At 64.9% G+C, this 55389-nt stretch carries 56 protein-coding genes, 1 tRNA gene and 1 pseudogene (2 of these 58 running past the window's edge); 40 read left to right on the top strand and 18 right to left on the bottom strand.

Annotated features, from left to right (window positions below; translation table 11 throughout):
- From AC1DVS_RS05660 to AC1DVS_RS05645, 4 genes and pseudogenes are all read left to right on the top strand, one after another.
- On the top strand, nucleotides 1-381 hold the 3' portion of the coding sequence (locus AC1DVS_RS05660; protein WP_478020999.1) for a VOC family protein. 108 nt of this gene lie to the left of the window's left edge; only the last 381 of its 489 coding nucleotides appear in the window; its start codon lies off the left edge, out of view; its stop codon occupies nucleotides 379-381.
- Nucleotides 378-839 (top strand): SRPBCC family protein, encoded by a 462-nt coding sequence (locus tag AC1DVS_RS05655; protein WP_478020997.1) that lies wholly within the window; start codon nucleotides 378-380, stop codon nucleotides 837-839. Before AC1DVS_RS05660 ends, AC1DVS_RS05655 begins: the two co-directional genes overlap by 4 nt.
- Nucleotides 840-863: 24 nt before the next feature.
- Entirely contained in the window at nucleotides 864-1526 is a 663-nt protein-coding gene (locus AC1DVS_RS05650) for a dihydrofolate reductase family protein (protein WP_478020995.1), read from the top strand.
- Nucleotides 1527-1652: 126 nt separating this feature from the next.
- Nucleotides 1653-2246, top strand: a pseudogene (locus tag AC1DVS_RS05645) (DUF899 family protein); the annotation flags it as partial.
- 146 nt (nucleotides 2247-2392) lie between these two features.
- Here AC1DVS_RS05645 and AC1DVS_RS05640 read toward each other — a convergent pair.
- On the bottom strand, nucleotides 2393-3004 hold the full coding sequence (locus AC1DVS_RS05640; protein WP_478020994.1) for a J domain-containing protein: 612 nt from the start codon (nucleotides 3002-3004) through the stop codon (nucleotides 2393-2395).
- A 40-nt stretch (nucleotides 3005-3044) separates the two neighbouring features.
- Between AC1DVS_RS05640 and AC1DVS_RS05635 the strand changes: the two genes are divergently transcribed.
- From AC1DVS_RS05635 to AC1DVS_RS05605, 7 genes are all read left to right on the top strand, one after another.
- Nucleotides 3045-3332 (top strand): BolA family protein, encoded by a 288-nt coding sequence (locus AC1DVS_RS05635; RefSeq protein WP_478020993.1) that lies wholly within the window; start codon nucleotides 3045-3047, stop codon nucleotides 3330-3332.
- Nucleotides 3332-4039, top strand: a complete 708-nt coding sequence (locus AC1DVS_RS05630; RefSeq protein WP_478020991.1) for a glutathione S-transferase — start codon at nucleotides 3332-3334, stop codon at nucleotides 4037-4039. Before AC1DVS_RS05635 ends, AC1DVS_RS05630 begins: the two co-directional genes overlap by 1 nt.
- Nucleotides 4036-4485: an NUDIX hydrolase gene (locus tag AC1DVS_RS05625; protein ID WP_478020990.1), complete on the top strand. Its 450-nt coding sequence runs from the start codon at nucleotides 4036-4038 to the stop codon at nucleotides 4483-4485. Before AC1DVS_RS05630 ends, AC1DVS_RS05625 begins: the two co-directional genes overlap by 4 nt.
- A complete protein-coding gene (locus AC1DVS_RS05620; protein WP_478020989.1) occupies nucleotides 4478-5377 on the top strand; it encodes a pirin family protein in 900 nt (299 codons plus the stop codon). Before AC1DVS_RS05625 ends, AC1DVS_RS05620 begins: the two co-directional genes overlap by 8 nt.
- 117 nt (nucleotides 5378-5494) lie before the next feature.
- Nucleotides 5495-6382 carry an alpha/beta fold hydrolase gene (locus AC1DVS_RS05615; RefSeq protein ID WP_478020987.1) on the top strand — a complete coding sequence of 296 codons (888 nt, stop codon included), beginning with the start codon at nucleotides 5495-5497 and terminating at the stop codon, nucleotides 6380-6382.
- A 78-nt stretch (nucleotides 6383-6460) separates the two neighbouring features.
- On the top strand, nucleotides 6461-7084 hold the full coding sequence (locus tag AC1DVS_RS05610; protein ID WP_478020985.1) for an OB-fold-containig protein: 624 nt from the start codon (nucleotides 6461-6463) through the stop codon (nucleotides 7082-7084).
- A 21-nt stretch (nucleotides 7085-7105) separates the two neighbouring features.
- Nucleotides 7106-8833: a flotillin family protein gene (locus AC1DVS_RS05605; RefSeq protein WP_478020983.1), complete on the top strand. Its 1728-nt coding sequence runs from the start codon at nucleotides 7106-7108 to the stop codon at nucleotides 8831-8833.
- A gap of 35 nt (nucleotides 8834-8868) precedes the next feature.
- On the opposite strand, the gene AC1DVS_RS05600 is transcribed toward AC1DVS_RS05605, so the two are convergent.
- Entirely contained in the window at nucleotides 8869-9396 is a 528-nt protein-coding gene (locus AC1DVS_RS05600) for a helix-turn-helix domain-containing protein (RefSeq protein ID WP_478020981.1), read from the bottom strand.
- 439 nt (nucleotides 9397-9835) lie between these two features.
- Between AC1DVS_RS05600 and AC1DVS_RS05595 the strand changes: the two genes are divergently transcribed.
- Together AC1DVS_RS05595 and AC1DVS_RS05590 are read left to right on the top strand one after the other, a co-directional pair.
- Nucleotides 9836-10108, top strand: coding sequence for a hypothetical protein (locus tag AC1DVS_RS05595; RefSeq protein ID WP_478020979.1), 273 nt, complete (start codon nucleotides 9836-9838; stop codon nucleotides 10106-10108).
- Between the two features lie 239 nt (nucleotides 10109-10347).
- The gene (locus AC1DVS_RS05590; RefSeq protein WP_478020977.1) at nucleotides 10348-10530 is read left to right on the top strand and encodes a hypothetical protein; all 183 of its coding nucleotides are present in this window, start codon (nucleotides 10348-10350) and stop codon (nucleotides 10528-10530) included.
- A gap of 115 nt (nucleotides 10531-10645) precedes the next feature.
- Here the strand turns inward: AC1DVS_RS05590 and AC1DVS_RS05585 are convergent, their stop codons facing one another.
- A complete protein-coding gene (locus AC1DVS_RS05585) occupies nucleotides 10646-11983 on the bottom strand; it encodes a hypothetical protein (RefSeq protein ID WP_478020976.1) in 1338 nt (445 codons plus the stop codon).
- A 357-nt stretch (nucleotides 11984-12340) separates the two neighbouring features.
- Here AC1DVS_RS05585 and AC1DVS_RS05580 point away from each other — a divergent pair, with 357 nt between their 5' ends.
- The 3 genes from AC1DVS_RS05580 (at nucleotide 12341) to AC1DVS_RS05570 (ending at nucleotide 14920) form a co-directional block, all read left to right on the top strand.
- Nucleotides 12341-13282: a hypothetical protein gene (locus AC1DVS_RS05580; protein WP_478020974.1), complete on the top strand. Its 942-nt coding sequence runs from the start codon at nucleotides 12341-12343 to the stop codon at nucleotides 13280-13282.
- Between the two features lie 124 nt (nucleotides 13283-13406).
- Entirely contained in the window at nucleotides 13407-14024 is a 618-nt protein-coding gene (locus AC1DVS_RS05575; protein WP_478020972.1) for an SHOCT domain-containing protein, read from the top strand.
- A 125-nt stretch (nucleotides 14025-14149) separates the two neighbouring features.
- Nucleotides 14150-14920, top strand: coding sequence for a chymotrypsin family serine protease (locus AC1DVS_RS05570; protein ID WP_478020970.1), 771 nt, complete (start codon nucleotides 14150-14152; stop codon nucleotides 14918-14920).
- A 46-nt stretch (nucleotides 14921-14966) separates the two neighbouring features.
- On the opposite strand, the gene AC1DVS_RS05565 is transcribed toward AC1DVS_RS05570, so the two are convergent.
- The 5 genes from AC1DVS_RS05565 to AC1DVS_RS05545 form a co-directional block, all read right to left on the bottom strand.
- Complete coding sequence (locus AC1DVS_RS05565) at nucleotides 14967-15269, bottom strand: winged helix-turn-helix domain-containing protein (protein WP_478020968.1); 303 nt, start codon at nucleotides 15267-15269, stop codon at nucleotides 14967-14969.
- The gene (locus tag AC1DVS_RS05560) at nucleotides 15269-15889 is read right to left on the bottom strand and encodes a hypothetical protein (RefSeq protein WP_478020966.1); all 621 of its coding nucleotides are present in this window, start codon (nucleotides 15887-15889) and stop codon (nucleotides 15269-15271) included. Before AC1DVS_RS05560 ends, AC1DVS_RS05565 begins: the two co-directional genes overlap by 1 nt.
- Before the next feature lie 17 nt (nucleotides 15890-15906).
- Nucleotides 15907-17130: an acyltransferase family protein gene (locus AC1DVS_RS05555; RefSeq protein WP_478020964.1), complete on the bottom strand. Its 1224-nt coding sequence runs from the start codon at nucleotides 17128-17130 to the stop codon at nucleotides 15907-15909.
- Nucleotides 17131-17265: 135 nt separating this feature from the next.
- Nucleotides 17266-18120, bottom strand: coding sequence for a hypothetical protein (locus AC1DVS_RS05550; protein ID WP_478020963.1), 855 nt, complete (start codon nucleotides 18118-18120; stop codon nucleotides 17266-17268).
- Nucleotides 18042-18905 (bottom strand): Kelch repeat-containing protein, encoded by an 864-nt coding sequence (locus AC1DVS_RS05545; RefSeq protein ID WP_478020961.1) that lies wholly within the window; start codon nucleotides 18903-18905, stop codon nucleotides 18042-18044. The genes AC1DVS_RS05550 and AC1DVS_RS05545 overlap by 79 nt, the downstream gene beginning before the upstream one ends.
- A gap of 223 nt (nucleotides 18906-19128) precedes the next feature.
- On the opposite strand from AC1DVS_RS05545, the gene AC1DVS_RS05540 reads away from it, so the two are divergent.
- Nucleotides 19129-19857, top strand: a complete 729-nt coding sequence (locus AC1DVS_RS05540; protein ID WP_478020959.1) for a carbonic anhydrase — start codon at nucleotides 19129-19131, stop codon at nucleotides 19855-19857.
- Between the two features lie 31 nt (nucleotides 19858-19888).
- Here the strand turns inward: AC1DVS_RS05540 and AC1DVS_RS05535 are convergent, their stop codons facing one another.
- Complete coding sequence (locus AC1DVS_RS05535; RefSeq protein ID WP_478020957.1) at nucleotides 19889-21892, bottom strand: lipoxygenase family protein; 2004 nt, start codon at nucleotides 21890-21892, stop codon at nucleotides 19889-19891.
- A gap of 204 nt (nucleotides 21893-22096) precedes the next feature.
- Between AC1DVS_RS05535 and AC1DVS_RS05530 the strand changes: the two genes are divergently transcribed.
- A complete protein-coding gene (locus AC1DVS_RS05530) occupies nucleotides 22097-23224 on the top strand; it encodes a GGDEF domain-containing protein (RefSeq protein WP_478020955.1) in 1128 nt (375 codons plus the stop codon).
- Nucleotides 23225-23269: 45 nt separating this feature from the next.
- Here the strand turns inward: AC1DVS_RS05530 and AC1DVS_RS05525 are convergent, their stop codons facing one another.
- Nucleotides 23270-23767: a TetR/AcrR family transcriptional regulator gene (locus AC1DVS_RS05525; RefSeq protein WP_478020953.1), complete on the bottom strand. Its 498-nt coding sequence runs from the start codon at nucleotides 23765-23767 to the stop codon at nucleotides 23270-23272.
- Nucleotides 23768-24017: 250 nt separating this feature from the next.
- Between AC1DVS_RS05525 and AC1DVS_RS05520 the strand changes: the two genes are divergently transcribed.
- Nucleotides 24018-24653, top strand: a complete 636-nt coding sequence (locus AC1DVS_RS05520; protein ID WP_478020951.1) for a class I SAM-dependent methyltransferase — start codon at nucleotides 24018-24020, stop codon at nucleotides 24651-24653.
- 20 nt (nucleotides 24654-24673) lie between these two features.
- Here AC1DVS_RS05520 and AC1DVS_RS05515 read toward each other — a convergent pair whose 3' ends face one another.
- The 3 genes from AC1DVS_RS05515 to AC1DVS_RS05505 all read right to left on the bottom strand — a co-directional run bounded on the left by AC1DVS_RS05515 (nucleotide 24674) and on the right by AC1DVS_RS05505 (nucleotide 26571).
- Nucleotides 24674-25030 (bottom strand): DUF1428 domain-containing protein, encoded by a 357-nt coding sequence (locus AC1DVS_RS05515; protein ID WP_478020950.1) that lies wholly within the window; start codon nucleotides 25028-25030, stop codon nucleotides 24674-24676.
- Nucleotides 25031-25033: 3 nt separating this feature from the next.
- The gene (locus tag AC1DVS_RS05510) at nucleotides 25034-25456 is read right to left on the bottom strand and encodes a DUF1801 domain-containing protein (RefSeq protein ID WP_478020948.1); all 423 of its coding nucleotides are present in this window, start codon (nucleotides 25454-25456) and stop codon (nucleotides 25034-25036) included.
- Nucleotides 25457-25521: 65 nt separating this feature from the next.
- Nucleotides 25522-26571, bottom strand: coding sequence for a DUF2332 domain-containing protein (locus AC1DVS_RS05505; RefSeq protein ID WP_478020946.1), 1050 nt, complete (start codon nucleotides 26569-26571; stop codon nucleotides 25522-25524).
- Nucleotides 26572-26642: 71 nt separating this feature from the next.
- Between AC1DVS_RS05505 and hisG the strand changes: the two genes are divergently transcribed.
- The 11 genes from hisG (at nucleotide 26643) to AC1DVS_RS05450 (ending at nucleotide 36722) form a co-directional block, all read left to right on the top strand.
- Nucleotides 26643-27398, top strand: coding sequence for an ATP phosphoribosyltransferase (hisG, locus tag AC1DVS_RS05500; RefSeq protein WP_478020944.1), 756 nt, complete (start codon nucleotides 26643-26645; stop codon nucleotides 27396-27398).
- Nucleotides 27395-28705 carry a histidinol dehydrogenase gene (gene hisD / locus AC1DVS_RS05495; protein WP_478020942.1) on the top strand — a complete coding sequence of 437 codons (1311 nt, stop codon included), beginning with the start codon at nucleotides 27395-27397 and terminating at the stop codon, nucleotides 28703-28705. The genes hisG and hisD overlap by 4 nt, the downstream gene beginning before the upstream one ends.
- Nucleotides 28702-29157, top strand: a complete 456-nt coding sequence (nusB, locus tag AC1DVS_RS05490) for a transcription antitermination factor NusB (RefSeq protein ID WP_478020940.1) — start codon at nucleotides 28702-28704, stop codon at nucleotides 29155-29157. Before hisD ends, nusB begins: the two co-directional genes overlap by 4 nt.
- A 111-nt stretch (nucleotides 29158-29268) precedes the next feature.
- Nucleotides 29269-30180, top strand: a complete 912-nt coding sequence (gene thiL, locus AC1DVS_RS05485; RefSeq protein WP_478020938.1) for a thiamine-phosphate kinase — start codon at nucleotides 29269-29271, stop codon at nucleotides 30178-30180.
- 98 nt (nucleotides 30181-30278) lie between these two features.
- A complete protein-coding gene (locus AC1DVS_RS05480; RefSeq protein WP_478020936.1) occupies nucleotides 30279-32423 on the top strand; it encodes a sodium-translocating pyrophosphatase in 2145 nt (714 codons plus the stop codon).
- A gap of 148 nt (nucleotides 32424-32571) precedes the next feature.
- Complete coding sequence (locus tag AC1DVS_RS05475; RefSeq protein ID WP_478020934.1) at nucleotides 32572-34494, top strand: alpha/beta hydrolase family protein; 1923 nt, start codon at nucleotides 32572-32574, stop codon at nucleotides 34492-34494.
- Nucleotides 34495-34581: 87 nt separating this feature from the next.
- Nucleotides 34582-34800: a translation initiation factor IF-1 gene (gene infA, locus AC1DVS_RS05470; RefSeq protein ID WP_010162480.1), complete on the top strand. Its 219-nt coding sequence runs from the start codon at nucleotides 34582-34584 to the stop codon at nucleotides 34798-34800.
- 91 nt (nucleotides 34801-34891) lie between these two features.
- Nucleotides 34892-35461: a Maf family protein gene (locus tag AC1DVS_RS05465; RefSeq protein WP_478020932.1), complete on the top strand. Its 570-nt coding sequence runs from the start codon at nucleotides 34892-34894 to the stop codon at nucleotides 35459-35461.
- Nucleotides 35454-36410: a ribonuclease gene (locus tag AC1DVS_RS05460; protein WP_478020930.1), complete on the top strand. Its 957-nt coding sequence runs from the start codon at nucleotides 35454-35456 to the stop codon at nucleotides 36408-36410. The genes AC1DVS_RS05465 and AC1DVS_RS05460 overlap by 8 nt, the downstream gene beginning before the upstream one ends.
- A gap of 1 nt (nucleotide 36411) precedes the next feature.
- Entirely contained in the window at nucleotides 36412-36606 is a 195-nt protein-coding gene (locus AC1DVS_RS05455) for a DNA gyrase inhibitor YacG (protein ID WP_478020928.1), read from the top strand.
- 40 nt (nucleotides 36607-36646) lie between these two features.
- Nucleotides 36647-36722, top strand: a tRNA-Phe gene (locus tag AC1DVS_RS05450).
- A 148-nt stretch (nucleotides 36723-36870) separates the two neighbouring features.
- Here AC1DVS_RS05450 and AC1DVS_RS05445 read toward each other — a convergent pair.
- Nucleotides 36871-37740: a fumarylacetoacetate hydrolase family protein gene (locus tag AC1DVS_RS05445; protein WP_478020926.1), complete on the bottom strand. Its 870-nt coding sequence runs from the start codon at nucleotides 37738-37740 to the stop codon at nucleotides 36871-36873.
- Nucleotides 37741-37771: 31 nt separating this feature from the next.
- On the opposite strand from AC1DVS_RS05445, the gene AC1DVS_RS05440 reads away from it, so the two are divergent.
- Together AC1DVS_RS05440 and AC1DVS_RS05435 are read left to right on the top strand one after the other, a co-directional pair.
- A complete protein-coding gene (locus AC1DVS_RS05440; RefSeq protein WP_478020924.1) occupies nucleotides 37772-37918 on the top strand; it encodes a hypothetical protein in 147 nt (48 codons plus the stop codon).
- 29 nt (nucleotides 37919-37947) lie between these two features.
- Nucleotides 37948-39432 (top strand): UxaA family hydrolase, encoded by a 1485-nt coding sequence (locus tag AC1DVS_RS05435; RefSeq protein WP_478020922.1) that lies wholly within the window; start codon nucleotides 37948-37950, stop codon nucleotides 39430-39432.
- 29 nt (nucleotides 39433-39461) lie between these two features.
- On the opposite strand, the gene AC1DVS_RS05430 is transcribed toward AC1DVS_RS05435, so the two are convergent.
- Nucleotides 39462-40862, bottom strand: a complete 1401-nt coding sequence (locus AC1DVS_RS05430) for a cell division protein FtsZ (RefSeq protein WP_478020920.1) — start codon at nucleotides 40860-40862, stop codon at nucleotides 39462-39464.
- Between the two features lie 287 nt (nucleotides 40863-41149).
- On the opposite strand from AC1DVS_RS05430, the gene AC1DVS_RS05425 reads away from it, so the two are divergent.
- The 3 genes from AC1DVS_RS05425 to AC1DVS_RS05415 all read left to right on the top strand — a co-directional run bounded on the left by AC1DVS_RS05425 (nucleotide 41150) and on the right by AC1DVS_RS05415 (nucleotide 45518).
- Nucleotides 41150-41806: a division/cell wall cluster transcriptional repressor MraZ gene (locus tag AC1DVS_RS05425; RefSeq protein ID WP_478020918.1), complete on the top strand. Its 657-nt coding sequence runs from the start codon at nucleotides 41150-41152 to the stop codon at nucleotides 41804-41806.
- A 389-nt stretch (nucleotides 41807-42195) separates the two neighbouring features.
- Nucleotides 42196-44901, top strand: a complete 2706-nt coding sequence (locus tag AC1DVS_RS05420) for a PAS domain S-box protein (RefSeq protein WP_478020916.1) — start codon at nucleotides 42196-42198, stop codon at nucleotides 44899-44901.
- Nucleotides 44898-45518 carry a response regulator transcription factor gene (locus AC1DVS_RS05415; RefSeq protein ID WP_478020914.1) on the top strand — a complete coding sequence of 207 codons (621 nt, stop codon included), beginning with the start codon at nucleotides 44898-44900 and terminating at the stop codon, nucleotides 45516-45518. Before AC1DVS_RS05420 ends, AC1DVS_RS05415 begins: the two co-directional genes overlap by 4 nt.
- A 6-nt stretch (nucleotides 45519-45524) precedes the next feature.
- Here the strand turns inward: AC1DVS_RS05415 and AC1DVS_RS05410 are convergent, their stop codons facing one another.
- The 3 genes from AC1DVS_RS05410 to AC1DVS_RS05400 form a co-directional block, all read right to left on the bottom strand.
- Nucleotides 45525-45860: a hypothetical protein gene (locus tag AC1DVS_RS05410; RefSeq protein WP_478020912.1), complete on the bottom strand. Its 336-nt coding sequence runs from the start codon at nucleotides 45858-45860 to the stop codon at nucleotides 45525-45527.
- A 164-nt stretch (nucleotides 45861-46024) separates the two neighbouring features.
- Nucleotides 46025-47338: a sensor histidine kinase gene (locus AC1DVS_RS05405; protein WP_478020910.1), complete on the bottom strand. Its 1314-nt coding sequence runs from the start codon at nucleotides 47336-47338 to the stop codon at nucleotides 46025-46027.
- Nucleotides 47328-48725 carry a sigma-54-dependent transcriptional regulator gene (locus AC1DVS_RS05400; protein WP_478020909.1) on the bottom strand — a complete coding sequence of 466 codons (1398 nt, stop codon included), beginning with the start codon at nucleotides 48723-48725 and terminating at the stop codon, nucleotides 47328-47330. The genes AC1DVS_RS05405 and AC1DVS_RS05400 overlap by 11 nt, the downstream gene beginning before the upstream one ends.
- Nucleotides 48726-48886: 161 nt before the next feature.
- Here AC1DVS_RS05400 and AC1DVS_RS05395 point away from each other — a divergent pair, with 161 nt between their 5' ends.
- The 5 genes from AC1DVS_RS05395 to AC1DVS_RS05375 form a co-directional block, all read left to right on the top strand.
- Nucleotides 48887-49015: a hypothetical protein gene (locus AC1DVS_RS05395; protein WP_478020907.1), complete on the top strand. Its 129-nt coding sequence runs from the start codon at nucleotides 48887-48889 to the stop codon at nucleotides 49013-49015.
- Between the two features lie 64 nt (nucleotides 49016-49079).
- Complete coding sequence (locus AC1DVS_RS05390; protein WP_478020905.1) at nucleotides 49080-50462, top strand: efflux RND transporter periplasmic adaptor subunit; 1383 nt, start codon at nucleotides 49080-49082, stop codon at nucleotides 50460-50462.
- A 2-nt stretch (nucleotides 50463-50464) separates the two neighbouring features.
- Nucleotides 50465-51145 (top strand): ABC transporter ATP-binding protein, encoded by a 681-nt coding sequence (locus tag AC1DVS_RS05385; RefSeq protein ID WP_478020903.1) that lies wholly within the window; start codon nucleotides 50465-50467, stop codon nucleotides 51143-51145.
- 2 nt (nucleotides 51146-51147) lie between these two features.
- Nucleotides 51148-53604 carry an FtsX-like permease family protein gene (locus AC1DVS_RS05380; RefSeq protein WP_478020901.1) on the top strand — a complete coding sequence of 819 codons (2457 nt, stop codon included), beginning with the start codon at nucleotides 51148-51150 and terminating at the stop codon, nucleotides 53602-53604.
- A gap of 9 nt (nucleotides 53605-53613) precedes the next feature.
- Nucleotides 53614-55389, top strand: the 5' portion of a protein-coding gene (locus AC1DVS_RS05375; RefSeq protein ID WP_478020899.1) for an ABC transporter permease. 732 nt of this gene lie beyond the right edge of the window; the window shows 1776 of its 2508 coding nt (coding positions 1-1776); it begins with the start codon at nucleotides 53614-53616; its stop codon lies beyond the right edge, outside the window.

Raw genomic sequence — 55389 nt, 5'->3', positions numbered from 1 at the left:
CCGGGCGACTTCCCGGACGGGCATCAGGGCGATGTGCTGACGGTGGAGTTCACCGTGCTCGGCATGCGCTTCCTCGGCCTCAATGGCGGGCCGCGGTTCAAGTTCGACGAGGCGGTCTCCTTCCAGGTCTATACCGACGATCAGGAAGAGACCGACCGTTACTGGAACGCGATCGTCGGCAATGGCGGCGAAGAAAGCATGTGCGGCTGGTGCAAGGATAAATGGGGTCTGTCCTGGCAGATCACGCCGCGTGCGCTGATGAAGGCGATGACCAACCCCGACAAGGCGGCGGCCAAGCGCGGCATGGAAGCGATGATGTCGATGCGGAAGATCGACATCGCGGCGATCGAGCGGGCGATGGCCGGCGAGGCAGTGGCGTGAAGGCCGAGCATGAACTGTCGGTCACGCGACTGATCGACGCGCCGGTCGAGCTGGTGTGGAAGATCGCGACCGAGCGGCTGGCCGAATGGTGGTGCCCCAGACCCTGGACGGCGGAGAGCGTCGAGCAGGACTGGCGGCCCGGGGGCCGCTCGGCGATGATCATGCGCGGGCCGGAAGGCGAGACGAATCCGGTAGAGGGGGTATTCCTTGAGGTGACGCCGAACAGGCGCTTTGTCTTTACGGATGCCTTCAAGGTCGGGTGGATTCCGCAGACCGCGTTCATAGTCGGCTTTTTCGAGTTCGCCGATGAGGGTGGAAAGACCCGCTACACCGCAGGCGCGCGGCATTGGACCGCCGAGGCGCTCGCGCAGCATGAGGTGATGGGCTTCGCCGATGGCTGGGGGAAGGCGGCCGACCAGCTCACCGAACTGGTCGAGACGGCGAAGGCCCCTGCCTGAGGCAAGGCAATCGAGGACAATGTCATGAGAAAAATCATCGCGGGCGTCTTCCAGTCGCTCGACGGCGTCATGCAGGCGCCGGGTGCGCCCGAGGAGGACCCGACCGGCGGCTTCACCCTGGGTGGCTGGTCCGCCACTTTGTGGGACGAAGTGATGGAACAGCAGATGGGCGGCGTGATCAGTGGGGATTTCGATCTGCTGCTCGGCCGCAACACCTATGACATTTTCGCTGCCTATTGGCCGTTCCAGGACGGCCACCCGATTGGCGAGAAGTTCGACGCGGTGACCAAATATGTCGTTACCTCGTCGACCGAACCGCTGGGCTGGGCGAATTCAGTTGCGATCAATGGCGATGCCGCGGCCGGCATCGCCGGGATCAAGGCGAGCGAAGGCCCGGACCTGGTCATCCAGGGCAGCACCAAGCTTTACCCCGCGCTGCTCGAGGCGGGGCTGATCGACCGGCTGTTCCTGATGACCTTCCCGGTCGTGCTGGGCGGCGGGAAGCGGTTGTTCGCCGATGGGGTGAAATCCGGCGCGATGAAGCTGGTGGACTCGAAGGTATCGACCACCGGCGTGATCATCGCGACCTATGAGCCTGCCGGGCCGGTCCCGATTGGCTCGTTCATTACGCGCGAGCCATCGGCACTCGAGATCGCCAGGCGCGAGAAGATGGCCACCGCGGCCTGAGGGAGATCATGTGATGGAGCATCTCGCTTACCCGAATGAGAGCGCGGCCTATCGGGCCGCGCGTAATACCTTGCTTGATGCGGAGATGGCGCTTCGCCGGCAGATCGAGGAGGTCGCGGCGCACTTCCGCCGGGCGGCGTGGTCGAGCAGGATTATGTGTTCGAGCGGATCGGTGCGCATCAGCGGCCGGAGCAGGTGAAGCTCTCCGAGCTGTTCGAGGGCAAGCCGAGCCTGATCCTCTACAGCTTCATGTACGGCCCCGAGCGCGACAATCCCTGCCCGGGCTGCACCCATATGCTCGACGGGCTGGACGGCTCGGCGCGGCATGCGTCGCAGCGGGTGCCGTTCTGGATCGTCGCCAAATCGCCGATCGCGCGGCTTGTCGCCTGGGCGCATGAGCGTGGCTGGGATCATCTGCGATTCCTGTCGACCGCGGGCAACAGCTATGACGCGGATTATTTCGGCGACACCTCGCGCGTCTCCCGGGCGATGCGTGCCGAGCGGGGCTATGAGGACGGCAAGGACTGGGACGAGCCGGTGTTCAATGTGTTCCGCAAGGATGGCGACGCGGTCCGACATTTCTGGGGCAGCGAGCTTGTCTATGCACCCGAGGAGCCCGGTCAGCACCACCGCGCGGGCGATCTCGTCGATCCGCTCTGGGGCCTGTTGGACCTCACCCCCGAAGGCCGCGGAGAGTTTTTTCCGAAGCTCACCTACTAGAGTCGAGTTCGATCAGGTTGAATCAACCGTCACCCTGGACTTGTCCCGGGGGTCCACGCCGCCGCAAGCCAAGTGTCGATGGGTACGTGGCACCGTGGATGCCGGAACAAGTCCGGCATGACGGGTAAAGCTGGTCGAATTTGGCCCTAAGCGAAGGCCGGGGCGCTCTTCAGCTGGGTGTAGGCGGTGATGACATCCTGTAGCGCCTTTTCGTGGCTGCGGTCGCCGCCGTTGCGATCGGGGTGGTAGCGGCGGACGAGTTCGGCATAGCGTTGCCTGAGGCCGCGGCGATCGACATCGGTCGGCAGCCCGAGCACCCGGAGCGACTTGCGGTCGCTGTCCGACAAAGGCCGGCCATCCTTGCGCGCTTCTTCCATCTTGCGCTGGAAGCGGGCGCCGATCGCATCGAGCGGATCCGTGAAGTCGGCCCATTTCGGCGGGCGATCCGCGCCGCCCGCGGTCGCGAAGGCGCGGGTCTCGCGTTCCCAGCCGGCAAAGGGGCGCTGCGCGTCGTGGATCTCGTCGGGGCTCATGCCATTGAAGAAATTATAGCGCGCGTTGAAGGCGCGGACATGATCGAGGCAGAACCAGCGATAGGGGCGCGGGCCCTCGTGGCCGCCCGCCGGCCCATCTTCCGGGGGCGCACGGAATTCGCCCGGCGCCTCGCAGCCCGGTTCAGCACAATGCCTGTCACTTCCCTCGACGCGGCCGTGGAAGCGCGTGTTGGGCCGATCCTTCTTTTCCGTTTCCCGCGCCACGCGGCTCCCCGAATCCGACAAAGCGGCCTATATAGGCGCGATGACAAATCTCGCCACCGGCTCCGTCGCGTCCGAAATCGCGTCCCGTCTCACCGCCGCGCTCGACCCGACGCATCTCGAGGTGATCAATGATAGCGGCAAGCATGCCGGCCATATGGGTGATGACGGGACGGGCGAATCGCACTTCACCGTGATCGTCGAAAGCGCGGCGTTCGAGGGACAGTCGCGGGTCGCGCGGCAGCGGTTGATCAACACAGCGCTCGCCGAGCTGCTGCGCGATCGTATCCATGCGCTCGCCATCCGTGCCCGGGCACCGGGAGAGGCGTGATGACCTACCGGCTGTGGTATTGGCCGACCATTCAGGGCCGCGGCGAATTCGTGCGACTGCCGCTGGAAGCGGCCGGGATCGCCTATCGCGACTGCGCCCGTGAGGAAGGCGCGCAGGCGCTGATGGCGAACATGAAGGGCCATGCCGGGGAGGGACTCTTCGCGCCGCCTTATCTCGAGCTCGATGACATGGTGATCGCGCAGGTCGCCAATATCCTGCTGTATCTCGGCGAGCGGCACGAGCTTGCGCCGACTGACCTGGCCGGCCGGTTGTTGCTCAACCAGCTTCAGCTCACCATCGCCGACCTCGTCGCCGAGGTCCATAATGTCCATCACCCGATCAGCGTCTCGTCTTATTACAAGGACCAGAAGGACGCTGCGATCGAGGCCGCGAAGGGTTTTCGCGCGGATCGCATCCCGAAGTTCCTCGGCTATTTCGAGGCGACGCTGGCGGCAAGCAAGAGCAGTTGGCTGATCGGCGATCGCTGGAGCTATGGCGACACTTCGCTGTTCCAGATCGTCGAGGGGTTGCGCTACATGTTTCCGTTGCGAATGGCCGCAGTCGAGCAGGACTATCCCAACCTGATCCGCATCCACCATCAGGTCGCCGAACTGCCGGGGATCGCGGCCTATCTCGCGAGCGACCGCCGTATCGGCTTCAACGAGGACGGCATCTTCCGCCATTATCCCGAGCTCGACGCGGCATGAGCGTGCGCGCCAAGCGGCCGGCCGCGCGGATATTGCTGGTCGATGGCGAGGGACGCGTGCTGTTGTTCCGTTTCGACCCCGGCGATCGGCCGCCTTTCTGGTGCACGCCGGGCGGCGCGGTCGATCCGGGCGAAAGCTATGCCGAGGCGGCGCGGCGGGAGCTGCGGGAAGAGACGGGACTCGAGCTGGAGTGCGGGCCTGAAGTGGCGCAGCGCCATGTCGAGTTCGTGACGATCGAGGGCGTGCCGGTGACGGCTGACGAACGCTATTTCCGGGTGCGCACGGACTCGTCCGAGATCGACACCGCCGGCCACACGCCGCTCGAACAGCGGGTGATGCAGAGCTGGCGCTGGTTCTCGCGCGACGAGATCGCGGCGCATCCCGAGATGATCTTCCCCCAGGACCTGCTGGCCCTGCTGGCTGCGACGGAGACGCAAGATGCTTGACGATTTCATCCTCCAGACGATCACGCCGACGACGCATGATCTTGGCGGGTTCAAGGTCCATCGCACCCTGCCCTCGCGGCCGCGGACGATGGTCGGGCCGTTCCTGTTCTTCGATCAGATGGGGCCGGCGCATTTGGATGTCGGCACGGGGATCGATGTACGGCCGCATCCGCATATCAACCTCGCGACGGTGACCTATTTGTTCGAGGGGGCGATCGACCATCGCGATTCGCTTGGCACCTTCGCGACGATCGAGCCGGGGGCGGTCAATCTGATGACCGCTGGGCATGGCATCGTTCACAGCGAGCGATCGCCTTCGGCCGAGCGGGCGCAGGGGCCGGCGCTCTCGGGTATCCAGACCTGGATTGCGCTGCCTGAGGCCAATGAGGAGATGGATCCGGCGTTCGAGCATGTCGAGAAAGCGGCGTTGCCGGTGGTGGAGACGATAGGTGCTCGGGCTCGGGTGATCATGGGGAGTCTTTGGGGCGTCAGCGCGCCGACCACGACTTATGCCGAGACCATTTATGCCGATATCGTGCTTGATGCCGGGGGCTCGGTGCCGATCGATGCCGGGGCTGATGAGCGCGCGGTGTATGTGGCGCTGGGTGAGGCTAGTCTTGATGGCATGCGGCTGGAGCCGATGACGCTCTATGTGCTGAAGCCGGGGATCGCGACTTCGCTTGCCTCCTCGACCGGCGGTCGCGTGATGTTGTGCGGGGGCGAGGCTTTTGCCACGCCGCGGCATGTCTGGTGGAATTTCGTTTCTTCGAGTCGGGAACGGATCAACCAGGCGAAGGATGACTGGAATGCCGGGCGGTTTGCGAAGGTGCCGGGGGATGAGAAGGAATTTATTCCGATTCCTGCTGTGCCGAAGACTGTGAGTTATCCGTGACACATAAAGCCCCTCCCCTTCAGGGGAGGGGTTGGGGGTGGGGGATTCACTCGGACGGTCGCTTGTGTCCCCCACCCCAACCCCTCCCCTGAAGGGGAGGGGCTTAAGGAGAAGAAGATGGCTTTCGAATTGCAGACGGTCGCGCTCCCCACTGGCGTTTCGCTTGACGTCGCTGTCGCGGGGGACGCCGCCAACCCGGCGATCATCCTGCTGCATGGTTTCCCTGAGTCGCATCGCACCTGGCGGCACCAGATTCCGGAGCTGGCGAAAAACCATTTCGTCATGGCGCCGGACCAGCGCGGTTTTGCGCGGTCTTCCAAGCCTGCCGATGTCAGCGATTATACGCCGGACAAGATGGTCGGCGACCTGGTGGCGCTGGCGGACCATTTCTCCGTCGGCCGCTTCACCCTGGTCGGCCATGACTGGGGCGGGGCGATTGCGTGGATGGCGGCGCTGCAGCGGGCTGACCGGGTGGCGAAGCTGATCATCGTCAATGCGCCGCACCCGTTCATCTTCCAGAAGACGATGTTCGACGATCTCGGCCAGCGCGAGGCGAGCCAGTATATCCGGGCCTTTCGCAACCCCGATTTCGAAAAGCATATCGAGGCGATCGGCCTGTCCGCATTTTTCGACGGCAGCTTCATGCGGCACACCGATTTCGACAAGGTCGCGGGCGAGAAGGAGGCGTATCTCGACGAATGGGGCCAGCCCGGCGCGATGACCGCGATGCTCAACTGGTACCGCGCCAGTGCCATCATTGTGCCGGCGATGGACGAGACGCCGGAGCGGCCCGCGTTTCTCGATGCGCCCTTCCCGCCGATCACCCAGCCGACGCTGGTGATCTGGGGCATGGGCGACAAGGCGCTGTTGCCGAGCCAGCTCGAGGGACTCGAGACGCTGGTGCCCGATATGACCCTGGTGAAAGTGGATGCCGGGCATTTCGTGCCCTGGGAAGCGCCCGAGGCGGTGACGGAGGCGATACTGGACTGGCTTGGAGAGACCTGAACAGAATCGGACGCATCCGGCGGGCACCATTTCCGATTTCGCTATATGTGAGGCCCGGAGGCGCGTATGATTGGGCAAATGTTCTCCCTGTTTCTTACCCCGGACTATGCACCGTTCACCGTCGCCTTTGTGGTGATGTTCGGCATCGGCCTGATCGAGGCGGTCGGTCTTGGGCTTGGCAGCCTTGATCTGCATGTCGATGTGCACGGCGAAACCGATGGCGGGCCGGAATTCCTCAGCTGGCTTGGCCTTGGCGATGGCTTGCCCATCCTGATCTGGCTGACCTCGCTGCTCGGCTGCTTCACTTTGGCGGGCGTGGCGATCCAGCAGATTGCCACCGGCTTGACTGGTGCGCCGCTGCACTGGGGCATGGCCACCGGAGGCGCCGCCGTGATCGGCCTGATCGTCAATATATTCGCCGCGGGCGGGCTGGCGCGGATCATGCCCGGCTATGAGTCGACGGTCGTCAGCGTCGAGGATCTCCTGATGCGGCGCGGCACGATCCTCGAGGGCACGGCGCGGCGCGGCCATCCGGCGCGCGCCAAGGTCGTCGATCAGCATGGCCAGGCGCATTATGTGATGGTCGAGCCGCACAATGATTCCGATATCGTCGCGCCCGGCGAAACCGCGCTGCTGGTACGGCGCGCCGGCCCGACCTTCTTCGTCGTGCCCGACGTCAATCCTTCGCTTCGACCGATCTAGTTCTTTGGACAGGAGTCCGCTGTGAACACCCCGATTCTGAACATTCTGATCTATGCCGGCATCATCCTCGTCGCGCTGGTCGTCATCGGCCTGGTCCTGACCCGGCTCTATCGGCGGGCGACCAAGGACGTCGCGCTGATCCGCACCGGTTTCGGCGGCGAGAAGGTCGTGCTCAACGGCGGCATCATGGTCATCCCGGTGCTGCATGAGCTGATGCAGGTCCGCCTCACGACCGTGAAGCTGGAAGTGTCGCGCCTCAACAAGGACGCGCTGATCACGATGGACAAGCTGCGCGTCGACGTCGTCGGCCTGTTCCACATCAAGGTGAAGCCCGACGCCCAGTCGATCGCCGCCGCTGCCCAGACACTCGGTGAATCGGTCAACAGCGCGGATGCGGTGAAGTCGCTGCTCGACGGCAAGCTGGTGTCCGCGCTGCGATCGGTCGCGGCGACGATGACGATGGAGCATCTCCACGCCAACCGCGCCGACTTCATCCAGAAGGTCCAGGAAGCGCTGATGACCGATCTGGACATGAACGGCTTCCAGCTCGAATCCGTCTCGATCACCCATTTCGACCAGACTGCGTTCGAGCATTTCAACGAGAACAATGCGTTCGACGCCGAGGGGCTGACCGTGCTCACCCGCACGATCGAGGAGCGCAAGAAGATCCGCAACGACATCGTCGCGACCAACCGGGTCGCGATCGAGCAGCGCAACCTCGACGCCAACAACCAGTCGCTCGAGATCGCCCAGGCGGCCGAGCAGGCAAAGCTGACCCAGGAGCAGACGCTCGCCGCCCGCCGCGCGGAACAGGCGACCGCGATCGCCACCGCCGAGGCCGAGCAGACCCGCCTCGCCGAGATCGCGCGGATCACCGCCGAACAGGCGCAGACGGTGGCGCAGACCGAGGCGGACAAGGTCATCCAGACCGCGACCATCGCCCGCGACGGCGCGGTGCAAACCGCGACGATCGAGCGCGACCGCAATATCGAGCTCGCGCGCATCACCACGGCCGTGCAGACCGCGCAGAAATCGGAGGAGGAATCGACCGCGACCGCTGCCGCCAACGAGGCGCGCGCGCTCGCTGTCCGCGCCGAGGAAAGCGTCCAGACCGCCAAGGCGACCGAAATCGCCAACCGCAACAAGAATGTCGCGGTCATCGCCGCCACCCAGCGCGCGCAGGAAGAGGCGGTGCAGATCACCGTCGCCGCCGAGGCGGAAAAGGAAGCCGCCGCAGCCCGCGCCACTGCGCTGCGTACCGAGGCGACCGCCGAGGCCGATGCCGAAAAGGCCCGGGCCGAGGGCCGCGCCGCCGCGTTCAAGGTCGACGCCGCCGGTCAGACCGCGCTCAACGAGGCGACCAACGTGCTGAGCGACACCCAGACCGCGCTGCTGGTGCGCAAGGCGATCCTCGAGGCGCTTCCGGCGATCATCGCCGCGGCGAGCAAGCCGATGGAGCAGATCGACAAGATCTCGATCGTCGATGCGCGAGGCCTCCACGGCGAGAGCAGCGACGGCGCGACGGCCGGCACCGGCAACCTCGCCGACGCAGCCGTGGCAGCGGCGATGCGCTACCGCGTCGGCGGGCCGCTGATCGATGCGCTGATGGCCGAGCTCGGCATGACCGGGGGGAGCCTGAACGGGATGCTTGCCGCGACGGGGTCGCAAAATGGCGACGCGACCGGCGCGGCGGGCAGGTTGAACGGGAGTTCGGCGGGCGACGGGGCGGTGATCGACGCGGCTGAGTAAGCGGGGTCGGGCCGGCGGGGCTCGACCCGCCATGCTCATGCCGGAAGTCCGCGCCGGGCTAGCTCCTCACTGACCCGGGTCTCGACCCGGTTGGCGAAGTGTCTGGCCTTGGCCGCCTGGTCTTGGGCTCTGCCCTCCTCGACGCGCGCCATTGCCTTGCGGAATCGCTCGACGAAGCTCGTATTCTCAGGGGGCTCGGGAGGCGCAGGCGGCCGGCGTGTGGCGAGCCATTGCTTCGCGGCGCTGACATCGGCGGGCACATGGACGGTGATCGGCACGATCACCGGCTCCTTCGCGCCGGCGGGGTGGAAGATCTTCACATCGGAATACTCATAGCCGCAGGCGCGCTCATACAGCGCGCGCTCGACGCGATCGTCGGCGAATTCCTTGCCGGCGGTGAGCGCCTCGGCGAATGCGTCATATTCTGCGCGCCACCTGTAGAAGGTGCGCACGCAGACGCCGAGGATATCGGCGATCTCGCGATCAGTGGCACCGTTGCGGCACAGCTTGCGCGCCTGCTCGGCATATTCGGGGCGATAGGTGGTGGGGCGTCCTGCGGTCATGAGGGCTGGATAGCCCGGGTTGCGGTGGGGTTGAATCAATGTGCCGGCGGGGGTGGTCTCGGGACTGCGGCGGGGTTCGTTGTGACATAATTCGGGGGCGGATGCGGTGCGCGAGTTGGGTTTTCACGAGGGGGAATGGGTGGAAATGGCCGCTTGGGGCGGGTGAATTATGTCATGCCCATCCGGGGGGCGGGCTGTTGGATGGGGTTGTGGAGAGGGGGTTCCTGGCGCGGCGCTCGCGATGCGGCGTGCCGGGGAACTGTCATCATAGACGATGTTTGGGGCGGATTGAATCGAGGCCGGATGCGGAAGCAGATGTTCCCGCGGGTGAACAATAATATGACCGCGCTTGGCCGTACAGGGACTGGCGGCTTGAGGCGTAGCGGACATTCCGCAGCCGCCAGTTGCAGACATCGCTTCATAGCCTAAGATCTCAGCTATGAAGCCGATCATGACCGTCGAAGACGTGTTCGATATTCCCAGTTGGGGCGGTCTGGTGGTCGTCCCCGGCCCTCTTATTGCCGATGGTCCTGCGCGGCCGGAGAGCGCCGTCTCCCTGAAGAAGCCAGATGGCTCAACAACTTCGGCAGTCCTGCGAATGGGAGAAGTTTTCCAAACTCCGCCCCCGACAGAGCGGCGCTGGGCCTGCCTTCTCAGAGGCGTCGAGAAAACGGAAGTACCGATCGGCACCGAGATATGGTCGAATAACTAGCGACCGCTTCCCACCCAATTTTCGGTGAACGTGCGCCTATGCCGGATATCGCTCACAGTGCACTAAACCGCCGGATTGTTCACAAATCGAATGCCGTTACGTTCGCTGCATTTCTGCAATAAGTGCACTGTCATCGATACCCTCCTGGGGGTTTTGGCACCTTTCACCGAAATCTTACCAAGCTCCGGGCAGCCTAAAATCGTCTCGACAGGTTCGCCCGATCCTATAAACTCGTCCTGATGAGTGATGCGGGCGAAGTCGCGGGCTTTGTTTTGGAGGCGACCGTTGAGGTGCTCAGCGCGCTCGGCGAGGTCAACTTCGATTCGGGCTCGAAGCGCAAGAAGCGGCGCAGCGCCTTCGCCACCCTCGCCATCATCGTGGCGGTCGTGATCGGCACTGTGCTTTTCCTGGGATTGCGCTGACAGTGCATTTAATTGCCGGGAGCGGACAGCGATCGCCCCTCCTGCCTCCGTCGAGTTAAATGCACCGTCACCGCAATCCGGACTCACTCACCAAAACAGGCGGGCTTGGGAGCTGCTACCTGACACGGTTTGCCCACATGCACAGGTACCGGGCAGTGTTTCTGGGAGCCAACCACAGCGAGGCCATCAGCGCATTGTCAGCCTCGGCTGCGGTCCATGTATTGACCCAGACCTTGATCGGCCCCCACGGGCCAGAGACATACCTGAACTTCTTGTCGCACACGTCCCTCAGTCCGTTTTCCCAGGTGCCCAGTGATTGCCAGGCCACGCCGGTCAGCCAGGCCCTCGCGCTTGGGCTGGTGTCTTCGATCTCATCCCTTCGAATGGGTGGATAACCACCCGGCTGTCGAAAGAAGTTTCGGTTCTTCACGAAGTCCTCGGCATAGCTTTCATAGCCGCTGTGACGCCAGTCGACGTCGAGAGGATCGTTGATGAAATTGGCGGCATGCATTGGCTGACACAGGTCGGTCAGATAGTGCAGGCTGAGTCCGAGGTCGATGAAAGCCTGATCGTGCCGGCCTTCGCGGTAGTGGCGGACGCTGGTATCGAAGGTCTCTCCGCCCTTGGAGACCGCATTGTGCGGATACCATGAGGCGGGCCAGGGAAAACTGGTCCCGGTTCTGGGGTTGTAGAAGTGATAATAATACGACGCCCAGATCGGATGGGTCGGCTTCCAGTCATCCCATTCGTCTGCGCCTTTCAGGCCTTCAGCGATCTTTTTGGACCCACGAGTCCAGACGTCCGAGATGAGGCTGGCTTCCGGGGTCGGATTCTCCATGTGGCGGAGATAGTGCACGGCCATTTCCACAATCCGGAAGTGCGTATGCTCGTCCCACAGCAAGCCCGCATCGCCCTCGGCCTGTTCCGGGGAATGATCGTGCGAATGCGTATGGCTGTGGGTGTGGGTGTGGATGGGGCCGCAACAGCCGGCATGGAGTCCCTCGGGAACATCGCGCCCTTCGGCAGCGATCGGTGCGAACGTAAAGCGCACGGCCGTATCGAGGTCGGATGCGGTCGCGGAGAGCGTCGATTCAGGACCGTCGCTAAAGCCAAGAAAAGCATCGCCCGAAACGAAACGGAAACCGAAAAGCGTATCCATATCGGCGCTTCTGACGAGTTGAAAGATTTGCTGCGAGCCCATCGCGCCGCCCTGTAACGAAAACCGGCCGTCATCCTCGATGGTGAGCCATTCAAGCGAGTCAGGCGTTCGCAGCGCGAACAAGTCAGGGTCCATCATTGTCAATCGTAATGCTTGCGGGTATTCCGCATTGACGCTGAGCGACACGTTTCCGTCCTCGTTCTTCGTCATGCCGATAGAGCGATCATCCCAGGTTCTGATTTCGACCAGTATTTCCCTATGATCAACATCATGCGCTACTTCTTGAACATCCATGTTTTAATCCTCTCGTAGATTTACTTCCTGTGGATGACCTCCAAATGATGAAAACGATATTCATTACTTAGCCGCCCCGAAAATCGCTTTGATTTTCTTGGTGCGAAGAAGATTTCGTTTTCATGTTGGCTACCTACGCTCGATTCACGACAACGGGCGGCCCAAATTTAGAGAGGTTTCTTGTTGTATTTGATGTCACGAGATTTTCGGCGGGAATTCAGGATTCTAGGCATTGAGCGTGCCGTAGTCGGCCCGCCCTTTTTTGGGTGAATATTGGATTCTGACGTAATCATAGCGCATTACAAAGGCGGTGAGCCTAGAGTCCGGCGGCAAACCTCACGCAGCGGAGGCGAAACCATGACCGGAAAATTCGACATCACTGCGCATGATGCGCGCTTCGCATCGCGCACCAGCGCCGAGGATTGGGCGCGGATTGTGGCGTTCCGCAGCCTGCCGCACTTCCTGGATGGCGTACGCCGTCACGAAGGGATCATGCAGCCGCTTTTCGCCCATAACTTCATTCTCAGCAAGGTTGCGGTGGAGTTCTGGCGGTTTCAGTTGCTGGTGTTCACCCTGTACCTCCACAGTGTGCGCGATTTCAAAGACCCGCGCACGGGACTGACGCTCTCCAATTTGCAAAAAACCTGCACCAAGCTTGCGCTGGCCAGCCCGGGGCGGGTCTATGCCTATCTCAATATCATGCGGCTTGGCGGCTTTCTCACCAGCGTGCGCTCCAGGCTTGATACGCGGGTGGTGCACCTTGAGCCGACCCCTATTTTCATGGCAACGGTCGAGGAATGGAACGAGGGCATATTCGAATCGATCGATGCCGCTTATCCGCAAGGCGAACTTCAGACATTGAGCCGACGCCATCTCGGTCTGGCGGAAGGGATGCGGATTAGCGGCGCTGAAGCGTTGCTTGGAGGGTGGCAACCGCTCAGTCCGTTCCCGGAAGTGTTTCACTTCGCGGCGGTTGATGGTGGATGGATGCTGCTGGAGCATGTTGCGTCGCTAGCGCTGCGCCATCCGGATGGCGTCACGCTCGAACCCACCGCGCTCGATATGCGTCGGATGAGCAAGCAATTTGGCGGATCTCGCTCCAACCTGCTGCGTGTGCTGGAAACCGGGTATGAGCTTGGCCTGCTCGACGCGCCGCCTGCCAGCGGCAAGCACATCCTGTTCTCCTCGCGCACTGTCTGCGCCTACATCACCTTCATCGCCTCATTCCTCAGCTTTTTTCAGGATCATACGATGATCGCGCTGCGGCGGATCGAGGCGCGAGAGGCTGCCCGGCGGTGAAGGGGGGCGAGGGGGCTGAAGGCGCGTTGACGGACCGGTCGGTAGCGGTCCGGCGCGTGATTGTCCGCCTGCGGCACTTGCTTTAGGCAATTCGCTGCGTCGCCCCGGGCGCGGGGGAACAGCCATGCCAGCCAAACCGTCCTACCGTCCCTGGCGGACGGCACTCGGCACGCTACTTCCGCTCAGCCTCGGCCTCGGCTTTTTTGTCGCGGGGATCGGCACGACGATGTGGGCGCCCGTCACCAGCTGGGCCGCCGGGCCCTTCTGTTCGGGCAAGGTCATCGACGATTCGGATACTTACACCACGCAGTCCGGCGGGAGCGGTGTGCATCGCCATATCGTCTGCGTCACCGGCGAGGGGAAGGACGAGACGCGCGACGACATCACCTTTGACGGGATCGGGATCGCGTTCCCGCTTTATTCGGCGCTGATCTTCGCCGCTCTGCTGATCTTCGCCGCACCGCGCATGCGCCGCAAGGCCGAGGCGCGCGACAGCTGGTCGAGCTTCGACGATTTCGGTGGCGGTAACGACGGGGCGCCGCAGGACCTCCAGGATGTGGCGGGGCTCATCGCGGCGGCAATGCAGCAAGGCAATGTCACGGTCGGCAAGATGACCGTCGGTTCGCCGCCGCACACGACATTGGCTGACCGGCTAGCCGAGCTCCAACGGCTCCACGCGAGCGGCTTGATCAACGATGCCGATTTCGAGGCGAAGAAGGCGGAGATTCTGTCGGCGCTTTGACGTTGCGCGATCAACGGCGGGATATCAGCGACCGGGAGAGCGACCGCCGCCCCTCGCCCCGTGATTGCCCTAGGGGCTGTTGCGGCGCATGAACCGGGTCCCCCGATCGCGTCCGGAGAGCGCCAGTGCAGCCCGAACATCCTTGCGGTCATCCCGTCCATCCGCATCCCGCGGCACTGCCCCTCTCGACCCAGTCGATCGGCGAGCAGCGGTATCGTCCGCTCGTGGGGGGATGCTCGATCGCGCCGATCGGCCCCTATGGCAGCGGCACGCTTGGCTGTATAGTCGTTTGCGGGGGCGTGCAGTATCTGCTCGGCACCAGCCATAACCTCACCAATTTGAACACCCTGCCCGTCGGCACCCAGATCCTCCAGCCATCGGCTCAGGACGGCGGCAGTGCGACCGACATTATCGCGATACTGGTCGCTGGCACCCAGCTTGTGCACGGCGGCACCGCGCAGGCGGATGCCGCTCTGGCATTGCCCGAGCCGGGCGTGGCGCTGGATCCGCGCATCCTTGGCCAGGGTGGACGGCTTGCGTCGCTGGCGCCCCCGATCCAGAATCCCACGATCGGGACCGAGGTCCAGATGAGTGGCCGCACCACAGCTTACGCCCGTGGCCGGATTGCCGCGATGGGCTTCGCCATCACACTATCTTTTGGGGTTGGCGCGGAGACGACGTTCCTGGACCAGTTCTCCGTCCTCGCGGAAGGATCTTCCCCCTTCAGCAATCCAGGCGATCCGGGTGCGCTCGTTACCGACATGGATAACCGACCCGTCGGCTTGATCCTGGCCGGGACGAACGGGCCCCGCGGCGAAACCTTTGTGACACCGATGCGGAATGTGCTGGAAGCGCTGGGGGTATTGATGGGTGGTGAAGTCACCATCCTGTATTGAGGCGGCCGCGAGACAAACGTCTCTCATGACCTGACACGCGCTCACTTCAGCCCTGGGTGTCGACGAGTTGCTGCATCGCGGCCAGATAGCGCACGAAAGCCGTGCGGCCTGCCGGCGTGAGGCGCGCCTGGGTCAGTGGTTTGCGGCCCAGAAACGACTTCTCGATCGTGATGTAGCCGGCGTCCTCCAGCTTGCGCAGATGGATCGAGAGATTGCCCTGGGTCGCCTTCAGCAGCGCCTTCAGCTCGTTGAAATCGGCGACTTCGGCACTCGCCAGATAGGCCATCACGCCAAGCCGCATGCGGCCGTGAATGACGTCGTCGATCCGATCGATGTCGAAACCCGACATCAGCCGTGCGAGGCCGGGCGCCGCATCATGATCGCGCCAGGCAAGGCCATCAGCAGCAAAAGGCTGAGGCCGCAGATCCCCACATAATAGGGGCCGTCGATCGTGAGGGCGAGCGCGACCGCGCTTGCCATCCAGCCGAGCGCCACCGCGCACATGCCGACGCGTTTCTGGATCTGCGCCGCGATCAGCCAGGCTGCGCCCTGCAGCGCGAACACGACGATCGGATAGAGCAGCCAGATCGTCATATTATGGTGCCGCGCCGCGACGGTTCCGAACACGATGATCATCACGCAATTGGTCAATCCGACCGACGAGAAGGCGGCCCCGACCGCTCGGCTCGCCAATCCGGTCGGCGGGTTGCCGCGGTTGCGGACCATCACCACCGCCAGGATCGCGAGAAAGACGACCGTGAATCCGAGATGGGCGGCGAGCGAAACCGGATCGCTCACCCGGATCCAGCCCATATACTGGCCCCAGCCGAACAGGCATTGCGCGCCGTAGCATAGCCCGGCGGCCAGATAGACCGCCCCGAATTGCGGCTGATGATGGCTGACGCTGCCTTCGGCCAGCGCGCGCATGAAAGCGAGATCCTGCTGCAAATCCTGCGGCGCGGTGCTCATCCCGGTTTCCTCCCCCCTCACAAGATTCGCGCCACGACCGGCAGTCTGCGCAGCAATGCAGCGCTTGCCCAGCTCAATGCAACCGCCAGGGCGAACACCAGCACGCCCTTGGCGAAGCTGCCGACAGGCGCACCGACAAGCGCGAATTGCAGCCAGACGACGAAGGCATAATGCAACAGATAGATCGCATAGGCATTGGCGGCGAGGCTATCCAGCGTCGGGCGCCTGCGCTTCACGAAGCGGCGGAAGATCGCCAGCAGCATGAAGGACGACGCAGCGCAGGACAAAGCGAAGGCGATCGGGCCGAGGATTGCCCACAGCATCGGCGGCTGCCCTTTGGTGACCGCTCCCGCGATCACCATGACCGTTGCGGCGACAAAGGCCAGCATGGCGAGGATAGTCCATGCCCACCAGCGCCGGAGGAGAGCGCCGTCCGGCGAGAGCAATCCGCTTTGGAGCCCGGCAGCGCCGACTGCGATGCCGGCGCCGAAATAGAGGAGATAGTGCAGGATGCGGCTGCTCTGGACGGCAAACGGCCCGAACTGCAGCCAGGCGACGGGGCCGAACACTGCATTAAGGGCTCCATAGCCGAGGGCGGAGATCAGCAGGAGCCCGGCAAAGAAGCGGGCGGGCTTGCGATCCGCGCCTGTGGCCAGCCGTGCGAGGCCGCCTTGCCAGGCCGGCTTCATCGCCTGCAACCCGGCGGCGAGAAGGCCGAACAGCAGCAGGACGGCGATGAACCAGGCAGGCCCGCTGTTCCAGTGCGGCAGCGCGAACCAGGTGCGAAGGTAGTCGCCCGCTGAGGCGTGCGTCGCCTGGACCGCATAGCTCGGATAATAAGCGAACGGGGCGAGGAGGAAGGCGCCGATCAGGAACGGGATGCCGAGCCGCAGCAGCCGCTCCCGGGCATATCCGCCCGCGCCGCGCCGCGCCAGGCTCGCCGGCACGAACAGCCCGGACAGGAAGAACATCAGCGCCATGAAGAATGTGTCATTGAAGCCGGCAAAGGCAGTGAAGCCCTCCCAGCCGGGACGATCGACGATCGGAAAGGCCGCCCACAGAAAGGGCGGCTGATCGAACCGCCCCGACGCCATGGCTTCGGGCATATAGGCCAGCACTGAATGATGCGCGACCACGAGCAGGGTCACGAAGGCGCGCAGATAATTGATGGTCAGATTGCGATCGGGCGCGGCGGCGGCGCGCATCGGGACGGCGCGGCTGGCGGATGTTGCTGTGGTCATGAGTCTTCCTCCTCGAAAGGCGAGGTATCACAAACAGGTTTAAAAAACAAACCTAGTGGTTAATCCTATAGAGATGAGCGGCATCGCTGATCGACGCGTTCGCGGCTCTCGGGATCGCCACGGCACGCGCGAACCCTAGAAGATCGTGACCGCCACAGGTGCCGAGGCGATGCCGTTGGCGATGACGACCAGGGTGGTGGCGCCCGAATCCGCCGCGGCGGGGGTGTCGAAATGGGTGGTGACGGGCGTGGCGCCGGTCGCGACGCCCATCATGCTGTGATCATGGGTTCGCGCATAGACGACATGGCCCGAGGCGGTGTTGGTCAGGCGGACCAGGGGATAATTGGTCGCCGCGCTGAGCTCGTCGCCATAGGCGGCCGCCTCGCTCAGGCCGTTGAGCTGGGTGCCGGTCAGGGCATAGCTTTGCCCGCGGGTCAGGCTGGCCGGGACTGAGGTGATGGTCGGCGCCCAGGCGGCGAGCGGGCCGCCGAGCGGGATGTAGAGCCGCGCCCTGACGTTGAGCGTCGGCGACAGCACCAGCACCTCGCCCGAGGGCAAGGGGAGCAGATAGACCGGTACGCCGCCGGTCGCGTTGGCCGGGCCGGCCGCGGTCATCCGCAGATTCACGCCGTCGAATTCATAGAGCGCGCCGGTCGTGCCCGCGACGAGGACATTGCCGCTGGTCAACAGAGTCGCCGAGGAATCGCCGGCATCGTCGATGCCCGGGAAATCCGGACCGGCCGTCCAGGAGCCGGACTGGGACGGCGTTGCGCCGGGTCGATAGATGGCGGTGTGCGCGGTCTGGCCGGCGCGGGCGGAGCCGGTCGCGAAGACCGATCCGTCGGGTCGCAGCACGGCGGGGCCGATCTCGCCGGGCGGGAAATAGGTGCCCGCTGGGCCGGGCCCGTAGCTCACGCCGCCCACGACCTGGACCGGCGCCGGGCCATAGCCGATGCCGGCTGGAACCGTCGTCGGCGAGGTGAGCGACACCGGGGTCGGGCCGTCCGAAATCCAGCTGTGGTGGCCGGCACGAAATGTTCGGATTGCGGTGTGTTGACCATATCGACGGTGAGCAGGACGCCGCCAGGCAGCTGGGTGAAGCCTTCCTCGGAGAAATTGTCGCTCTTGTCCGTAGCGGCGACCGCAGTCCAAGTGAGGGTTACCGGATCGAGCGACCACATCTTGCGATCGAGCTTGCTGCCGAAGATGAAGCGCCCGTCCGGCAGGATGCTGGAGGGCACGTCGCCGATATAGGGCTGGCCCGGCGGCGGGGCGACCATCGTCCAGTGATTGGCGACGGGATCGAACACCGCAGACATGTTGGTGAGGCCCTCGGGCGCGAAGGGCTCGCCATATTTGTCCTGATTATATTCCCCGCCGACGAACAGCACCCGGCCATCGGCGAGCACCGCCTCGGCCGAGGCATAGGGCGCGTAGCCGGCGGGCGGCGCGGCGAGATGAGTCCAGGTGCCCGCGACATAGCTGCCGTTTGCGTCGGGCGTCAGCCGGTAGAAATCGCCGGCGCTCGAGCCTGGCCCGGCCTGCGGATTGGCCTGGGCCATGACCGATCCGTCCGTCAGCAGCATCGCCAGATAGACGCCGACCGGCGGCTGGTGGGAGAGCGCCTGGAGGGTGGGGCTGGGCGTAGGTGTCGGGACAGGCGTGGGCGTGGGAGCGGGCGTGGGGGTTGCGCTGCCGCCGCCACTGCATCCCGACAGGCTGAACGACGCCGCGAGGAACGCTGCGAGCGTGAGCGCGAGAGGCTGCCGGGCCATGCCACCACTCCCCTGTGCGGCCGGGTCATCCCGTTGCCGATTCGATTGTGCGATCCTTTACCTGTGACAGCGGCTGATCAAGGGGCATGTGGCTGCGGCGGTGGCGCGTCGCGCGGCCGCAGGGTGGGCCATCGCCTTGTTGCCACCAAAGCAACTCCATCTCGTGGCGGGCCTTGGGCAAAACAGGTTATTACGGACGCTCAACAATCCGAAAGGGCCAGTCATGCATATCTCCAGAAGGTCGCTGATCCGGGGCTCGGCCGGGCTGGCCTTGTCCGCCATGCTGCCGCTGCGCGCCTGGGCGGACGACGCGCCGGGTACCGGGGTGACGACCGAGCAGGCGATCGGCCGGCTGATCGAGGGCAATCGCAAATTCGCGACCGGCTCGGCGGCGCCCGCTTTCGACATGGCGAAACTGGGCAAGCTCGCCAAAGGACAGGAGCCGTGGGCGACGATCGTCTGCTGCTCGGACAGCCGGGTTCCGCCCGAGCTGATTTTCGAGGTCGGATTCGGCGAGCTGTTCGTGGTGCGCAACGCGGGCAACACCACCGCATCGAGCCAGTCGCTCGGCAGCGTGGAATATTCCGTCGCCGATCTCAAAGTGCCGGTGATTATCGTTCTCGGCCACACCGACTGCGGGGCGGTCAAGGCGGCGAAGAGCGTTATCGACAACAATGCCGTCTTTCCCGGCAGCATCGGCCCGATGGTCGATCCGATCCTGCCGGCAGCGAACGCCGTGCGCGGCCGGCCGCTCGACAGCGCCATCGCCGAGAATATCCACCGCGTCACCGCGCGCCTGCGATCCCCGGAGCAGCCGATCCTCTATCCCGCGCAGCAGGCCGGCAAGCTGGCGGTGTATGGCGCGATCTTCGATATCGATAGCGGCAAGGTCCACTATATCGACATCCCACCGGGCGCATTCCTGCCCACGGAGGCCGCCACGCAGCACTAGCTGCCAATCCGGCAGACGGTTCGGCCCGAGGTTAGATATTGATGCTCGTCGGGATCAGGCTCGGCTGGAGGAAGGTATAGGGGCTGCGGCGTTCGGCGTTGCGGGCGAGGATCCGCGTTTCGACCTCCTGCAGTGCCGCCTGGAAGCGCGGCAGGGCGCAATCGGCACCGATGATCGCCGGATCGCGGAACCACGCAGGATAGGGGAAATCATTGCTGAGATAGGTGCCGAGCGGGCGATAATAGATTGAGCCGAGCAGATAGAGCACATCGAGCTGCTCGAGCGCGAGCGTCAGCGGCGGCATGGAGCCGAGCCATTCCTGGCGGTTATGGCCCGCCTGCACCGTTGGCGCGGGGGCCCAGCCGGCGCCGGTAATGGCAGGGGCAAAGGACATGATCGATTTTTGCGGGAAGTTCACTGCCGCGTGCTGCGCGCTGGCGGTGAACATGACCATCGTGCAGACCAGAGCGAGCTGATCGCGGGTGGTGATGGCCTTGAAGCCCTTGATCGCACCCTCGGCCATGAGCGACGCGGTCCAGGCGGCAAGCTCGGTATCGCCGGTCACCGCGGCATCATCGACATAATAGATGTCGACATATTGAGTCGCCCAGTCGCGGATCGCCTGCCACACCAGCAGGGCATCGTCGCGATAAGGGTAATCCGGCAGCTGCGCGGCATCGGCGACGCCGCGCGAGACGAGATCATTGGGCAGCATCTTGGCGCAGAAATCGAACGACAGGCGCGCCGCGGACGCAGTCAGCTGGCTCGAGGTGATGGTACCGCCGAAGATATGGTCGATCGGGCCGTTCGCCGCGATCAGCGATGTCGCCGCCTGGTTGTTGATGAAGAGCAGCCCCTCGAAATGCGGCACGAGCAGGCCCCAGAGCGGGTGGACGTTGGCGAGATTGCGCTGGGTGGCGACGGCGAAGGCCTCGATCACCAGATGGGTGTGCGCGAGATGCGCAACCAGTTCGTGATAATTGCCGTCGGCAACCTGGACGACGAGCTTGGCCATTTCCCAGCCCCATTGCTCGGCGGCGATCACGGAAGGGGTGAAGATCGGATTGGTGCTGCTGTCCTGGTCGCACTGGATCGCCGCGGGCGTGAGCGCCGAGCCGCCGGGTGGCACGGCGAATAGCGCCATTGGCTGATAGACATATTTCTGCAGGCCATCCCACATGCCCGGAACGAGCGCCGACAGCTCGACATAGTCGGACAGATAGAGGCGGCCGCCGGCGAGCGCGGCGGCGAGCGTATCGCCGGCGACCACCCCCGCATATTGCGCCTCGGTGAGCGGGAAGTTCGCGGGCAGCGCGTCGATGCCCTTGATCAGGACCGCGTTCGGACCGGCGACACGCAGGCGTGCGAAGACATCATCTTCCTGGAAGGTGTAAGCGATGCCGGGCACGCGCAGGCTGTCGAACAGCGCCATATAGGCCTCGAGCGTCGCCGCGGCGGGGTTGCCGATCGCCCCGCTGGGGTCGATCGAGGTGACGATATCGCGCACCTCATTGGCATGGCTCCTGAGCAGCTCTCGGTGCGAATCATGCAGGACGAGATCGACCCCCGTCTGTATCTCGGCACCGATGTGCCCGAGCAGGCCGCCGCCGGGCTGGCGGGCATAATGCGCACGGATATCGGCAGCCGAGGCAGCGATCTCGTGGCAGCGCTCCCGGGCGGCGGCATGCGGCGGTGCGGTGGGCGGCACCTGATGCACATGGCCCGACAGATCGCGGGGGTTCGCCGCGTCATGGGTGACGACCGTGGTGTCGAGGCCGGAGCCGTGCTGCGACAGATCGAGGGCGAGCCGGTTGAAGGCGATCTTCAGCCCCACCTCGATCAGCAGCAGGAACCAGGCGAGCGTCGGCTCGTCGTTCGACGGCACCGTGGCGGACAGCGGCACGCCGGGCAGCGTGGGGACGGTGGTGGTCCATTCATAGGTGACGCGCGAGGCAGCGATCTGGGCGATGCGCTCAGCCTGTTGGGCGGGCGTATCGTTCTGGGGAAGCGTGGGCTGGACGGCTGCGCGCGACATTCGCTGCTCCTGGAAGTCATGTGATGTGATGATCGCCACATTAACCAAAGCAGCAGTAAAGAAAGCCCTACGATTCAGCCATTTCGGTTCCTTTCAGTCGGCCTCGCGCAAATAGCGCAGCTACGGATATGTACTTAACCGCCGGGTAATTCTTGGCCGTTACGTCCCCGGACCATGATTCTGGTCGCGACCCTTTGGCGGACGATGTTCCCGCCCATTCCCGATGTGATCCTGGGCGACTTCAAGCTGTTGCGGGCGGCGCGTCTGCAAAGCCAGATTCCGCTGCTCTACCTGACCCTGTTGCTGACGATCCCGACCACAATCTATGGGTCGAGCCAAGGCGCCCCGGCCTGGGTGCGGCTTGGCATTCCGGTCGTGATGGGGGCTGCGTGCCTGGCGCGCTTCATTACCTGGATGAAGAAGCGCAAGCAGACGCTCGACGTGCACAGCGCCGAGCGGATGGTCACCGGCGCGACCTGGGTTTCGGGGTCGCTAGGCGTGATCTGCAGCATCTGGTGCGTGATGAGCTTTCTCACCGCGCCCGCCGATCTGCGCATCTATTACCCGATGATCATGTCGATGGGGTCGCTCGCCACAGCCTATTGCCTCTCCACGATCCGCGGCGCGACGATCATCAACCTGCTGATCGGGCTGCTGCCGATCTCGCTGCTGCTGCTCTTTTCGGGCAATCGGATGGATCTGGCGGCGGGCACCAGCCTGGTGGTGGCCAGCGCCTTCCTGCTGCGCATGATCTTCCAGCAGCATGACCAGCTGGTCGACCTGCTGCTGCTGCAGCGCCAGATGCGCGAGCTCGCCGACACCGATCCGCTGACCGGCCTGCCCAATCGGCGCGTGCTCGCCGAGCGGCTCGACGAGCAGATCCAGCGCGCCGGGCCGAACGCCAGTTTCGCGCTCGCCCTGCTCGATCTCGACGGGTTCAAGCCGGTCAACGACCAATATGGCCATGGCTGCGGCGACCTGCTGCTGTGCGAAGTCGCTGACCGGCTGCGCGCGGCGTGCGGGCCGAACGCCCTGCCCGCCCGGCTCGGCGGCGACGAATTCGCGATCCTGGTGCCGGCCGGTTCAGCGATCAGCCTCGCTGCGATCGCCGACCATATGCTCGCGGCGCTGGTGCCGCCCTATCGGATCGAAGGCCATGTCATCCGGGTGGGCGCGAGCATCGGCGTCGCCACCTGGCCGGGCGACGGGGCGACATCGCGGGACTTGTTCGAGACCGCTGACGCCGCGCTTTATGCGGTGAAGGCCCAGCGGAACGAGCGCTGCACGCCTGGCGGTGATGAGGAGCCCGAGGCGCGGGTGCAGGCGGCCTGATAAGGTTGGGCTGCGGGGTGTCGCGCTACCCAGCTGGTGTCAGCATCAACATCTGCCGAGCACCAGCTGTCGAAAGGACGCATTCACCTCGGCCGGACCCAGCTCCGGCTTGCGGCTCAGCCACCAGTGCAGGACCGTGAGAAAACTTTCGGTCACGTAGCTGATGGCAAGATCCTTCGGGATTCCAGCGAAACCGGGAATCGCCTGCCATTCCTGGGCGACCGCGGCGGCGAGAGCGCTGCGGATTTCCTGAACTGCCACAGTCCCTCCGCGGTCGCCGAGAAGGGCGCGGTAGACATCGGCATACCCGGCCGCGTGCTCGAACATCGCGAGGCTGAAGCGTAACGGCGCGTCGGGCACGGCGGTGCTGTCCGATGCCGCAATGCCCGCCTGCAAGTCCGTGCGAAGATGGGCGAAGCCAATTCGTAACAGATCGTCTTTGCCGGTTACGTGCGCGTAGAAGGTGGCGCGGCCGATATCGGCTTCGTCGATGATGTCCTGGACGGTTATGGCGGCATAACCCTTGCGGACGATCAGGCGCATCAGTGCGTCGTGCAGCGCCCTGCGCGTTCGGGCCGATCGCCGGTCGATCTTCGGCTTTTGCAGGACAGCCGCCGCCGATGTGTTCGGTACCGAACGGATCTCGCGCATCGTCTCTGGCCTTTCCGAACAGGATGTTCGTTTTGAGACATCGCGTTCTGGATCATCCCCGACTGCATTTCAAGCGGCCGGCGATTGCAGACGGCAAGGCTCTCTGATGAAAGTCGGATTTCTCACTATTGAAAGGACAAGGATGCACGGACACAAGGGCATAGGCTTTCCCCGCCTCTATGATTTCCTGCTCCGCCGCATGACCGGCGGCTGTGAAGCCAGCTATCGTGACGAGGTCCTCGATCGGGCGGCTGTCGCGCCGGGCGACGCGGTGCTCGATGTCGGCTGTGGTACCGGCACACAGGCGCTGTTGACGCTCGCGCGCGTGTTGCCGGGTGGAAGCGTGATCGGGCTCGACATCAACCCGCGCATGATCGCGGCCGCGCGTCGCAAGATATGCCGCGCCGGAGCTGCCATCGAGGTCGTTCAAGGCGACGCGACGGCGCTCCCGTTCGATGCCGATCGCTTCGACGTCGTGATGGTCACGACCGTTCTGCACATGATCGCGACCCCGGAGCATCCGACATGTCTCGCCGAAGCGCGGCGGGTATTGAAGCCGGGCGGGCGGCTTGTGCTGATCGATTATGCCGGCAAGCTCGAGACCAGGCGGCATATGTCAGCCCGGCACGGGCCGCATGGCCGCTTCGATCTGCACGAATTGCGCGACGTCGTTGCCGAAGCGGGATTCGAGGCTATCAGGGAAGGCGACCTTGGCTGGCTGAGCCTCAGCTATCTCGTCGCTGAGCGTCCGAGCCGCGCAGCCGTTTCAGGCATTTGACGTGAAATGACCGGCCGGGATCAGGCCCTGCCCATCGCGAAGATCGGCTCGAAACAGCCAAGGATGAGGCGCTTCGCGTCGAACGGGGGTTCGCCGGCCGCGTCCATGCGCTCGTCATGGTGCATCTTCTCTTCGGCCGCCTGGAACTGCGCCTTGTCGGGCCAGATCTGCCAAGTGAAGACGATCTTCTCGCCCTCTTTCGCGGCGACGGCGCGGCGGAAATCGGTCTGCTGGCCGGTGGGGATGTAATCCTCCCAGCATTCGACAATCTCGAGGCAGCCATATTCCCTGAAGAAGGCGGCGCTATTCTCGGCCCATCTCCGATAGGCCTCCATCTCTCCTTCGGGCACCGGGATCACGAGGCCGCAAACATACATGGTTCAGGTTCCTGCTGTGCTGGGGTCTTGTGGATCATCGAGGCGAGCGTGGATGTCGCGATAGGCCGCGGCGATGAGCGCCGTGAGCGCGGCGTCGTCCACCGGCTGGCCCCAGCGCAGTTTAACGTGCCGCATGCGCTTGCCTGAGCCTTCGAGCAGGCGGGCGGGATCGGGCAGCGACGCGCCGTGGAAGAAGCCGATATTCACATGGAGGCTGAAGGCGTTGACATAAGCGAACGCGGCATCCCGCACACAGGCGGTGGGGTGGCCGTCATGCAGAATCTCGCACACGTCCGGTCCGCAGGCTCGCATGGTTTCGAACCACGGCCGGGCCATGGCGCGAAGATCGTCGTCGCCCGCCGCGAACCAGGCGTCGACGCTGGGATCCTTCCTGACGGCACCCGGAAGCAGGAAGAGCTGGGTCATGGGGTGAGATTGCCATCACCGTCGCCGATGTCGAGTGGAATCCGGCTCGCGGTGGTGTGTTAAGTTCAGTCGGACAAGCGCTCAATCCACGCACCGTGCGCCTGCACGTCGGCGAGGATGACAGGCTCCGCATAGTCGGGCCAGCTCTGGACCCAGACCTGTTGCTTGGCGGCGATGCGGTTGGGCTCCATGCGGACCCAGGCGAGCGGGCGCTCGGAGGTGGCGCGATCCGCGGCGGCGGCCATCGCCGCTTCGATCCGCGCCTGGCGCTCCTCGCCGAGATATTGCCAGACAACCGAGTGCATCAGCACCCGGGTGACGCCGGCGGCTTGCGGCTCGGCAAGGCGCGCCTCGACCCAGTCGGCGGCGTCGCCCTGACTGATATCGACCGGCTTCTCGGCAATCATTGCGATGGCGCTGGTGAGGCGCTCCATGCGGTCTGGATTGTCGGCCCAGACATAGGCGCGCAGGCGATCGGCCGCCGCCGGATTGCGCACGTCGATCGGCTGGATCTCCACGCCGCGCACTGAGACGACCTCGATCGGGACATCGGGTGGCGGCGAGCCACGCCATTCCGGCTTGATGGTGACGGACGAGTCGACCGGGCCGAATCGCGCCCCGCCGAGATCGAAGCTGAAGCGATCGATCAGCAGGTTGAGGCCAGCGCTGGAGCCGATCTCGAGCAATTCCACCTTGGGCCCATGGCGGCGGGCGACTTCTATCAGCCCGATCATCAGCGCAGCCGAGCGGCCCGCCTCATTGGTCTGGGGCGGGCCGTCGAGCCAGGGATAGAGCGACTCGTCATGAACGGCGAAGGTGTCGTTGAGGATCTGCTGGACCTCGCCCGGCTCGGTGACGGTGCCGGCGAAGACCTGCGAGAGCGCCGGCGCCACGCCGGCGAGATCGAGCGCGTGCAGGCCGCCGACCAGGCGCAGCGGGAGTGCATCGGTGGTCGGCTCGCCCGGCCAGTCGAGAACCCGGCGGCCGGTGCGGGTTTCGCGGTTGAGGCAAATGGCGAGCGCGGCGCAGATACGCGCGGTGATCGGCGCGCCCATCACGTTGCAGAAATGCTCCTGGATCAGGAATGCGCCCCGGTTGTTCTCTTCGCTGGACATGGCCGCCCTTCTACGCTGATCGCCGCGTCTGTTGCGCCCGCGAACACCCCCAAGTAAAGCCCCGCTCACTCATGACCGATCCGATCATCATTGCCGTCCCCAAGGGGCGCATCCTTGCCGAGGCCGTGCCGCTGCTCGAACGCGCCGGAATCACGCCCGAAGCCGCGTTCAGCGACGAGGACAGCCGCGCGCTACGCTTCTCGACCAGCAACCCCGGGATCGACCTGATCCGGGTGCGCGCCTTCGATGTCGCGACCTTTGTGGCGCATGGGGCGGCGCAGCTCGGGATCGTTGGATCGGACGTGCTGGCCGAGTTCGATTATTCGGAGCTTTATGCGCCGGTCGATCTCGGCATCGGGCATTGCCGGCTGTCGGTCGCCGAGCCGGCCGACATGGCCGAGACCGACGATCCGCGTGGCTGGAGCCATGTGCGGATCGCGACCAAATATCCGCATGTGACGCGCCAGCATTTCGAGGCGCGCGGAGTGCAGGCGGAATGCGTGAAGCTCAATGGCGCGATGGAGCTGGCACCGACGCTTGGGCTGGCGCCGCGGATCGTTGACCTCGTCTCTTCGGGAAAGACGCTGAAGGAGAATGGGCTGGTCGAGGTCGAGGTGATTGCCGAGGTGACCTCGCGCCTGATCGTGAACCGGGCCGCGTTCAAGACCCGGATTGAAGTGGTGCCGCTGGTGGAAGCGTTCCGGCGGGCTGTGGGAGTTCTCCCCTCCCGCTTGGGGGAGGGGTCGGGGGAGGGCCTGTCATCACAAGCCACCGCCCAACCGACACGCCCTCCCCTAACCCCTCCCGCAAGCGGGAGGGGGATTTGATCCGCCTTTCCACCTCCGAGCCTGGGTTCGAGCGGGACTTTGCGGCGCTGGTCGACGCGCGCCGCGAGGCTGATGCCGATGTCGCGCGTGACGTGCGGACCATCATCGCGAGCGTTCGTGATGAAGGCGATGCGGCGCTTCAGGCGTTCACCAGGAAGTTCGACCATCACGATCTCAACCAGACCGGCTGGCGGATCGAAAAGGCAGAGTGGGTGGCCGCGCATCAGTCGCTGTCCCCAGAGCTGCGCGCGGCGCTCGAGCTCGCGGCCGAGCGGATCGCGACGTACCATCTGAAGCAGAAGCCCGAGGACAGCGACACGGTCGATTCCGCCGGCGTCCGCCTCGGCGCACGCTGGAACGCGATCCAGAATGCCGGCATCTATATTCCCGGCGGTCGCGCGGCCTATCCTTCCTCGGTGCTGATGAATGCGATTCCGGCCAAGGTCGCCGGCGTCGAGCGGCTCGTAATGGTGACGCCGACGCCCAATGGCGAGGTCAATCCGCTTGTCCTCGCTGCCGCGCATATCGCCGGCGTCGACGAGATCTGGCGGATCGGCGGCGCACAGGCGATTGCCGCGCTGGCTTATGGCACCGGGCGGATCGCGGCGGTCGATGTGGTCACCGGGCCCGGCAACGCCTGGGTCGCCGAGGCCAAGCGCCAGCTCTACGGTGTGGTCGGGATCGACATGGTCGCGGGGCCGAGCGAGATCGTCGTCGTCGCGGACGGCAAGAATGATCCGGAATGGATCGCCGCCGACCTGCTCAGCCAGGCTGAGCATGATCCGACCAGCCAGTCGATCCTGTTCACTGACGATGCCGATTTTGCAAAGGCAGTCGCTGACGCAGTCGATCTCCAGATCGGCCAACTCGCGACCGCGCAGGTCGCGCGGACGAGCTGGGATGCAAATGGTGCGATCATCATCACCGCCGATCTGTTCGAGGCGATCCCGCTAGTCGACCGGCTCGCGCCCGAGCATCTCGAGCTTGCGTGCGATGACCCGCAGCCTTTGTTCGACCGGGTGCGGCATGCCGGATCGGTGTTCATGGGGCGGCACACGCCCGAGGCGATCGGCGACTATGTGGCCGGGCCCAACCATGTGCTGCCGACCGGCCGCCGGGCGCGTTTCGCGTCGGGGCTGTCGGTTCTCGATTTCATGAAGCGCACCAGCTTTCTTCAGCTCGACCCGGCGGCGCTTGCCGCTATCGGCCCGGCGGCAATCGCGCTGGCGGATGCCGAGGGGCTTCCCGCTCACGCCAAGTCGGTCGCGCTTCGCCTCGCCGGCGACCAGACGGATTTATTGTTATGACCAAGACGAACGCTCGCTCCAGGGCCCGCGCCGCCGCGCGGCTCGCCGCCACCCAGGCGCTGTACCAGCATGAGATGAAGGCGATCGCGGTTGCGCCGTTGCTGCATGAATTTCACCAGCACCGGCTCGGCGCGACGATCGAAGATGCCGAATATGCCGAGGCCGAGGTCGATTTCTTCGACGATGTGGTGAAGGGCGCGATCGCACGACAGGATGAGATCGACGTGGCGATCCGGGGCAAGCTTGCCAGCGGCTGGGCGCTTGAGCGGCTTGATCGCTCGATGCGCGCGATCCTGCGGGCCGGGACTTACGAGTTGCTGGCACGCGCCGACGTGCCGACCGCGACGGTGATCACTGAATATGTCGATGTCGCCAATGCCTTTTTCGACAAGCGCGAGGCTGGGTTCGTGAATGGATTGCTCGACGCGATTGCGAAGGATGTTCGGGGTTAGCGCTCCAAAAAGCCCCTCCCCTTCAGGGGAGGGGTTGGGGTGGGGGACTAATTCGAGCGTTCGCGTGACTCCCCCACCCCCTGCCCCTCCCCTGAAGGGGAGGGGAGAAGCATGACCGAGTCCGAATTCCTTTCTGCCCTTCGCGCCCTCCCACTCCACGCAGCGGCACGGGGCCTGCATGACGATACCGCGCTTCTCGCGATCGCCGGCCCGCTTGTCCTGACCACCGATACCCTGGTGGAGGGCGTGCACTATCTCCCCTCCGACCCGGCCGAGGACGTCGCCTGGAAGCTCGTGGCGGTGAATCTGTCCGATCTCGCCGCCAAGGGGGCGACGCCGGTGGGGGTGCTGCTCAACTATCCGCTCGCCGGCGACAGCGCCTGGGATCGGGCGTTCCTTGGCGGGTTGAACGAAGCTCTACTCCGCTTCGCTTGCCCATTGATCGGCGGCGATACCGTTTCGCTGCTGGCCGGCAGCCCCCGCGTTCTTACGCTCACCGCGATCGGTAATGACGCGCCTGCCCCGCCGAGAAGCGGCGCACGAGATGGGGATGCCTTGTGGGTTGCCGGCACGATCGGCGACGCGGGGGCCGGCCTTGCTATCGCGCGTGGCGAGGCCGGGCCGGCGAGCCTGCTTGCTGCCTATCGCCGTCCGGTGCCGCTCCTCGCCGAGGGTCGGCTGCTTGCGCCTGTCGTCCATGCGATGATGGATGTGTCGGACGGGCTGTTGCTCGACGCTTCGCGCATGGCGGCAGCGAGCGGGGTTGGCGTTACTGTCGAACTCGCCGCAATCCCGCTGTCAGCCGACTATAGCAGCCATGCCGGTGCCGATCGCGCCGCGCGCCTCGCTGCCGCCACCTCGGGCGATGATTATGCGCTGTTGTTCGCGATGCCCGAGGGCGCGCAGCCACCTGTCCGCGCCGCGCTGATCGGCAGCTTCGCCACCGGCACCGGACTAACTTTGCGCGATGGTGCCGAAACGATACCACTCCCGCCACGTTTGGGTTTTGAACACCGGGTCTGATCGGCTTGCGCTCGCGCCCCGCGCCTTTATACAGCCGAGCAAACCGTTGGCAGCACAAGCTTTCGCTAGGCTGACCGGCAAATTAGGGGAAGAGCTTCATGACGATCGTCTATGCGGCCATGATTTGCGGCCTGATCGCCGTACTTTATGGCATTATCACCAGCCGACAGATTCTCGCTGCCAGTCCCGGCAACGAAAAAATGCAGGATATCGCCGCCGCGATCGCGGAAGGCGCCAAGGCCTATCTCGGCCGGCAATATCGCACCATCGCCATTGTCGGCGTGGGCGTCGCGGTCATCGTTTTCTTCTTTCTCGGCCCGATCTCGGCGGCAGGCTTCGTCATCGGCGCCGTCCTCTCTGGCGTGACCGGCTTTATCGGCATGAACGTGTCGGTGAAGGCCAATGTCCGTACTGCTGAAGCCGCTCGCACCTCGCTGCAGGGCGGGCTGACCATGGCATTCCGCTCGGGCGCGGTCACCGGCATGCTGGTGGCGGGCCTCGGCCTGCTGGCGATCACGCTGATGTTCTGGTACTTGATCGCGATCGCGCATTATGACCTGGCCGTGCAGGCGGATCGCCGTGTCATTGTCGATACGCTCGTCGCGCTCGCTTTCGGCGCTTCGCTGATTTCGATCTTCGCCCGTCTCGGCGGCGGCATCTTCACCAAGGCAGCTGACGTCGGCGCCGACCTCGTCGGCAAGGTCGAGGCCGGCATTCCCGAGGACGACCCCCGCAACCCAGCGACCATCGCCGATAATGTCGGCGACAATGTCGGCGATTGCGCCGGCATGGCGGCCGATCTGTTCGAAACCTATGTCGTCACCATTGGCGTGACCATGGCCTCGATCGCGCTACTGCTGCCCAATGCCGACCATCTGTTCCAGCTGATGACCCTGCCGCTGATCGTCGGCGGCGTGTGCGTGATCACCTCGATCATCGGGACCTATTTCGTCCGTCTCGGCAGCAACAATTCGATCATGGGCGCGCTCTACAAGGGCTTCTGGACCACCGTGATCCTGTCAATCCCGGCAATCTATTTCGCGAGTCAATATGTGCTGGGCGACATGCATGCCCTGATCGGCGGCGCCCGGTTCTTGGACGGCGCAACGACGACGACCACCGGTTTCACCGGCATGGGCCTGTTCTGGTGCATGATGATCGGCCTCGCGCTCACCGGCGCTCTGGTGTGGATCACTGAATATTATACCGGCACCAATTATCGCCCGGTCCGCTCGATCGCCAAGGCGTCCGAGACCGGCCACGGCACAAACGTCATCCAGGGCCTTGCCGTCAGCCTCGAGAGCCCGGCGCTGCCGACGCTCGTCATCTCGATCGCGGTGATCGGCTGCTTCCAGCTTGCCGGCATCATCGGCATCGCCTTCGGTGCCACCGCGATGCTGGCCCTGGCCGGTATGGTGGTTGCGCTCGACGCTTACGGGCCGGTGACCGACAATGCCGGCGGCATTGCCGAAATGGCCGGCCTGCCGGACGACGTCCGTCAGCGTACCGATGCGCTGGATGCGGTTGGGAACACCACCAAGGCCGTCACCAAGGGCTATGCGATCGGCTCCGCCGCACTCGCCGCGCTCGTGCTGTTCGGCGCCTATACGACTGACCTGGGCATCTACTTCCCCGATCTCCAGGTCGATTTCACCCTCTCCAATCCGTACGTCATCGTCGGCCTGCTGCTCGGCGCGCTGCTGCCGTTCAGCTTCGGCGCGTTCGGCATGACCGCGGTGGGCCGTGCGGCCGGCTCGGTCGTCGAGGACGTCCGGGCGCAGTTCCGCGACAATCCCGGCATCATGGAGGGCACGGTTCGCCCGAACTATGCCCGCACCGTCGATCTCGTCACCAAGGCGGCGATCAAGGAGATGATCATCCCGTCGCTGCTGCCGGTGCTCGCACCGATCGCGGTGTATTTCATCATCACCGCGGTTGCCGGCCAGGCGAGCGGCTTCGCGGCACTGGGCGCGCTGCTGCTCGGTGTGATCGTGTCGGGCCTGTTCGTCGCCATCTCGATGACATCGGGCGGCGGCGCATGGGACAATGCCAAGAAGTATATCGAGGACGGCAATCATGGCGGCAAGGGCAGCGAAGCCCATAAGGCCGCTGTGACCGGCGACACGGTCGGTGATCCCTATAAGGACACGGCCGGCCCGGCGGTGAATCCGATGATCAAGATCACCAACATCGTCGCTCTGCTGCTGCTCGCAGCGCTGGCGCATGCCGGGATCGCGGGCTAGGCGATCCGCTTTGCGCGGGAATGAAGCCCGCGCCCATCAACCAGGCCGCGCCGAAAGCGATTTCGGCGCGGTTTTGGTTCAGAAAGCTGTTGCGCTTCGGCGGTTTAGCGCCCGATAAGGCGATGAGATCGAACCGGGGGGTGACGTTATGCGGCGAATCATATGGGGGGCGATTGCCCTGATCTCGCTGGCGTCGGCCGCGACGGCGGAGGATTCCCGGCCAGCCAAGCTGGTACCGGTCGAAGCGTTTGCGGACCAGCCCTTTCTTTCCAGGCCGCTGCTGTCGCCCGACGGGCTCAGCATTGCCGCACGCACCACGGTCGATGGCAAATCGAAGCTGCTGATCTTCCAGATCGACGGCAAGACGCCCCCGCATCCGTACGGCTTGGGCGAAGCGACGATCGCCGACCTCAACTGGGCCGGCCCCAAGCGTGTGCTGCTTACGGTGGGCACCAAGACCAGCATCGAGGGCGAGGATTTCCCGATTCAGCGCCTGCTCTCCATCGACGTGGTCAGCGGTGCCGTCCAGATCCTCGACAAAAACAGCAACGGGCTCCTTGCCGGTGACGTCCTCTATAGCGACCCGGCCGGCGCCTGGATCCTCGTGTCGAGCCAGAACGATATCTATTCCACGCCTTCGGTGAAGCGCATCGACATGGCGACCGGCGCGGTCAAGGAGGTCGAGAAGGCAAGGCCGGATGTCTGGAACTGGTATGCGGACAATCAGGGCGTGGTTCGCGCCGGCATCGCCTATAGCGGCGAGCGCTGGACATTATGGTATCGCGAGACGGCCGGGGACCCACTGAAGCCGATACGCAGCAAGGCTGCCAAAAAGGATGACGACAAGGGCGCGGTCGACGGCATGCGCTTTCTCGCCGGCGACAATAGCGGCATGATCATCACCAATTCCAGGACCGGACGCTTCGCCGCCTATCATTATGATTTCAAAACCGGGACGATCGGCGACGCGATCTATGAGAACCCCGAGGTCGATCTCAGCACCGCCATCGTCGATCCGATCACCGGGATCGTCTCCGGCGTCACCTATGAGGACGACCGGTGGCACGTGAACTGGCTCGATCCGACGATGCGGGCGCTGCAGGCGCGGATCGAGAAGGCGCTTCCCAATGCCGAGGACATCATCCTCAACCAGAGCCAGGACGGCAATCGCATGCTGATCTGGTCGGGCAGCGCCTCCGATCCGGGCACCTATTATCTATTCGACAAGGCGGCGAAGCGGATGGATGCGATCGCCACCCCGTACAGCAAACTGGACGGCGTCGCGCTGGCCCCGGTCACCGCGGTCAGATACAAAGCGCGCGACGGTCTCACCATCCCCGGCTATCTGACGCTCCCGCTGGGGCGGCCCGAGCACGGCCTTCCGCTAATCGTCATGCCGCATGGCGGGCCCTTCGCGCGCGACACATGGGATTATGATCCCTTCGTGCAGTTTCTCGCCAACCGCGGTTATGCAGTATTGCAGCCGAACTTTCGCGGCTCGACCGGCTTCGGCAAGGACTATGTCGAGAAGGGCTATGGCCAATGGGGCCGGGCGATGCAGGACGATGTCGATGACGGCGTCGACTGGTTGATCAAATCGGGCAAGGTCGATCCCAAACGTGTCTGCATCATGGGCGCATCCTATGGCGGCTATGCAGCCTTGTGGGGCGCCATTCGCAACCCGGACAAATATCGTTGCGCCGTCAGCCTTTCGGGCGTGACCGACCTGCCCGGCATGCTGCGTTTCGACCGACGGAGCTTCAGCGCGCCGCGCTATTTCCGCGAATGGCAGACCCATGTGCGGGGCGAAGACAAGAAGCTCGACCTCGATACGGTATCGCCTTTGGCACAGGCCGCGCGGCTGAACGTGCCGGTGCTGATCGCGCATGGCGAGAAAGACGACAATGTTCCGCCCAAACAGGCGCACCAGATGGTCAAGGCGCTCGCCGGCAAGCCCAATGTCGAGGCGCTCTTCTACAAGGACGAAGGGCACGGCCTGACCAAGAAGGAGGACCTGGCCGATTTCCTGAAGCACCTCGACGCCTTCCTGACCAAGCATAATCCGGGCTAGCCTGTGCGGGCGCGCTCCCGCTTCCCTTTTCGTGGCTCCTGAGCTAAGGCGCGCGCTCAGGATTTCCCCACATCGCTAGAGGTTTGTTTGGCCAAGGAAGAATTGCTCGAAATGCGCGGCCAGGTGGTGGAGCTTTTGCCCAACGCCATGTTCCGCGTGAAACTAGAGAATGATCACGAAATTCTCGGCCATACCGCCGGCAAGATGCGCAAGAACCGCATCCGCGTGCTGGTGGGCGACGAGGTGCTCGTCGAGCTGACTCCCTACGACCTCACCAAGGGTCGAATCACCTACCGCTTCAAGTGACGCGCACGGCGTGTCACCGGGGCCGCTTCAAGTGACGCGCGTGGCGCGTCACCCCGGCCAGGGCCGGGACCCGGGCTGAATGGAGCCGCCCGTGCGGCTCGTCCTCGCTTCCGCCAGCCCCCGCCGCCGCGACCTGCTCGCGCGTCTTGGTGTTGTGCCGGCGCGGGTGACCGCTCCCGATATCGATGAGACGCCGCTGCCGCGCGAGGTGCCGCGCGCCTATGCGCTGCGGCTTGCCGAAGCCAAGGCGCGTGCGGTCGATCGCGCGGCCGACGAGATCGTGCTGGCGGGCGATACAGCGATCGTGCTTGGCCGCCGCATCCTGCCGCCGGCCGAGACCCCGGAGATCCAGCGCAAATTGCTTGGCCTGCTTTCGGGGCGGCGCCATCATTGCCTCACTGCGATCTGCGTGATCGATGCGAGCGGCAAGGCGCGCACCCGCCTTTCCGACACAATCGTCGCGTTCAAGCCGCTCGATAGCGCTGAGATCGAGGCGTATATCGCTTGCGGCGAGGGGCTGGGGAAAGCCGGCGGCTATGCCATTCAGGGCCGGGCCGAAGCCTTTGTCCGCTTTCTTTCGGGCAGCCATTCGGGCGTGATCGGACTGCCCTTGTTCGAGACGCGTGCGCTGCTCGTGACGGCCGGAATCGCGCTTGGCTGAGTGGCTCTATGAGGCGGGGATCGGCGAGACCCGCGCCGCGCTGATTGAGGACGGCGACATCCTCGAAGCGCGGATCGAACTCAACGATGGGGCGCCGCGTGTCGGGGCTATCCTGCCTGCGCGGCTGATCGAAATCACCGTGCGTGGCCGCGAGGGCCGCGTGGCGCTCGATAGCGGCGGCGAGGCGCTGCTCAGCCTCTTGCCGGCGGGCATCACCCAGGGCGCGGCGCTGACCGTCGAGATCGTCCGTGAAGCGATCCCGGAGCCGGGGCGGGCGAAGCTGGCCAAGGCAATCCCCGCCGTGCCGGGCACCCTGCCCGCGCCGGGCCCCGATCTGCTCACGCGGCTCACCGAATCGGGGCATAAGGTGCGCCAGCTTCGCGCGCATGAAGCCGATCAGCTTGAGGCGGCTGGCTGGTCCGAAGTGCTTGAGGAAGCCATGACCGGCGAAATCGCCTTTATCGGCGGCGCGTTGCGGATGACGCCCACCCCGGCGATGACCCTGTTCGATGTCGATGGCCAGCCGCCGCTCGAGGCTTTGGCGGTCTCGGCCGCAGGGGCGGTCGCGAAGGCGATCCTGCGTCATGACATTACCGGATCGATCGGAATCGACTTCCCGACGCTTGAAGGAAAAGCCGCGCGCCAGGCGGTGGCGGCGGCGATCGATGCCGGCCTGCCGCTGCCGTTCGAGCGGACGGCGATGAATGGCTTTGGCTTTCTGCAGATCGTCCGTCGCCGCGCCCGCGCCTCACTGCCCGAGTTGCTGCGTGCCGATCCGGCGGGTACCGAGGCGCGCGCCTTGTTCCGGATGATCGAGCGGACGCCGCCGCCCGTGCCGCGGCACCACCGGATTTCGCGGCGCGTTCAGGCCTGGCTGGCCGCTCGGCCGGCCCTGGTTGCCGAGCTGGCGCGGCGTAGCGGTATCGAGCCCCAGTTCGAGGTGATGTGAGATGAAGAAAGACAAATGCGCGATCTGCGGCAAAGCGGTCAGCCCGGCGCACACGCCCTTTTGCAGCCAGGGCTGCCGCGACCGCGATCTGCTGCAATGGCTTGGCGAGGGCTATCGCATTCCGGCAGGCCCGGCCGAGCGCGATGAGGAAAACAGTCCGCCGCCCGGGCTGGACAGCGCCAACGACGCCGATTAAGAGGCCGCCTTCCCGCGCTCCATCCTGTGGCGCCGGATATGCCCGGGTAGCTCAGTTGGTAGAGCATGCGATTGAAAATCGCAGTGTCGGCGGTTCGATCCCGTCCCCGGGCACCACTTCTTCCATCAGCGATGTGACGCTCTGATCCTGCCGGGTAGCGCAGTCTTTCACGCAGTTGAATCGTGCGCGTGTTGGGAATGTCATGCCAGGTGCTGACATTCCCAACCTGTACAATGATTGGTACAGATTCGCGCAAATGACGGCTCAGGCGGCTGCTGCTCCGTTGGGATGCCAGGCGACGACCTGCTGCCGCTGATCGCCGAGCTTCTCGATGCCGAGGGTGACGACATCGCCTGCCTTCAGGAACCAGGGCTCGGGCTTCTGCCCCATGCCGACACCTGGCGGGGTGCCGGTGGAGATGATGTCGCCGGGTTCGAGCGTCAGGAACTCGCTGAGATAGGAAACGAGCTTGGCGATGCCGAAGATCATCGTCTTGCTGCTGCCGTCCTGGACGCGCTTGCCGTTGACCTCGAGCCACATGCCGAGATTCTCAGGGTCGCCGACCTCATCAGCGGTGACCAGCCACGGGCCGACGGGTCCGAAGGTGTCGCAGCCCTTGCCCTTGTCCCAGGTGCCGCCGCGGTTGAGCTGGAAGTCGCGCTCGGAGAGGTCATGGATGGTGCAATAGCCGGCGACATAATCGAGCGCTTCCGCCTCGGTGACATAGGAGGCGCGGCTGCCGATGATTACACCGAGCTCGACCTCCCAATCCGTCTTCACCGATCCGCGCGGGATCATGACCGTGTCGTTAGGCCCCTGCAGGCAGGAGACCGCCTTGGTGAAGAAGATTGGCTCGGGCGGAATCGGCATGTTCGATTCAGCGGCATGATCGGCATAGTTGAGGCCGATCGCGAGGAATTTGCGCGTGCCCGCCACCGGGACGCCAAGGCGCGGCGATCCCTCGACCAGCGGCAGCGAGGCTGGATCGAGCGCCGCGAGCTTTGCAAGGCCTGCGGGCGAGATCTCAGCCGCGCCGAGATCGGCGACATGGCCGGAAAGATCGCGAACACGCCCTTCGGCATCGAGCAGGCCGGGCTTTTCCTGGCCCACCGGGCCGTAACGCAGCAATTTCATCAGATGGGCATCCTCAACGGGTATAAGGTCGGTGCAGCGCGATATCGCGATTGAGCTCAACCCCAAAGCCCCGTCTATCGCCGACGATAGAAAAGACGATCTCGCCGACCCGGCAAAGCGCGCCTATAGGGAGCGCGCGCCGCTGAACCGCCTTGCTCGTCGAGGCTGCGCGTCGTGAAGCTGAAATAGCCGAAAGCCCGAGAGACTATGAACCCCTCCCTGTTCCGCGTCGCCGCCACGGACAGCGTCGCAACCGCGCTCGACGATCTGGCGGCCGGAACCATCGCCAGCGTGGGCAATAGCGAAGTGACCCTGACCGAAGCGGTCGGGCGTGGCCATAAGGTGGCGCTCCGCGCGATCGCGCCTGGCGAGCCAGTGCTGAAATTCGGCTTTCCGATCGGCCGCGCCACCGCCCCGATTGCGCCGGGCGACCGCGTCCACACCCATAATGTCTCGACCGCGCTGGAAGCGAGCGCGGACTATTCCTGGCAGCCCCATCAGGACGACGCAGAGGACACCACGCCGCGCGCGGGTTTCGCCGGCTATCGCCGCGCCGATGGACGCGTGGGCACGCGCAATGAGATCTGGGTGATCCCGACCGTCGGCTGTGTCGCCCGCACCGCGCAGAAGATCGCCGAGCGCGCTGACCGGAAGCACGCCGGGCGCATCGACGGCGTCCATGCCCTGACCCATCCGTTCGGCTGTTCGCAGCTCGGCGACGATCTCGACGGGACGCGCTCGGTGCTGGCGGCGCTCGCCGCGCATCCCAATGCCGGCGGGGTGCTGTTGCTTGGGCTGGGCTGCGAATCGAACCAGCTCGACCGGCTACTCGCTGAAATCGACCCGGCCGTGCATGGCAAGATCCGGACGCTCGCGGCGCAGGTCGCGGGCGACGAGGTCGAGGAGGGCCTGGCGCTGGTCGACGCGATGGTCGAGGAGGTCGCGCTGACGCAGCGGACCGAGGTGCCGCTGTCGGAGCTCGTGCTCGGGGTGAAGTGCGGGGGTTCGGATGGCTTTTCGGGGCTCACCGCCAATCCTCTGGTCGGCCGGATGAGCGACGCAGTGACCGGTGCCGGCGGCACCGCGATCCTCACTGAGATCCCCGAGATTTTCGGTGCCGAGCAATTGCTGATGGACCGCGCCGCCGACGAGCAGGTGTTCGATGGCATCGGCGCGCTGGTCAACGACTTCAAACGCTATTTCACTGACCATGGCGAGCCGGTCTCCGAGAACCCGTCGCCCGGCAACATCGCCGGCGGGATCACGACGCTGGAGGAGAAATCGCTCGGCGCGGTACAGAAGGCGGGGCACGCCATCGTCACTGATGTGCGCCGCTATGGCGAGCGCGTGCGGCGGACTGGCCTGACCCTGCTCGAAGCGCCGGGCAACGACGCGGTCTCCTCGACTGCGCTCGCTGCGGCCGGCGCTACCGTGATCCTGTTCACCACCGGACGTGGCACGCCGCTTGGCTTCCCGGTGCCGACGATCAAGATCGCCTCGAACAGCCCGCTCGCGGCGCGCAAGCCGGGCTGGATCGATTTCGATGCCGGCCGCGTGCTCGGCGAAGGGATGGAGCCGGTGGCTGACGCCCTGCTCGACACGATCCGGCGGATCGCATCAGGCGATGAGACCGCGGCCGAGCGTAATGGCGAACGCGAGATCGCGATCTGGAAGCGCGGCGTCACCTTGTAAGCCGGCGGCTGATCGCTCAGGCCCGTTCGTCAAACAACGCTATGCCGCCTGCCCCAGACAATCTCCATATCACGAGGGCCGCGACGTGCGCGGGCGGCTGGGCGTGGGCCGCTATGCCCTTTGAGGGCGCGCACCGCGAAATAGATCCGATCGACGAGGCTGGCTGACGGACTCCGTGAACGAACCGGCCGTGTAGAGACCGGGTGGTCCGCGACAATGTCGAGATCGAGACTATAGTTGCAGGTAAGGACCAGCGGCCCGCGTTGCTGATCGGGCAGGATGGCGATCGGTTGGGTGTGGGCAATCGCCTCAACCGGGTCGACAGGTCTGCAGTCCATTGCGATCGCATGCACCAGCACCAGGGTGGGCTCGCCTTTGCGCGGCTCCTTCATGGCCGCTGCGAGGGGCGCCGCTACCTCCGCGGGCACCGGCACGCGTTGGGCTGAGGCGGCGGCTGCCTCGCGCGACGGAAGGCCTGTCGCGGTAATGCCGACCCGCACGCGACCTTCGAGAGCTGAATCGATCGCCGAACCCCAGACGAGCTCAGCGCCGGCATGGACATGCTCGCGGATATATTCGACTGCCTCCTCGACTTCGAACAGGCCGAGATCGCTGCCGCCGGCAATCGTCACCAGCAGCCGTCGGGCACCCTCCGCCGCATCCTCCAGCAGCGGATTGCACAGCGCCGATTCAGCGGCGAGCGCGGCGCGGCCGCTGCCGACGCAGCGTTCGCCGTGCCCGATCACCATCCTGCCGCCAGGATCATTGCCTGTGCCCAGAACCGAGCGGATGTCGGCGATCGTTACCCGCTTGAGCGCCGGCCCGGCAATCATTGCCGCGAAGTCACACGCGCTATCGCGGACGATCGAGTCGGAAAGGTCGAGCGCCTGGCGCAGCGTCGCCTCGCGCCCCGCGACCCGAAAGAGATGCTCGTTGCAGACCACGACAAGGGCATCGACGCTCGCCTGGAACTCGACCAGTCCCCGAGCCGCGGTGCGGGCGCGGCGAGCCCCCTCGAAAGCAAAGGGCCTGGTGGCAATACCAATCGTGGGGATACCGCGTTCGCGGGCCGCTCTCGCAATCACCGGTGCGGCGCCGGTACCGGTGCCACCGCCCAGCCCCGCCGCGATGAAACACAGGCCGCTGCCATCCAATGCCGCATTAATTTCCGGCAGCGCCTCCTGCGCGGCGGCGCGGCCGATCTCCGGTTTTGCGCCGGCGCCCAGGCCCATGGTGAGCATGCGGCCAAGCTGGAGCTGGCTCGCGCTGGGTGCCGCGCGCAGCGCCTGAACGTCCGTGTTCGCGCAGATGATCTTCATACCCGTTTCGGGTTGGCGGAAGAGCGGGCATATCGCATTGCCGCCGGCCCCGCCGACGCCGAACAGCGTGACACAAGCAGCATCGTCCAGCCTCGGTTCGCGCTGTGTCATCTCGGCTATCTCCCGGGCGACACCGAATCGTCGGCGCCGTCTCCCAAAGCGCTATGCCTCGGCATCATGGTTATCTAGGCCGTAGAATCCCCCTAAGGGGTTCGCCCGCGGGGGTCATGTCGCCTGGTGGATGACAGCCCGAACCCCCTGTCGCGAGGGCCGCCCGGCTCGCCCGGATTACGCGCAAATCCCCGATACGGCGCATCGCAACATCGTAGTTTTACGCGCTACACCGAGCTCTTCGAGATTCGTTAACCATCTGCGATCAGCAATTGGAGTCTTGGGACATGGACGAACTCTTTATCGGCAGCGCTGTCTGCGAGGTGACGAGCGGGGGCGAAATCGTTCTGCCTCGCCACTTCCACGAAACCATCTTGTCGCGCTCGCCGGATGGGCGGCTATTCGTCGGCCTGCACGAAGAATCGCCCTGCCTCGTCGTCTATGACCGGATTTTTGCGGCCCAGCTGCAATGGGAGTTGGAGACTCGGCGGTCCACTTTCCTCGGCGCGAATATGGAGGCGCATTATGCGCGGCTGCGCCGTGCTTTCGGCTTTGTCGAGCAGGTCACCCTCGCGCCTGACGGCATGATGATCCTGGCGCCGCTGATGCGACAAAGGGGCGGGATCGGTAACGCAGCCCTGCTGGTCGCCACCGGCACGCGGTTCGAGATCTGGGACCTCAACATGGTTCTCGAGCGCGCGCCGGCCGATCTCGTTGCGCTCGCGACGCTTCATCTCAAACTCCGGATCGCCAAAGAGGAAAGCCATGGCCCTGCTCTGCAACCTGCTGACCCACGCCATCACGCAACACGTGTCGCGCAATCAGGGCTTCGAGTTCAGCACGTGCCGGCGCTGCGGCCGCGACATGATCCGGTCGGCGGCATCGCGGGGGAGCAAATGGAAGGCCGTCCCACCGGGATTTCGGGTCATCTGGAGAAATACTAATCCAAATCAATGCCCGGTGCGCCGTAAGGCTATGCAACCAACCCACAAGTGGCTGCATTCCTCCTTGATTTTCGATTTTCTATACGTCACTGCCGGAGCGCTATACTGGAATATCAGCGATCATCTCGGCCGCACTATCCGGCGTCACCAAGTAATATTTCGCCTGCCAAGTCTGCAATCAGTGATAGCTAACACTATGATGACGACAAGGACAAGCCATATGGTTCCAATCCCTTGAAAAGGGACGGTTCGTTAGTGCAACGCACATACGTTCATTTCGGTTCCGATTTTTTATAACATCGTTTCAACTCACCGACGTTTTGCGTTCTGCTTCAACTCTGTTATGTTTGCCTCTCGAGATGCACACTTCGGGAGGAGGTGCCGGCAGGTTGGCTACTATAAGGGGCGTGCGCGCGGCGAACGACCGGTCGACGGAACAGAAGATCGTTCTTACGCTCGTTCTGGTCGCCTTGTTGGTCAGCGCTATCAGCTTTGCCGGTTGGGCGTTCGATGCTCCGATACTTCGGACTTTCGATGTCCGGGGATATCCGCAGGGGCACCCGATATGGCCGCTGGCGGCACTGAGTTACGTCTTTCTCGCCGCGGGTTTCGGCGCAAGCATAAAGCGCTTTCGCGTGGCCCCGTTCCTTCTCGCCGTGCCCCTGCTGATCGCGCTAACCGCCGTGATCGAGGAGACCTTCGCGCTCTCGCCCGGCATCGACACCTGGCTGTTTCCGGACCAGCTCGGACGGGTATCCGCTGAGCATCCAGGCCGGCCGGTCACCAACTCGATCGTCATTTTCAGTTTTCTGGGCGCCGCCCTGTTTCTGGCGCAAAGGCGGGAATGGGCCCGAGCCGAACTCGCAAACCTGCTCGCCACTGCCTCATTCTGCTTCGGACTGTTCTCGATCATACTCCTGCTCTCGATCGTTCCCGCCGACATTCCGGTCGCTGACGTCTTCCTGTCCTCCTTGCCCGCCGCGACCATCAACATCCTTCTGGCATCGGCATTCCTGATCTGGCGGCAGGAAGCGGGCTGGGCCGTGTTGCTGGCACGTGACCGGATCCGGCGGCCATTCGTCGGAATGACGTTGCCGCTTATCGTCAGCCTGCCGCTCCTGCCGACCTTCGTCACCTGGTGGGGACAGGGCGTCCTGCACATGACGCCGCTTGGCGCCGGCACGCTCGCCCTGCTTTGCGATCTGGTGGTGATCGGTCTGCTGTTCTGGCTGTCGGTCGATCGGGTGGCGAGTCAGCAAGCGGCGCTCCAGGAAGTCACCAACGCGCTCGGCGTCGCCGCCATCACGCTCACCCGGCCGACCGGCGAGATCACCCATTGGTCGCACGGATGCGAGCAGCTTTACGGCTGGTCGGCGGCCGAGGCGGTCGGCCGCAAGAAATATGAGCTGCTCCATTCACGGCATGGCGAGCAGGGCCTGGATACACCGCTTCGCCCGACCGGAGCCGCCGAGCGCGAATTGCTGGAGCGTCGCCGCGACGGCTCCGAAATCAGCGTGCTGGAGCGCACCCAGGTGCTCGAGCGCGCCGACCGCGAGCCGGTCCTCGTGTTGAAGATGCTCGATATCACGGACCGCGTTCGTGCCGAGAAGGCGCTCCGCGAAAGCGAGACCCGGCTTGCCATCGCAGCCGAGGCGCAGCAGCTCGGTGTGTCGCACCTCGACGTTGCAAGCGGGCGGCTCGAATGGTCGCCTGGCTCCGAGCAGCGGCTCGGCCTCGAAACCGGCAGCCTCAGCACGTTCGAGCAATGGCAGGCATTGGTCGACCCAAGGGATACCGAGGCGATCCTGGAAACGCTCGCGCGGGCTACCGCAAATCGCGAGCCGCGGATCGCATTCCAATATCGTTTCGCTCAGGCGGACGGTGCGATCCGCACGATCGAGGGCTCGGCCCGGTGCCTTTATAATGCGAATGGCGAACTCGAAGCCGTTATCGCCGCGAATATCGACGTCACCGAGCACAAGGAGCGCGAGGCGGCGCAGCAGTTGCAATCGATCATCGAAACCGTACCCGACGCAACGATTGTCATCGACTGCGCCGGCACGATCCGAAGCTTCAGCGCCGCCGCCGAGCGGATGTTCGGCTATGACGGCGAGACCGCGATCGGCAGTAACGTCAAGCTCATGATTCCCGATTTGATCGTCGCCGGGGATGAGGAGTCGATCGACCCCCATCTGGTCGGTGCGCACGGCGCCAACGACAACACGCATGAATTGACCGCCCGGCGTGCGGACGGCGCCCTGTTCCCGGCCGAGCTGAATGTCGGTCAGGCATGGCTGGGCCAGGAACGGATCTTCACCGCCGTGATCCGTGACGTTTCCGACCGGCGGGCCGCCGAACAACGACTGAGCGAACTCAACGCCGAACTCGCTCACCTTTCGCGCCAGAGCGCGATGAGCGAACTGGCCGCCGATCTCGCACATGAATTGAACCAGCCGCTGAGCGCCACCGCCAATTTCCTCGCCGCGGCCCGCACGCTGATCGCGCGGGGCGACAATGGCGCACAGGTCGCCGACCTGCTCCGCCTTGGCGAGGAGCAGACGCTGCGATCGGGCGAGATCATCCGCAGGCTGCGCGATTTCCTTGCGAAGCGCGAAGGGGAGATGCGGCCCGAATCGCTTGAGCATGTCGTCCGCGAGGCGGTCCAGCTCGTCCTGTTCGGGACCGCGCAATTCGATATCCGCCTGACCTACCGGCTCGATCCCGCCGCGGACATGATCTTCGCGGACCGAATCCAGGTGCAGCAGGTGCTCGTCAACCTGCTGCGCAACGCAGTCGATGCGTTGCGCGGTCAGCCGGCCAAGAAGCGGGAAATCTACATCGCCTCGCGCGCGGTTGCCGAGGACATGACCGAGATTTCAGTGAGCGATAACGGGCCCGGTCTTCCGGAAGCTTTGAGCGAACAGCTTTATTCTCGTTTCGCCACGAAAAAAGGCGGGGCCGCGATGGGAATCGGCCTCTCCATTTCGAGACGGATCGTCGAGGCCCATGGCGGAACGCTCGTGGCCGAAAACAGGCCGGAAGGGGGAGCGCGGTTCCGCTTCACGCTGCCGGCGCCAGGGGAGATTGAGGAATGATGCGCAATATCTATCTGGTCGACGATGATGATGCGGTTCGCGCCTCGCTGCACAGTTTGTTGTCGCTGCAGTCGGACCTTGCGGTTCGGAGCTTTCGCAGCGGGGACGGGTTTCTGGAAGCTGCCCGGGGCCTCGACAGCGGGGTGTTGCTGCTCGATTTCCACATGCCGGGGCTGAATGGAATCGAGGTTCTCAACGCGCTCGCCGCGTCGGAGCCGGGAAAGTTCGCGACCGTGATCCTGACTGGCGAGGGCAATGTCGGGCTGGCCGTGCAGGCAATGAAGGCCGGTGCGCTCGATTTCATCGAGAAACCCTATGAAGCCGGGGCGTTGATCGGAATCATCGACGCCGCCTTTTCGCGCCTGGAACATGACAGCGCTTCCGCCGCCCAGATCGAACAGGCAAGCGCCAAGATCGAGGGGCTCTCGCCGCGCGAGCGCGATGTGCTGATGGGCCTGATCGAAGGCCGGGCCAACAAGGTGATCGCCTATGAGCTCGACATCAGCCCGCGCACCGTCGAGATCTATCGCGCGAACCTCATGACAAAGCTTGGCGTAAGAAGCCTTCCCGAAGCGCTCCGCATTGCCTTTGCCGCCGGCCTGATACCGCAGATCTGACGGCGCTTATGCCGGCTCCGGCAAACGCCATTGTGCCAGCTCCCGCCCGACCCCGACCAGTGCGTCCCGGCGATCAATGGTGCGGACCCGGTCCGAGCCGTTCTCCCGCGCATGATCGGCGAGGACGATGATGCGTTTCCACCGTCCGCCATCGAGCAGTGACGGGAGTTCATCGCCGAGCGATTCCGAATCGACCACAAGGATCTTGGCCCCGCGCGCGATGCGGTCCAGCACCGGATCGCGCGGGTTGACGTCGAGCGTCACGAGACTTTCGCCCTGAAGCGACAGGCGCGCGATCAGCGCGCTGCGCAGCCCGTCCCCGCGCACGATCAAGACGATCAATTCCCGTGAGGCCATAGCCGATCCCGATGCGCGGAATTTCACCCGCTAAAATTTCTGTAGCCCCCGGCGAATCCCCCACCCGCCGAACACCGATGGTGCCCCCGCATGATCGCGCATCTTGCTTAGCGCCCGGTTGCGATCGCCCTATGTAATTTCCCATCGTCCTAAAGGATGATGCGGAACAGCGCGCCGCCGGCGCTGCCCTCGGCAATATCGATCGTGCCGCCATGTCCCACGACCACCTGGCGCGCGAGATTGAGGCCGACGCCGGTTCCCTCCGCACGGGTCGTGAAGAAGGGCAGAAAGACGTCGCGCCGGAGATTTTCGGGCACGCCCTTGCCGCTGTCCTCGATCTCGATCCAGACCTGGCCCGCCACAACCGAGAAGCCGAGCCGCATCCACTTCTCTCCCCCGCCGCGCAGCACCGCCTGGGCTCCGTTGCGCAACAGGTTGATCAGCACCTGCGCAAGCAGATCGGGATCGGCATCGAGAACGAGATCCGGCTGGACCTCGAGCGTGAGGGGAATGTCGGGCCATTCCGCCGCGAACAAGCGGGCGAGCTCGGCGGCGAACGGCCCCGCTGCGAAGCGCCGCCGCCGCAGAACCGGTGCGTGCGACACCGCCCGGTAGCTGTCGATGAAGCGGCGCAGTCCCTCAGCACGCCGCGCCAGCGTCGTCACCGCGACCCTGGCATCGGGCACGTCGGGCGGCTCCGCATCGAGCAGGGCCGCAGCGGTCTCGGCAAGCGAGGTCACCGGTGTGAGCGAGTTGAGGATCTCATGCGTCAGCACCCTGACGAGATCGGTCTGGGCCGCCATCTCGATCGTGTCGAGCGTGCCCTGGACCGGTTCGACGGTGACCGCACGTATCCGCAGGCCGAGCCGTTCGAGCGAGGCCGAGCGCACGATCGCGCGCTGCGGACCGCCCGGCATGCGCAGGATCAGCACTTCCTGCCGCGCCTCGCCCTCATCGCCGAGCCGCGCGGCCAGGGTTGCGCCATAGACGCCGAAATCCTCGGGTCGCACGCCTTCGTGACGATTGAACAGGCGACGCGCCGCCTTGTTGGCCGGGGTAACACCGTGCGCCGCGTCGACCGTCAGCAAGGCCACCGGCATGTCGTCGACCAGCGCCTCGAGATAGCGCATCTCACGCGCCGAGCGATCGCGCTCCGTCTGCAGTGCGCGCATGGCGCCGCTGAGCGCATCGCCAAGCGCACCGAAGCCGGCGCCGCCGCGCCCGTCGAAACGGGTCGCGAAATCGCCATGCCCGAGCGCCTCGACGAAACGCGCGATGCTGCGATTGGTGCGGTCGATATGCCGCCACAGCCCGGCGGCCATGGCGATGACGACCAGTGCGGCGAGGATGCGGGCTGCAGCCAGCCCCTCCACTTCGAGCGCCCAGATGAAGCCGACCAGCGCCACGAACAGCGCAAGCACCCACGCCGCGAGAACCAGCGTGAAGCGCCGGTCAAAGCCCATGCTTCTCCATCCGCCGATAGAGCGCGGCGCGCGACAGGCCGAGTTCGGTTGCCGCCATGGAGATATTATAGCCGTGCTTCTTCAGCGCCTCTTCGACGAGCCGGCGCTCGACGCGTTCGAGATTATATTCCGTGGCGACCGGCGCAACGACCGCCTCGGGCGCGACGCGCGGCGTGACGGCGCCGAGCGGGAAATCCTCCGCCTCCAGCGGCGCATCGCCGGCGAGGATCACAGCGCGTTCGATTGCGTGGCGGAGTGCCCGGACGTTGCCGGGCCAGTCATGCGCGGTGAGCGCCGCGCGGGCGCCCGGACTCAGCACCGGCGCCGGGCGATTATAGCGCCGCGCATAATGATCCAGGAAATGGTCGACCAACGCGGCGACATCCTCCTGGCGTTCGCGCAAAGGGGGCAACTCGATCTCGACCGTATTGAGACGGAACAGCAGGTCCTGGCGGAAATGCCGATCGTCGCGCAGCATCTGCGGCGTCATGTTGGTCGCGGCGATCACCCTGATATCAACGGGGATCGGGCGATTGGCGCCGACCGGCGTGACCTTGCGCTGCTCGAGCACGGTCAGCAATTTGGGCTGGAGATGAAGCGGCAGATTGCCGATCTCATCGAGGAACAGAGTGCCGCCGTCAGCCGCCTGGATACGACCAATGCGGTCGGCGCGGGCATCAGTGAAGGCGCCCTTCACATGGCCGAACAGCTCTGAATCGATCAGCTCGGTTGCGATGGCTCCGAGATCGACGGTCAGCATCGGCTGCCGGGCACGGAGCGATTGCGTGTGGAGCGCGCGCGCCACCAGTTCCTTGCCGGTACCGTTCTCGCCGAGCACAAGCACATTGGCCTCGGTCGGTGCGGCGCGGGCGATGAGCGAATGGACTCGCGCCATTGCGGGCGACTTGCCGATCAGCGGCGTATTGGCTCCGGGCGAGGGATCAGTGATCGCCACCACCCGTGCCTTTTCGACCGCGACGGCGCGACGCGAGCGGCGGAGCGATGCCGCCGTGCGAACCGTCGCCAGCAACCGCTCGTTCGACCAGGGCTTGGAGACGAAATCGGTCGCCCCGCGCTTCATCGCTTCGACTGCGACGTTTACGCCGGCATGGGCGGTGATCATCACGACGATCAGGTCCGGGTCGATCGCGAGCAGCCGGTCGAGCCAGGCCAGCCCCTCCGCTGCATCCGTCGCGCCGCGCGCGAAATTGGCGTCGAGCAGCACGACATCGGCCGAGCGCCCGGCAATCGCCGCGATCGCCTCGTCGGGCGCGCGCGCGGTGACCACATCCGTGAACAGCCCGCGCAGCAACAGCCGCGCGGCGGTGAGGATGTCCTCATCGTCGTCAACCACAACACAAAGGTCGAATTCCGCCGTCTTCCCCATTGACCGCTCCCGTACATTCAGCGTGCGGAATCGGACAGTCAATTTCCGTGCCAGTATCGGGCAGGTTTGGCGAATACCCCGCAAATCCGCCAATTTAGCCATTTGGCATGCCCTATGCTGAACAGGACATTACCAACCCGGTACAGACAAGGAACCATGTCATGAACAGCAGCTGGAAGACTCAATTCGTCAGCGTCGTCGGCGCTTTTGCCGCAATGATCTGCCTGACCATCGCCGCGACGACGCCGCTCGCCAACGCAGCAACCTTCGTTCCCGGACTGGTTGCATGAGCCCAATCCGCGTCCGGTTCCGAACGCTCCTGTCCGGAACCGGACAGTCGGGAAGCTTTTCCAAATGAGCCCGTCCGGCACCCCGATTGGCACGCGGCTTGCTGAGCAGGATGTCGTCAGGGGAACACCGATGAGCGTTGTGCGGATGAAGGGAGAAGCGAAGGGCGACCGCCCCGTCACCGGTAGCGGGATGGACCGCACTGTCGAGACGCGGCGCATGCCCCAGCGCACCAAGATCGCGCTTGGCGTCGCCGGCCTGTTGCTTGTGCTCCTCGCCTTCTGGTTCTTCGCGCCGCGTGCCGGATCGCAGACCGTAGCCGCCGACCGGCTGACCATCTCGCCGGTCCGTACCGGCACCTTCGAAGATTTCATCCCCTTGCGCGCCCGCGTCACCCCGCTCCTCACCGTCTATCTCGATGCGATCGAGGGCGGCCGGGTCGAGAAGGTGATCGCCGAAGACGGCACGATGCTCGCCAAGGGCCAGCCGATCGTGGTGCTCTCCAACGCCGAGTTGCAGCTTTCCACCCTCGCCCGCCAGACCGAGGTCGAGCAGCAGATCAACAATATGCGCAGCCAGGAGCTTGCGCTCGCCCAGACCCGGCTCGCGAACGAACGCGCCGTGCTTGAGGCCGGCCTCGCTGCCGCCAAGGCTAAGCGCCAATATGATCTCGAAGCGCCGCTCGCCCGGCGCGGTTTCGTCTCTGGCAAGCAGTTCAACGATACGCGCGACCAATATCAGTACGAACAGCAGCATATCGCGGTTGTCCGCCGCGGCCAGGCGACCGATGAAAAGCTCCAGGCAAGCCAGCTCGCACAGCAGCGCGCCTCGACCGCGTCGATGCAATCGAGCCTCGAGCTCGCCCGCGCCAATCTCGATGCGCTCAACCTGCGCGCCCCGGTGGCGGGGCAGCTTTCGGGCTTCTCGATCCAGATCGGCCAGTCGCTCCAGCGCGGCGAGCGGATTGGGCAGATTGACAGCCCTGGTCGCAACAAGCTGATGGCGGGCGTCGATGAATTCTATCTCGGCCGCGTCCAGCTCGGCCAGAAGGCGAGCATCGACTGGGGCGGCAAGCTCTATGCCGCCAAGGTCACCAAAATCTATCCTCAGGTCCAGAACGGCCAGTTCCAGGTCGACCTGCAGTTCACCGGCGGCGAGCCGGCCAATATCCAGCGCGGCCAGACGCTCCAGGCGAAGCTGACGCTTGGCGACCCGGCGCCTGCCCGCCTCATCCCGGCCGGCGCCTTCTACAACGAGACCGGCGGCAACTGGGTGTTCGTGGTCTCGCCCGACGGCAAGAGCGCGGTGAAGCGCCAGGTCCGCCTCGGCCGCCGCAACCCCGATTCGATCGAAGTGCTCGAAGGGCTCGACCCAGGCGAGCGCGTCATCACCTCCCCTTATACCGGTTTCGTCGACAAGGACCGGCTCGACCTCACAGCAAAGGATTGAACATGCTCGAGATGCGCGCGCTTTCGCGGGTCTACCGCACCGACACGATCGAGACGACCGCGCTCGATGCGATCGACCTCGACATCGCTGACGGCGAGTTCGTCGCAGTGATGGGCCCGTCAGGTTGCGGCAAATCGACGTTGCTGAACCTGATGGGCATGCTCGATAGTCCCTCGAGCGGTTCCTATGTCTTCAACGGCACTGAGGTCGCCGGGCTCGGCGAGAACAAGCTCGCTGAGTTCCGCAAGGCGAATATCGGCTTCATCTTCCAGAGCTTCAATCTGGTCGACGAGCTGTCGGTCCGCGAGAATGTCGAGCTCGCACTGCTCTATCACGACGTCCCCGCCGCCGAGCGCAAGCGCCGCACCGATGCCGTGATGGACCGGGTCGGCATAGCCCACCGCGCGCGTCACCGGCCGAGCCAGCTCTCGGGCGGCCAGCAACAGCGCGTCGCGGTCGCCCGCGCGCTGGTCGCCGAACCGAAACTGATCCTGGCTGACGAGCCGACCGGCAATCTCGACACCAACCACGGCGAAGAGGTGATGCGGATGCTCCAGCAGCTGAACGCCGAGGGATCGACGATCGTGATGGTCACCCACTCGCCGGCGCACGCCGATTACGCCAGCCGCGTCGTCAACATGCTCGATGGCCGCATCCTGCAACAACATCGCCGCGCCGCCTGACCATGTGGCGGAACGCCCTCCTGATTGCGTTTCGGCTGCTGGCGCGGAACCGAGTCTATGCCGCGATCAACATCGGCGGGCTCGCACTGGGGCTCGCCGGCTGCCTGCTGATCCTTGGCTATGTCCGTTACGAGCAGAGCTATGATTCATGGCTGCCTGACAGCGACCGCATCTATCAGGTCCAGACGACGATTCGCCCTCCGGCTCACGCAATTGTCCACATGCAGGCCAGCCCCTTTCCGCTGTACGAGCGGCTGGCCAGCGGCTTTGCACAGATTGAAGCGGTCACCTCGGTTGCGTCCGGGAAGACCGTTACCGAGCATGACGGCCAGCCGATGTTCATCGAGGCAACCACGGTGGATCCGGAATTCTTCAAGGTCCTTGCCTTGCCCTTTGCTCACGGCACGGCGGCAAGCGCATTGCCCGACACGAATGCGATCGTGCTGACCGAGAGTGAAGCGATACGCCAATTCGGCACCGCCGATGCGCTGGGCAAGCGACTTAGCCTCGGCGCCGGCCCCGGCAAGCACGACTATCGGGTCAGCGGCGTGCTGCGCGATCTGCCGCGCAACACGAGTCTGAAGCTGGGCATCGTCTTCCGCCGAGATCCTGCCCAGATCCAGAATCGCGGGTGGGGCAATTTCGACCAGCAGCATTATGTGAAGCTGCGCGCCGGCACGGCCGCTGCGGCGATCAATGCCGCGCTGCCCGCCTGGGAAAAGCGCGTGTTCGAGCCCTCAATGGTCGACGGCAAGCCAGCGTCGATGGCCGATATCATGGACTTTCACCTGATGCCGCTCGAGCAGGTCCATCTCGGCACCGCGCAGGAACGGGCGATGATGCCCGGCGGCGATCCGCGCTCGCTCGCCACCTTCGCGATCGTGGCGCTGCTCACGCTCGGCATGGCAGTGATGAACTTCATCAACCTTTCCACCGCACGCGCCACCCAGCGCGCTCGGGAAGTAGCGCTTCGGAAGGTGCTCGGCGCTTCGCGCCGGCAGCTGATCGCCCAGTTCCTGGGAGAGAGCCTGGTGCTGGCAGCGCTCGCCATGCTGCTCGCGCTGACGATCGTCGAGCTCGCGACCCCATGGATTGCCGTCTGGCTCAATGCGAACCTTCATGTCGATTATCTGGGCAAGAGCGGCATGTTGTGGCCCGCTCTGGGGTTGTTCGTTGCCACCGGGCTGTTGGGCGGCCTTTATCCGGCCTTTTATCTCAGCCGCTTCCAGCCAGCGACGGTGCTGCGCGCCAACAAATCTTCGGTCGAGACACCGGGCAGCGGCCGGTTCCGTGCGGCGCTGGTCCTTGTCCAATTCGCCATCGCGATCGGGCTGATCGTCTGCACCTCAGTGATCTACTCGCAGACGCGTTATGTCGAGACGGTCGATCCAGGCTATCGCCGCGACGGTCTTGTCCAGATTGCCAATGCGTGGCGCTTCACCCAGGGTTCCGAATATGAGCGCGCGCGCGCTGCGATGCTGGCAATCCCGGGTGTTACCGGAGTCGGCCGCACCGGACTGGGCCTCGCGCCAACTGAAAAGACGGTACGGCTGATGCAGACGCCTGGCGCGCCGGGCTATGTCTCGCTGGGCTTTTTCGGCATCGACTCCGAGTTCCTCCAGACAATGGACATCAAGCTGCTCGCTGGTCGCCTGCTGGGCGATCGCTTCGCCGGCGACCGCTTCTCCGGGATAGCCACAGGCGAGCTCGTCTCGCGCGGCATCAACGTGGTGATCAATCGGTCAGCCGCGGCCAAGCTCGGCTATCGTTCCCCACAGGCGGCGATCGGGGGGGTGGTTCGGATCGGGTTCGACGGATTTGCGATGGTCCCTTCGACGATCGCCGGGGTGGTCGAGGATACCCGCTTCCGCACCGCGCGGGACGCGATCGAGCCGATTGTCTATGCCTATGATCCCGAGCACACCAACCAGGTGCTCGTCCGTTACACCGCTGCACGCCCGGGCGAGGTGATGACGGGCCTGAACAAGGTCTGGCGCAAGTTCGAGCCCGAAATTCCGTTCGAGGCGCGCTTTGCCGACGATATCGTGCGCGAACTCTATGCCGCGGACCGGGCCCGCACTGCGCTGTTCGCGTGCTTCGCGCTGCTCACGATCGTGATCGCCTGTCTGGGCCTTTACAGCCTCGCCTCGTTTGCGACCGAGCGGCGCACCAAGGAGATCGGCATCCGCAAGGTGCTGGGTGCCAAGGTACGCGACATCGTTCGGCTACTCGCCTGGCAATTCTCCAAGCCCGTCGTGCTCGCCAATCTCGTCGCCTGGCCGGTGGCGTGGTGGGCGATGCGCGACTGGCTCAATAGTTTCGACACGCGGATCGCGCTGACACCAACACCCTTCGCGCTGGCCGGCCTGATGGCGCTCGCCATCGCGCTGGCGACGGTGGCGGGCCAGTCGATCCGCGTCGCCCGCACCAATCCCATTCACGCTCTTCGTTACGAGTAGGAACCAGCAATGTGGCGCAATTACATGACCGTCGGCGTCCGGGCGCTCGCCAAGAACCGGGCTTATGCAGCGATCAACATCGCAGGGCTCGCGCTCGGCATTGCCGCGTGTCTGCTGATCCTCGGCTTTGTCCGCTACGAATTCAGCTATGACAGCTGGCTGCCCAGTGCCGATCGCGTCTTCGAGCTGCAGGATTTCTACCGCGCCACCAAGGAAGGCGGCGAGGAGATGAAGCTGCAGGTGACCAGCATCGCCGCGGGCGTCGCGCTCAAGAAGGATTTCCCGCAGGTCGAGCAGGCGATCTATGTCAGGGGCACCAACGCCGTTGTCGTGAAAGACGGCCAGCCCACGACCATCGAGAACGGCCTGTTCTCCGACGGTCCGCTCTTCACCATGCTCCAGGTGCCGTTCATCTATGGCGACCCGGTTCACGCGCTCGATGATCCGCATTCACTGACACTCAACGAGACCGAGGCGAAGAAGCTGTTCGGCGCGGGCAATCCGGTCGGCAAGACGGTCACGCTGGCGGCGGGCGACCTGATGACGGATTACCGCGTCACCGGTGTCTATCGCGACCTGCCGAAGAATACGTCGCTGGCGATGACGATGGTCGCGCGGTTCGACCCGCAGAGCTTTTTCGCCAAGACGCCGACAATGATGACCAGCTGGAACAGCGAGGGGGGCAATTATTTCATCCGCCTCCGCCCCGGCGCCGATGTGAATGCGATCAACGCAGCGCTCCCCGCCTGGGAGAAGCGCAATATTCCCGACGAGGATGATGGCACCCGCAAGACCAATGCCGGCGACGACCAGGACTGGAAGCTGGTGAACATCCGCGACATCCATCTCGGCGCGGCGCAGAACGGTGCGCAGACGCCAGGCAATGATCGCGGCACGATCCTGACATTCGCCGTGATCGCGCTGCTGATCCTTGGCATGGCCTGTGTGAATTTCACCAATCTCGCCACCGCCCGCGCCACCCAACGCGCCCGGGAAGTGGCGCTGCGCAAGGTGCTCGGCGCGACACGGCAGCAGCTCATCACCCAGTTCATTGGCGAATCGATCCTGCTTGCCGCGATCGCGATGCTGGTGGCGCTGGCACTGGTCGAGCTGACCCTGCCGGCCCTCAACGCCTTCCTGAAGGCCGATATCGCGCTGCACTATTTCGCGCTCGATGGCCTGATGCTGCCGGTGATCGGCCTGACCCTGCTCGTCGGGCTGGCAGGCGGCGTCTATCCGGCGCTGGTCCTGTCACGCTTCGAGCCGGCGCGCGTGCTCAAGGCCAACAAGTCGGCGGCCGATGCCGAAGGCTCGGGACGGCTGCGCAATATCCTGGTGGTCGGCCAGTTCGCGGTCTCGATCGGGCTGATCATCTGCACGACGATCGTCTATGCCCAGACCGTCTACGCACGGACCAGCGACGCCGGGTACAAGCGCGACGGGCTGATCCAGATCGGCGGTATCGGCCGGACCCAGGTCGAGCGGGTGGCGCGGTCCCTGATGGAGGAAATCCGGCGCGTGCCGGGCGTTACCGCCGTCGCGCGTTCGACCATATCCGTCGATCCCGGCAACAACTCAGTCACGACGGTCAACCTGCCCGGCAGTTCCAGCCCGGTCGCCCTGGGGGTTTACGGCGCGGATCCGGACTTCTTCAAGGCGATGGGCATGCGCCTGATCGCGGGCCGGACCTTTTCGGAAAGCCAGCCCCGCGACGATGCGACCACACCCCAACCCGCGGTTGCCGAGGCCGAGCGCGCGCTGGTCCAGCGCGGGGTGAATATCATC

Source organism: Sphingomonas sp. P3_C5 (genome assembly GCF_056402635.1).
The sequence above is the reverse complement of the archived record's forward strand: the minus strand, read 5'-3'. Positions and strand labels throughout refer to the sequence as shown.

Bases quoted from the DNA above. Each gene is read 5' to 3' on its own strand.
- AC1DVS_RS05525 (WP_478020953.1), bottom strand. From the start codon at position 23,767: ATGCGCCTGATCGTCCGCAAGGGTTATGCCGCCATAACCGTCCAGGAC.
- AC1DVS_RS05595 (WP_478020979.1), top strand. From the start codon at position 9,836: ATGAAGCCGATCATGACCGTCGAAGACGTGTTCGATATTCCCAGTTGG.
- AC1DVS_RS05565 (WP_478020968.1), bottom strand. From the start codon at position 15,269: ATGTCGGGTTTCGACATCGATCGGATCGACGACGTCATTCACGGCCGC.
- AC1DVS_RS05390 (WP_478020905.1), top strand. From the start codon at position 49,080: ATGAGCCCGTCCGGCACCCCGATTGGCACGCGGCTTGCTGAGCAGGAT.
- AC1DVS_RS05475 (WP_478020934.1), top strand. From the start codon at position 32,572: ATGCGGCGAATCATATGGGGGGCGATTGCCCTGATCTCGCTGGCGTCG.
- AC1DVS_RS05555 (WP_478020964.1), bottom strand. From the start codon at position 17,130: ATGACCACAGCAACATCCGCCAGCCGCGCCGTCCCGATGCGCGCCGCC.
- AC1DVS_RS05380 (WP_478020901.1), top strand. From the start codon at position 51,148: ATGTGGCGGAACGCCCTCCTGATTGCGTTTCGGCTGCTGGCGCGGAAC.
- AC1DVS_RS05445 (WP_478020926.1), bottom strand. From the start codon at position 37,740: ATGAAATTGCTGCGTTACGGCCCGGTGGGCCAGGAAAAGCCCGGCCTG.
- AC1DVS_RS05415 (WP_478020914.1), top strand. From the start codon at position 44,898: ATGATGCGCAATATCTATCTGGTCGACGATGATGATGCGGTTCGCGCC.
- AC1DVS_RS05395 (WP_478020907.1), top strand. From the start codon at position 48,887: ATGAACAGCAGCTGGAAGACTCAATTCGTCAGCGTCGTCGGCGCTTTT.
- AC1DVS_RS05545 (WP_478020961.1), bottom strand. From the start codon at position 18,905: ATGGCCCGGCAGCCTCTCGCGCTCACGCTCGCAGCGTTCCTCGCGGCG.
- AC1DVS_RS05530 (WP_478020955.1), top strand. From the start codon at position 22,097: ATGTTCCCGCCCATTCCCGATGTGATCCTGGGCGACTTCAAGCTGTTG.
- AC1DVS_RS05505 (WP_478020946.1), bottom strand. From the start codon at position 26,571: ATGTCCAGCGAAGAGAACAACCGGGGCGCATTCCTGATCCAGGAGCAT.
- AC1DVS_RS05560 (WP_478020966.1), bottom strand. From the start codon at position 15,889: ATGAGCACCGCGCCGCAGGATTTGCAGCAGGATCTCGCTTTCATGCGC.
- AC1DVS_RS05540 (WP_478020959.1), top strand. From the start codon at position 19,129: ATGCATATCTCCAGAAGGTCGCTGATCCGGGGCTCGGCCGGGCTGGCC.
- thiL (WP_478020938.1), top strand. From the start codon at position 29,269: ATGACCGAGTCCGAATTCCTTTCTGCCCTTCGCGCCCTCCCACTCCAC.
- AC1DVS_RS05455 (WP_478020928.1), top strand. From the start codon at position 36,412: ATGAAGAAAGACAAATGCGCGATCTGCGGCAAAGCGGTCAGCCCGGCG.
- AC1DVS_RS05425 (WP_478020918.1), top strand. From the start codon at position 41,150: ATGGACGAACTCTTTATCGGCAGCGCTGTCTGCGAGGTGACGAGCGGG.
- AC1DVS_RS05625 (WP_478020990.1), top strand. From the start codon at position 4,036: ATGAGCGTGCGCGCCAAGCGGCCGGCCGCGCGGATATTGCTGGTCGAT.
- AC1DVS_RS05575 (WP_478020972.1), top strand. From the start codon at position 13,407: ATGCCAGCCAAACCGTCCTACCGTCCCTGGCGGACGGCACTCGGCACG.
- AC1DVS_RS05590 (WP_478020977.1), top strand. From the start codon at position 10,348: ATGAGTGATGCGGGCGAAGTCGCGGGCTTTGTTTTGGAGGCGACCGTT.
- AC1DVS_RS05630 (WP_478020991.1), top strand. From the start codon at position 3,332: ATGACCTACCGGCTGTGGTATTGGCCGACCATTCAGGGCCGCGGCGAA.
- AC1DVS_RS05430 (WP_478020920.1), bottom strand. From the start codon at position 40,862: ATGACACAGCGCGAACCGAGGCTGGACGATGCTGCTTGTGTCACGCTG.
- AC1DVS_RS05405 (WP_478020910.1), bottom strand. From the start codon at position 47,338: ATGGGCTTTGACCGGCGCTTCACGCTGGTTCTCGCGGCGTGGGTGCTT.
- AC1DVS_RS05615 (WP_478020987.1), top strand. From the start codon at position 5,495: ATGGCTTTCGAATTGCAGACGGTCGCGCTCCCCACTGGCGTTTCGCTT.
- AC1DVS_RS05580 (WP_478020974.1), top strand. From the start codon at position 12,341: ATGACCGGAAAATTCGACATCACTGCGCATGATGCGCGCTTCGCATCG.
- AC1DVS_RS05620 (WP_478020989.1), top strand. From the start codon at position 4,478: ATGCTTGACGATTTCATCCTCCAGACGATCACGCCGACGACGCATGAT.
- AC1DVS_RS05400 (WP_478020909.1), bottom strand. From the start codon at position 48,725: ATGGGGAAGACGGCGGAATTCGACCTTTGTGTTGTGGTTGACGACGAT.
- AC1DVS_RS05385 (WP_478020903.1), top strand. From the start codon at position 50,465: ATGCTCGAGATGCGCGCGCTTTCGCGGGTCTACCGCACCGACACGATC.
- AC1DVS_RS05515 (WP_478020950.1), bottom strand. From the start codon at position 25,030: ATGTATGTTTGCGGCCTCGTGATCCCGGTGCCCGAAGGAGAGATGGAG.
- AC1DVS_RS05520 (WP_478020951.1), top strand. From the start codon at position 24,018: ATGCACGGACACAAGGGCATAGGCTTTCCCCGCCTCTATGATTTCCTG.
- AC1DVS_RS05635 (WP_478020993.1), top strand. From the start codon at position 3,045: ATGACAAATCTCGCCACCGGCTCCGTCGCGTCCGAAATCGCGTCCCGT.
- AC1DVS_RS05435 (WP_478020922.1), top strand. From the start codon at position 37,948: ATGAACCCCTCCCTGTTCCGCGTCGCCGCCACGGACAGCGTCGCAACC.
- hisG (WP_478020944.1), top strand. From the start codon at position 26,643: ATGACCGATCCGATCATCATTGCCGTCCCCAAGGGGCGCATCCTTGCC.
- AC1DVS_RS05510 (WP_478020948.1), bottom strand. From the start codon at position 25,456: ATGACCCAGCTCTTCCTGCTTCCGGGTGCCGTCAGGAAGGATCCCAGC.
- AC1DVS_RS05535 (WP_478020957.1), bottom strand. From the start codon at position 21,892: ATGTCGCGCGCAGCCGTCCAGCCCACGCTTCCCCAGAACGATACGCCC.
- nusB (WP_478020940.1), top strand. From the start codon at position 28,702: ATGACCAAGACGAACGCTCGCTCCAGGGCCCGCGCCGCCGCGCGGCTC.
- AC1DVS_RS05585 (WP_478020976.1), bottom strand. From the start codon at position 11,983: ATGGATGTTCAAGAAGTAGCGCATGATGTTGATCATAGGGAAATACTG.
- AC1DVS_RS05650 (WP_478020995.1), top strand. From the start codon at position 864: ATGAGAAAAATCATCGCGGGCGTCTTCCAGTCGCTCGACGGCGTCATG.
- AC1DVS_RS05600 (WP_478020981.1), bottom strand. From the start codon at position 9,396: ATGACCGCAGGACGCCCCACCACCTATCGCCCCGAATATGCCGAGCAG.
- AC1DVS_RS05480 (WP_478020936.1), top strand. From the start codon at position 30,279: ATGACGATCGTCTATGCGGCCATGATTTGCGGCCTGATCGCCGTACTT.
- AC1DVS_RS05610 (WP_478020985.1), top strand. From the start codon at position 6,461: ATGTTCTCCCTGTTTCTTACCCCGGACTATGCACCGTTCACCGTCGCC.